This window comes from Rhizobium sp. BK289 (assembly GCF_014193575.1).
Classification (GTDB): domain Bacteria; phylum Pseudomonadota; class Alphaproteobacteria; order Rhizobiales; family Rhizobiaceae; genus Rhizobium; species Rhizobium tropici_C.
Genome location: NZ_JACHZO010000013.1, coordinates 1 through 57,222, shown reverse-complemented (window position 1 = coordinate 57,222; position 57,222 = coordinate 1). Strand labels below are relative to the sequence as shown.

Below are 57,222 nucleotides of genomic sequence, written 5' to 3'. Positions count from 1 at the left end.
CAGCACCTTCAAGCGACGCCGAGATTTTGACGGTCGGCAGATCCATGTCCGGAAAATTCTGGACATGGAGCTTCGAAAAGGCGAGCAAGCCGCAAACCGTCAACAACACGAACAGCAATACGGCGGGCACGGGGTTGCGAATTGACCAGGCGGAAATGTTCATTCTGCCGTCCCTTCGACATTGACGAGCGCACCTTCCGAGAGGAAGGCCCCGCCAGATCGCACAAGCGTCTCATCGCCCGAGAGACCGGCGGTGATCTCGACATGGTTCTCTTCGCGGCGACCGACATCGACGCGGGTCCGGTGTACCCGGTGCGCTTGGTCGACTGTAAAGACATAATTGATACCGTCTCTGAAAACCAAAGTGGCTTCCGGCACGGTCAACGCTCTTTTCATACCGATCTCTATGTTCCCGGAAACATAGAGACCGACGCGGGGCTGAGGCTCTTTCGGCAATTCCACATAGACGATCGAACGCCCTGTATCGCTGCTGACGGTCGGCGCGACAAGTTTGACCATACCCTGAAACGTCTGTCCGTTCGATCCCTTGATTTCCACGCTCTGGCCCTGCTTCACTTGCAGGAGATATTGAGCCGACACTTCAGCCTGCCATTCGATACGTTGCTGACGAATAAGGCGAAAGAGTTCCGTGCCGGTCGAGACGACCGCACCTAGCGAGGCCGATCGCGAGGTGATGATGCCATCGTCGACAGCGAGAATGGAGGTCTGCGCAAGTTTTATTCGCTCGCTCTCGAGCGCAGCCTGTTCGGATTCGAGATCCGCCTTGGCTGTCTGCTCCGTAGTCAGGTATTCGACTTTCTTTTGGTCGGACAATGCACCCGAGCCTCCGATTTGTCGTGCGCGATCCGCGTCGACTTTCGCCTTTGCCAGATCCGCCTCCTTTGTCGCAACGGCTGCCTCCTCCTTGCGCAGATCGGCCAGCACGGTGTCCTGGTTCAGCCGGACGAGAAGGTCGCCCTTTTTGACGACGGACCCGACATCGACAAGGACTTCTGTGATCCGCAAACCACTCGTTTCGGATTCAATTACGGCTTCGTGCCAAGGCTTCAACCATCCGCTCGCTGGGACAGTCTCAGGCCAATCCCGGGTCGAAGGCTTGACGGCGGCGACGGTCAGTGCCGCGGCTCCTTGGCTCTGCCCCTGTTCTTCCGCGGCGACATGAGGTGCTCCAGCCATGCATGTCGATATGATTGCAAATGAAGCTCCGCACGCGAGACGCTTTAGGCGGTCGCGGAGATGTGCATGTCTCTGATAGGTCTTAAAAAAAATAGTCATGGGGTGGATTGCTTTACCTGAAAGTGCGGAGCTTCGTGCAAATCGCTGACGGCCGGACGGGAGATATCGATCGGACCAGTCCACCCGCCTCCGAGCGCTTTGTTGAGCGAGACATAATAGGTAGCGATATCGGCCTTGGCCTCGATGAGATTTGTTTGGGCGGAATACAAGGACCGGTCGGCATCCAACACGTCGAACAAATCACCTTCGCCGGCGATTTGCAGCTGTTTGGAAAGCTTGGCGGCCGCGCGATAGCCCTCGACGGACTTTGCCAAATCCGCCGAACGCGCCCTTGATCGATTAAAGGAAACGATGGCGTTCTGAACATCTTCCATGGCGGAAAGTACGGCGGACTGATAGGAGAAGAGATATTGATCCCGCTGCGCCTTGGCGACGTCAACAGCCGCCTTCAACTGGCCGCCTTGAAAGATTGGGATCGTAAGTGAAGGTCCGAACGACCATCCGATGGTGGATTTCTTACCGAAATCGGAGATGCTCGCGGCGGAAGAATCGATGGAGCCGGTAAGCTTCACCGACGGATAACGATTGGCTTCCGCCTCGCCGATCTTTGCCGTAGCCTGCGCCAATTCGCGTTCTGCCTTGCGCACGTCGGGGCGGATATTCAAAATGTCGGCGGGTATTCCCACGGATATTTTCGCCGGCGGAAGTGGGAGCCTTTGCCTTTTGCCAAGGGCGGTCTCAAGCAGCAATGGCGACTTGCCAAGCAAGACTCCCAGCCGATTGACTGACTTGGCATAGGAAATTTCGTAGGAGGGAATATCGGCGCGGGTGGAAGCCGCTTGCGCTTCGGCCTTGGTCACATCGACCAAGGAGGTACTCCCGGCCCCATATTGCGTACGCGTCAGCGCAGCCGTTTGGCTCTGCGATTTTGCCGAATCTTTAGCGAGTTCCCCTAGCTGCTGATATTCGCGCGCCTGAACGTAGTAGGTAGCGACATCCCCAATCAGGGTGACCAGTGTATCGCGCAGGTCCTCTTCCGCAGCATCGACGCCGTATTTTGCAGCCTCCGCCGTACGCTTGTTGCCGCCAAACAGGTCAAGCTCCCAGCTGGCATCGAAACCTGGTTCATAGTCGTTGTAGATGGTGGCGGGCGTGCTACCGGATGCGGCCGTGCGGTTGCGTGTCGCGGAAGCCGTGCCTTCGATCGTCGGAAGCAGTGCGCCAATCTGTTCGCGATAGGTCGCACGAGCCTCCCGTATCTTCGCCTTTGCCGTGGCGACGTCGAGATTGGCGGCGACGGCTTGAGCTATGAAATCATCCAGGATGGGATCTTTCATTTGCTTCCACCATTCCGCAAGCGCCGGCGGCTTGTCGGAATTGTCTCGCGCCTTAGCGTGCCAGCTCGCTGGCATGGAGAGGCTTGGCTTCTGGTAGTCCGGGCCGACGACACAACTGCTGAGCGCGCCAGCCAAAAGAAGTGGAGCGCTAAACTGGTGCATCTTCCTTCTTATGGTTGAGCTTCGGCACCTGTCGCATGTTGTAGCCGCAAGCGTGCTTCTGCGAGACTCGCCGTCGCGATCTGATGCCGCTTCCCATATAGGCATGGTATAAGGAGACCGCGAATGGGATTCAGTTGTTTCAGTCAAGACGAGGCTCCAGGGCAAATTGCCGACGGACCTCTGATAGCGGCTGTGATGTTAAGAGACGTTAAGGAAGTGTAAAGTTGTGTAAAACTTCTTCCGATCGACGTTGTTGGGTGTATTCGTGCCAACACAGTGCACACGGAACCCGAGATGGCGAAAGTACTTTTGATCGATGACGACACCGAGCTAACGACCCTTCTCAGCGAATATCTTGTGGAGGAGGGTTTTCAGGTTGAGACGTCGGAAGATGCCCGTGTTGGCATAGCTGGTGCCGCCGACCAATCGGTGGATATCATTGTTCTCGACGTGATGATGCCGCGAATGAACGGTATAGACGCTCTGCAACGCATCCGTCGGCTAGGCAACGTGCCCGTTTTGATGTTGACAGCAAAGGGAGACGACATCGACCGGATTTCTGGGCTCAACCTTGGCGCGGATGACTATGTGGCAAAGCCATGTTCTCCCGGTGAATTGGTTGCTCGCATTCGCGCCATTCTCAGGCGAGCAGGAAGCAGGCTCGGTGACGAGAATATTCTTCAGGTCGGCGACCTAGCCTTATATCCGACTAGTCGAACCGCCCAATGGCAAGGCAAGCCGCTGGAACTAACGGGTGCCGAGTTCAATATACTCGAAGTATTGGCACGCAACGCCGGGCAGTTGGTACCAAAACAAGAAATCTCTCGGCGCGCATTCGGCCGCCCCCTCACACCATTTGATCGTCGCATCGACGTTCACATCAGCAGCGTCCGCCAAAAGCTCGGCAGCCGAGATGACGGCACGTCGTGGATTCACTCCATACGTGGCCAGGGATATCAGCTAGTGCAGGGGCTCTGATGCGAAAGTTGTTTTGGAGAATTTTCGCGATCGTATGGTTCACGACGGCAATATCGATCGTGGTGCTGTTTGCGATCAGCTATGTCTTCAGATTGTTGCCGCCCACCGAGGAACTGCGCGAAGAACGGACATCATTCGCGCTCGATACGGGGGCAAGGCTGCTGGCGACGGGCGGGATTGATGTGGCAGAACAATTCCTGTCCGTTGTTGCACAGACATCCCCACCTGTTCACCTGAAACTGAAGGCCATCGGCGCGCCCGTGGAATGCGCCATCAAGGCAACGGACAGATTTGAAAGACGGGTGGTCAATGCAGACCATTGCTATCAAATGAACGCTGAGGTACCGGAAATCGGCTTTCTGTCACGCAATTTGCCGAAGCTCATTCCCTGGACTTCGGCGATGTTTGCTGCCGCATTCGCAGCCTATTGGCTGGCCCAATATCTAACACGGCCGGTGGAGCAGTTGAGGAGCGGATTGCGTGCGCTGGCGCAGGGCCAGTTCGACAAAAGGATCGGCAACAAAATCGATCGAAAGAGGGACGAGATTGCGGCGCTTGCTCATGATTTTGATATCACCGCCGCGCGACTGCAAGAGTTTCAGGATGTCCAGCAGCGCCTCTTTCACGACGTCTCACATGAACTCCGCTCCCCTCTTTCTCGACTGCAGGCCGCAATCGGCCTTCTAAGCAAAAATCCCAATCGGCTGCATGCGATGACCGAACGTCTCGAACGGGAAATCGCAAGAATGGATGATCTCGTTGGCGAGATCCTGACCCTCGCCAGGCTGACAGCAACGGAGAGCCAGCCACTTGAGCGGCAGATCCTGGATGTGGTCGACCTCATTCGCGAGATCGCCGATGATTGCGCGTTTGAAAGCGCTCCGCGCAACATATCCCTATTCTATGAGGGAGCCGAGTCCTGCGTGACATCCGTCAATGGCGAGCTCATCTATAGAGCGATAGAAAACGTCGTGCGAAACGCCGTCAAATATTCTCCATCAGATACCCAGGTGCTCATCCGCACCAAGAGAGAAGACCAAGTCTTCATAATCACCGTAAGCGATCAAGGCCCTGGTATCCCCCAGGAGATTCTCGACGCAGTCTTTCAGCCATTCCGACGCGGAAACGATCTGTTGGCGGGTGCCGGCGGTTTTGGTTTAGGATTGGCTATAACAAAACATGCCTTTGCACGCCATGGGGGCCAGGTGCGTGCCGAACTTCCTGCGGAGGGAGGGCTGCTTATACGAATGATCCTACCTGTTTGAGCCACCCATTGGAGCGTGCACTACACTACCGTCTATCTCTTTGCTCTTGATGGGCGCAAACCTCTGACCCCGTCATTCTTCCGCAGTAGCTGAAGAGATCATAACAAATACCGCAATTCGCATTCGCCCAATCGACAACAAGACATGCGGTGGCCATTAAACCGAGCTTACGACGCCATAACGAAATAGACTCTGGGCCGTATCGATGATGGTTTCCTCCTTGGGTCGAGGACGCCATCCCAGCACTCGCATAGCCTTCTCGCTGGTGCTCCGGCGAACGGGCGCGCTTGCTACCTTTTCCATCTCCGGTGTTTGCACTATCGAAGCGAGTTCGCCCAGCTTTTCCTTGATAATCTTCGCGACATCGAACAGCGTGACAACATCGCCGCTTACCCCGATAAAGCGCTGGCCCTTTGCCGCATCAGCCGTCATCGCAAGGATGTGGAGGTCCGCCAGATCACGGACATCTACCATGCCGAAGCTCAAGCCAGGCAGGGGCGGAGCGCCTTCGAGCAGCTGTTTGATGAAGGCGATCGATGCAGAGATATCCGGCCCCAGAACCGGCCCGAAAATGCCCACTGGGTTGACCACCGACATTTCCAGAGAGCTGCCTTCCCTGGCGATGAAGTCCCAGGCGGCCCGCTCGGCAAGGACCTTGGATTTGATATAGGGCTGCACATCTGGTCCGTTCGGGTCCGTCCAATCCTCCTCGTCAAAGATCCTGTCGTAGTTGGTGTGGCCGTAGCCGATGGCTGCAAAGGAAGACGTCAATACGACACGCTTCACGCCTGCGTCTCTGGCGGCGCGCAAAACGCGCAACGTACCGTCACGCGCCGGAACGATCAATTCTTCCTCGTTCTCGGGCGCTTGCTGTGGAAATGGCGAAGCCACGTGGAGCACATAGTCGCAACCAGCAACGGCAGCCGGCCAGCCATGGTCATTGGTCAGATCCGCCAAGCTGAAGGAAAGCTCCTTGCCGACCTGCAGGCCAGCATTGTGCACCATTTCTCGAACTTCGGCTTCACGCCCGGCGCTGCGTATTGTCGTACGAACCTCATGGCCTTCCTTCAGAAGCTTTGCGACGACGTGGCTGCCGACAAAACCCGAACCACCCGTAACCAATATCTTGCTCATAATGTCACTCTGATTGTTTGCTTTACTGCAACATCGAGCTGTTATATGAGATTATCAAGTAGGATGGATTTTCGGACCCAGTATGAAAAATCAGACCATTGAGCCGCGTGTCTACGACGAAGACGAATGCGCGGGATGCACTGGCCCGGAGGCGATCGATATCCTGCGCTTCCAGCGCGCCATTCGTGCGATTACCGGCAAGTGGAAGATCGAAATCGTCTGCATCCTGGTCGAAGGGCCGCTCCGGTTCGGCGAATTGCGCCGACGGCTACCGGGGGTGACTCAGCATATGCTGACCGAGCAGCTGCGCGACCTCGCTAACAACGGCATCGTGATCCGCAATGCCTTCGCGGAGATTCCGCCTCGCGTCGAGTACGAGCTCTCGCAGGCCGGGATCGACCTGATGCCGATGCTTCGCGAGATGCGTGACTGGATGCTCAAATATGAGCATCAATTGACGGCCCCCTGACCGACCCCCCGGCAAAACGCTGGTGGTTGGAGAGTCGCAGCTGACCTTTATTCGTCGAAGGGGGCGTTCAGGACGAGATCCACTACCGAGGGAGCCTTGTAGCCCTGAACGAAACGTTCGCCGAAATCGCGTGCGAAGTTGTCATATGTCGTCTCCGCATTCCGCTCGACGATACAGCAAAAGCACTTCGTCATCTTTGAATTCATTTCGAGCCTGGGGAACTCCGAAACGATCCTGGCCATGTCGGCAGAGGAAAGAGCGCTGTAGCGCCAACCGATGACATCGAGGCCGATCCCCGCAGTGCAGAGCGCAACCTCCGGCTCTTTGTACAGACCGATCGAAGGCGTCGAGTTGAGAGCGACGCTATCCCAGATCAATTGCGCGCGACGACCATCGACACCGCTGTCGCAAATGTTCGCGCAAGATCCGCCCCTTCTACCTCGAAACGGCGGGGTCCGGCGAACCTTTCGTTCAACGTAATGTCGTGCAGCAGTGTCCCGACGGCAACGACTTCTGCATCGTGTTCGATGCTATCGATCTGGCCAAGCCGGACCGCGAATAACCAGGAAAACGGACCACGTGGTTGAGCAGATAGGGCTCGCAGTTTTTACGCGCGTAGTCGATCGCCTTGTTTACGAGCGGTGTGTCGGGAACGGTACCCCGGCAAGCATTCGACTGGCAGATTCGGTCATGATCAACTCCGGTGCTTGCTGAATGGGCCGCCCCTGGGTGACGGGCGGCGGCTGCAGATTACTTCTGATCCGGGATCGTCAGCACCTTCTCGTCAGTATTGACGACGAACACCGCCAGCAGTTTCGACGGCTCCTTGTCACTGGCATTTGCACTGACGCCGTGATGGTCTCCCGGCAATTCCGTGAAGCTTTCGCCAGCCTTGAAGGTCCGAACTGGGCCTCCGTTGATCTGGCTCTTCACGGCACCTTCCAGGACCGTCGCATAGATGATCGCCGACTTCGCATGCGTGTGTGCCGGAGAGTAGCCGCCGGGACCATATTCAACCAGGACGCCCCGAATGCTCTTACCGGGAACATCTGGAAGCGCATGCTCATAGACGAGCGTGACCTTCGCGTTCTCGGCCCCCGGCACGTTGTCGGCAAATGCCGGGGCGGCGTGAGCGGAAGCCAGGAGCAACGGGAGAAGATAGTATTTCATGGGATATCCTTGAAGATTGGAAACATCAGGTGGATCGGTGGCCGCGCAGCCAGCCGTCGAGTGAGATGCGACCGATTCTCGCTTCGCCAAGCGGCACCAATGATGTCTGCACGACCGTGCCGCCGAAATATCGCGCTTGCGGGTCGCTCACAACGCGCCGGCCGTCGCCGATCGCCTCGAGATAGCGCGCGACGATCCGGTCGAAGGGCGCACGGTCAGGACCTGCGATGTCGAAATACTCGCCGCGCGGCGTCCCGATAGCGGTTTCTGCTACGATAGCTGCCACATCGTCCGCGGCAATCGGCTGGAACAGACCCTCGGGTAGACGGACGGTTCCATCGACGACGCTGGTATCGGCGATGGCGCCGAGGAATTCCATGAACTGGGTGGCGCGCACGATGCTGAAGGGGACGCCCGAGCTTTCGACAAGCTTCTCCTGCGCCACCTTGGCCTGGAAATAAGCGTTGTCAGGCATGCGGTCCGTGCCGACGATCGACAGAGCCACATGATGGCGCACACCGGCCGCACGTTCGGCGGCGAGCAGATTCCGGCCTGAGGTCTCGAAGAAGGCGAGCACCGCTTTCGGTTCGAACGAGGGCGAGTTGGCAACATCGACTACCACTTCGGCGCCGGCAAGGGCTTCCGAAAGCCCTTCGCCAGTAAGCGTGTTGACGCCGGTGCTGGGCGAGGCGGCGAGCACTTCGTGACCTGCATCTCGCAGCAGGGTGACGGTGCGCGACCCGATTAGTCCGCTGCCGCCGATAACGACGATTTTCATGAACATGTCTCCATTGGAATGCGGGCGGAGAGCCGGCGTCCGGGACGCCGGCCTCCACTGACTCAGCCCTTCACGAAGGTCAGGAGATCGGGATTCACCACATCGGCATGGGTCGTGCACATGCCGTGGGGGAACTTCTCGTAGACCTTCAGCGTGCTGTTCTTCAGCAGCTTTGCCGATAGAAGCGCGGAGTCCGCGATCGGCACGATCTGATCGTCGTCACCGTGCATAACCAGCGTCGGTACGGTGATGATCTTCAGGTCTTCCGTGAAATCGGTCTCGGAGAAGGCTTTGATCCCGTCATAATGCGCCTTGGCGCCGCCCATCATGCCCTGTCGCCACCAATTGTTGATGACGGCCTGGATCGGCTGCGCGCCGGGCCGGTTATAGCTGTAGAAAGGACCCGACGGCAGATCTATATAGAATTTGGAACGGTTATCGGCCAGCGCCCTGCGCAGTCCGTCGAACACCTCGATCGGCAAGCCACTGGGATTGGTTGCCGTTTTCACCATGATTGGGGGAACCGCACCGATAATAATCAGCTTGGCAACTCTGCCTTGCGGCTGCCCGTGCTTGGCCACGTAATGCGTCGCTTCACCGCCACCGGTGGAATGGCCTATATGCACGACATTTTTAAGATCAAGATGCTCGACAACCGCTGCTGCGTCGGCGGCATAACGATCCATATCATGACCTTCGCTCGCCTGTGCCGAGCGCCCATGCCCTCGCCGATCATGAGCAACGACGCGATAGCCGTGTTGCAGGAAGAACAGCATCTGCGTGTCCCAGTCGTCAGATGACAACGGCCAGCCATGGTGGAACATGATGGGCTGGGCGGTCTTCGGACCCCAGTCCTTGTAGAAGATCTCAACGCCATCGCGTGTGGTGACGGTGGCCATGCTTTGGTCCCTTTCGAAGGTTGGCCCTTGGGCTGTGTTTGACTGCGCTACGACCGGCCAGCTTGGAAGCAACGCGAGCGCCGCCGCACCAAGCCCCAGGCCAAGCATCTCGCGACGGCCGCGGTCGGCCGGTTGATATAAGTTTGTGTCTGTCATCAATCGTCCCCCGGTCTTCGTTTGTGACTGAATGACTGTTGTCCATTCGGCTCGCTTCGAGGGTGGGACGATCTGTTGCCTCAAACGAGTGCGTACCCAGGATCCGGCAGTCACCAACGGCCGTTTTCTGATATGCCTACAAATCCTACCAGCAAAATTGGAAGTTTTATCGAATATGATTTGATCAGGTTGCGCCAGTTCTAGGACAAAGTGCCACTCTATAAATCGATCTATTGTTGAACATGCCCGCCCCCGATGCGTTGATCTGCATCTTTAGGTATTTGCCGCAAAGCAGCAAGTAGGATGAATTTCATGACCTAGTCTGAAGAACCAGACCATCGGCAACGCATGCCCGTGGTCTCACCGGTGACATCTCCAAACCAAGCCCTCCGCTGATCGACGGCTCGGTGCTTGTCTTAATCGGCGATACCCAATTGACTTCGTGGCATCGAGGATATGGCGGCGATGCGCGTTGCAATAATCCTTCGCTCGAGTAATTTGATCTGCATGACGAGACCTCGCTTTACGGACGCGTTAAGCCGCATAAAGCTTCTGGAGATTTTGGCTCCATTCGATCCCCACGTCGCGGGTACGCCGCCTCTGGGCATTGATCTGCCCACCAGCGATATAGACGTCCTCTGCTACGCTCCAGATCCACATGTATTCACCCGAGCCGTTTGGGATGCATATTCCACATGCGATGAATTTTCCGTCCGACAGTGGACCGGTCGAGAAAACCCGATCATCGCCTCGTTTGCCGCCGCTGATTGGACGTTCGAACTATTTGGTCAAGCTCTCCCGGTGCCTGAGCAGCACGGCTGGAAGCATTTTCAGGTGGAGCACAGGCTGCTGAGGATCGGCGGAAGCCGCTTCCGCGCGGCCGTGATGCAGCTTCGAGCCGACGGCATGAAAACCGAGCCCGCATTTGCGGCTTCACTCGGCATCGAGGCGAGCAATCCATATGAAACGCTGTTCGACATGGCAGGTTGGTCTGACGAGGCCTTGGCTGCTTTGCTAAGGGAACATGGATTCTAGACCCTCAGGACGGTTAATCGGACTACCTCCAGCAATGTGGAGGCAGACAGACAATCAGCCCGCCTCGAAGTTGTCACCTCAAACGTGTCTCCGCGGATGTGCAGATTGCCATCCACCGCACTGAAAACCCCGCGCGTGATAGGCGCCCTGCTCGCGGAGGCGTTTGTCCAAACTTCTGTACCGGCCAGAATGTGTTAAGATCCCACCGTAAGCGCAGCAGATGACGAATGAGATTTTAGAAGCCTTTTGTGGCCATGCTAGCCTCCCAGACTTAAGTGAGACCACTGCTTGAAAGGAATCGAAACCCTAAGAGCCGACAGATCTGATCTGCGCTAGGTCATCGATTAGATATCACAATGGCTCTTGCCTGATATCGATTTATCGAGATCGAATAGGCAGGCAAGAAAATACTCCCACACCTGCTATCTCGTCTGACGTTGCCCCGTTGAAATAATCTATTTTGAAGTAAGCTCTGGCGCATTGAGAGGACCAGAGAATGAAACCTACGCCAATACAGGGCAATACGTAGAAAAGCACCATCGCCTCGATCTCGGTTCGGAGGCTTCTTCACAGTGTTCGATTGCTGCCCGGAACTTTTGATCTTCTACAAAGTTGGGAACGCTGACTTTGGCCGCGACGGGGAGAGGGACATGCGGAGATCTCGTTATTTAAGTCTGGCTTTTGGCGCCTCCTTTTCTGGAGTTGCGGTCCTTGCCGTCGGCGCCATTTCCGACCCGTTGCCGCCTGATGCGACCTATAGGCCGCTGCCGACCATGCCGCTTTCGCAAGCCCGGGCGATCGACGAGGCTCAAAAGCCCGCGGTCATGGAACGGCAGCGCATGTTGCTCGAGCGGCGCTATGATCTTGCCGACAAGCCCATGCCTGACGTCAAGATGTCCGGCGGCATGAAGCCGGTGCAGGACGGCGTTCGCATCAAGCTCCCGGCAAATGTCAGCTGGGATCAGCTCGCCGCCATGAAGCCATCGGACATCCGAGAGCGGAACCTTCTACCGGAAGGATTTTTGCCCTTTCCTCATGTCAAACAGGCGGCAGGCGGCCAGGTCTTTCCAAATCGCGAAATCGATGAAATCCACGCTCAAGAGATGCGCGATCTGCGTCGTTTCGACGTCGATTTCGATCTTCCGGACAATTTCACGCCCGAGTTTCCGCCGCCGATCTTCCTGACCACACATCCGGAACTCGGAGACGTCTCGCGAGGTCAGCTGCTGACGATCAAAAACTTCTACGAAATCATGAACGGCGTCATCACGCCAGTCCAGATGGAAGGGCTTCGGCTGCTTCTGACCCCGTTTCCGCAGGAAGAATTCAACCAGACCGAAGACCGCAAGGTTGCGGATCAGAGCACCGGCGTCGCCTGTCTCGACTGCCATTCCAATTTTCACACCAATGCCGCCTTTCATCTGACGCCGGACGTTCGTCCTCAGGCCGACCGGTTTCGACTTGACACCACCAGCTTGCGCGGCCTCTTCAACCAGCAGATCCACGGGTCGAAGCGATCGCTCCGCTCGGTCGAAGACTTCAGCGAATTCGAGCAGCGAACAGCCTATTTCAACGGCGATCACGTGAGCGCGACACGCAAAGGGGTCAATCTTCCCGACCGACCTAACCAGGTCGCAATGATGGCGCAGATGCAGAACATCATCGATTTTCCGCCGGCACCCAAACTCGATCCGTTCGGGCGGCTGGATCCAGCACTTGCCACGCCTCAGGAACTGTCCGGCGAACAGATATTCATGGGCAAGGGAAGATGCGCCGAGTGTCATGTGCCGCAGACAGCGTTCATGGACAACAACATGCACGACCTGAAGCTTGAACGCTTCTACAAGATCGGCCAGGTCTTCAACGATTTCGTCACGCTGCCCGATGGGCCGATCAAGACCTTTACCTTACGCGGCATCAAGGATTCTCCACCCTACCTTCATGATGGCCGCTTGCTGACCCTTGCCGATACCGTCGAGTTCTTCAATCTCGTTCTGGGAGTGAAGCTGACGGAGCAGGAAAAGAAGGATCTCGTCGCCTACATGCTGACGCTGTGAGGACAAAGGAGAAGCGTATGGGCCGCCATATTATCGTTGCTCTCAGCACATTGGTGCTGCTTGCAGGCACAGCCACTGCCCAGATCGGCAATCCAGCCGGAATGGGCGTCGACACGAGAATGGCAAAGCCAGGCGTTCCTGCTCCCAATCAGACCAACAACCAAGACCGGCTGTTCGCCCAGCTTGCAGCCGCAGGTGGGTTGGCCGAAGTGGAGTTAGGCCGCATGGCGGGCCAGAAGGCTGGCGCCGAGGCCGCAAAGCAGTTCGCCGACAGGATGGTTCAGGACCATAGCGATGCCAATGGAAAGCTTAAAAATCTCGCCGATGCCGCGAAGATCCCACTGCCGACAGAGCTTGATGCCGATCACCAGCTGATCCGTGACCGCCTTGATAAGCTGAACGGCGAGACTTTCGACAGGGCCTATATTGCGGCCCAGATTGTCGATCATCAGAAGACGGCGCAACTGCTGGCATGGGAAATCTCCTTCGGCGAGGACGCAGAGATGCAACGTCTGGCCGGATCGCTGCTGCCGATCGTGCTCGATCATCTCCGTCAAGCACAAGAGATCAACGCCGTCCTCACCGGGGCCGGCGTCCGGTTTCTGCCGAACGCTGTCGCAGCGAGCGAGCACAGGCCTTAGAAAGGCATCGTCTCGGGCGCTGCGGCGAATTGGAAAGGATGAGGTGGCGGCTTTCCTGCTGACCTTGCTCGAGCCAGCGGAAACTGCTTCACCCGATCACGGGGAAGTCTTCCGCGGTTCAGAACTTATAAGGTGATGCCGCTGAATGGCACACACATTGCGCCCCCCTGCAGCCCAATTTGGACAAGTCTGATGGAGCGTGTGCGGATGCTGGAAAACTGCTACTCTCCCTGAATGCGCGCCAGTGAGATCGAACTTCAGATGGTCATGCGACACGTTCGAGATGGAGCCGCCATCCTCGCTCGCCAAACCGCGTTGATCACGAGGTTGGCCGCTCTCCGGCTGCCGACAAAGGACGCCGAGGATCTGCTCGTCCTGCTGGAGCGCGCGCAAGCCGAGCATGTATCACACCTGCAGCGACTCGTTGCTCGGTGATAGGACCACATTCGAAGGAAAAGCAATGTGCAATGATTACCGGCTAATGGTGGATCCTGCCTTGATTACGAAGGACTTCGCGGATCTGAAGATCAAGATCCACTTTGGTGAAGGCATACCGAACCTCGAACCGCGTGAAGACATCAAGATCACCGACATGGGTACCTTTAAAGGTCACGACCCACAGCCAACAAAACCGGTCCGTCGATGTGAAGGGACACGAACGTGTGACCAGTTATTTACGTGGTCAGCGAAATCGATTTGTCATTGCTCCATGACCGGGCGATTGTGAGCAAAATGCTCATTTGCGCAGCCTCACAGCGGCAATGACGTGTGGCGTCAGGAACGCGGCAATCTCTATGACATCCTTCAGATCGCCGGGTTCATGTGCAACGCCTTCAAGGAAAGCGTGCCATTGCCGCTGCTTTTGCTCGTCCTTGGCAAAGACGTCCGTCAGGGCGTCCGGTAGCTCGGTCGGGATCGGAGTTTCGCGCCGCTCGAACGTCGCTGCGATTGCGCGCGCCAATCGGTCATCGGTGAAATCGAATGACCTGCTGAGAATCCAGATATCGTAGAAGTCCTTCATGCGGCTGTTTGCACGCCCCAGCATGACCATCGCCTGGAACTTTTCGGCAATGACCGTCTCCCGCGCATAGGCTCTGAGCCGGGCCGTCGGAAAAACGAGCATAGAAGGATAATCTAGCATCTCCACCCCAGGCTCGAGCGCATCGCCAAATCCGATGTCGATCGTCAGGGTAATCCGGGCGCCGCTGATAGAAGCGACCACCCGTAATCTGAGCCCACCATATTCCAGTCCCTCGCGAATGCGATCCACGCGGAGGGTTTCGGCGTCGAACGTGACGCCATCGTCAGCCTCTTGCGCTAAAATCTCTCGAAAGGTCTCAAGCATCGGTTCTGGTTCAGGATTGCCAAAGCCCAAAAGGTCAAGGTCGCGCGTGCCGCAGTGCGGATCGTCAAACCAACTCATCATCAGCATCGCGCCCTTCAGCACGAAACGGCCCGCATGGGGTGACTGGCTGAGCCGGAACAGCAACCGTTCAAGAGCGAAGCGCGTCAGGATCAGATCAAAACTTTGCCCGTTTGCCTTGGCGAGTTGCAACAGGCGAGCGCGCACCGAGGCTCCGAGATTTCTGATTCCTTAGCCATTGGCGGTCAGTGCCTCGAGATACGGACGGATTACGGTGCCAACACCACCGCGCTCGGCTTGGTCAGTGATTTCGCCGGGAGTAGCCCTTCGTTGCCGCAGCGTCTCCTGCAGCCCCTCTATCGCTACGGACAGGCCAATCTTGTTGCGATAGCGAAAGCAATCGGCAATCGTCTTGGCGATTCCAAAAACCTTCACCGGAACGCCTTCTACAACATGGGTCTCGACGCTTTCGTTAAGAAGGCTGTCTGTGAAACGCACGATGCGCATAGCAGGGCCTTCCGGTTGCGGAGCCCAGTCTTTGCGGCCTATGGCAAGCCAGCTTTGTCTCGGAAGTTGATCCGTCAAGCCGTGGAAAGCGAGGGCCGAAACAAGGCAGATAACGGCCTTCGGGGCGCGTTTGGCAATCTCCGCCAGGCTATGATTGGCATCGAGCTCTGCATCGGGAAGTTGATAAAGACCGCGGGCAAGCCGCACGACCTCACCATTCCGTTCCATTCGGCTCACGGTCGCCGCCGTCACGCCTGCATTCCGCAGTTCCGCGAGACGTGCTATCCCGCGTTCAGCGAGCACGGTTCGGGCGATTTGGCGTTGCGTGACGGAAGCCGGCATTGATACGAGAACTCGGAGCATAGAATCTATTATCCGAGGATTTGTATCACAATCCTTAAACCCAAGAAAGCCGCCAATTGGCGAAGTCGCCAGCCGATAACAAACACTTGCTTTTGAATGGAGTCGAACCAACGAACCGAAGCCCTCAAACTGCTCACTCCTTGTCTCCACCGCTGCGAAAGGCTATATAAAGCAATGTATTCATTGCGGTAAAAATCGATGACGTTTGTCACTATGACAGTATTAGCCACGGTAAACGCCCCTTACGGGACGAGCCTTTCGGCTGAACAGTTGGCGTCGAAGATTGTCGACCCGGCAAGCGCCGACCATTACGACGCATCTGCGTTTGCGTTCTTTTCTGAAGTTAGCGAAAGCCTTCAGCATTCGTTTCTGGATGAAATGCACGTCAATCTTACTGATGCCTCCGTCGTTGCACAGCGGTTTTCCGACATGGCCGGATACGAATTGCCGCTTGCCCGGGCCGCCTAGTGACACAATCGCAAAATAATCATTGGGCAGAGCTCTTTGACCAGGCCCTTGAAAATAATCAGCCAAGTTAATTCGAAGTTCCCCGTTCTCGACAGCTGGAGTTTCGGCGGCGGCACTGCGCTGATGCTCCAAATCGGCCACCGGGAAAGTTTCGATGTTGATATCTTCATCGACGATTCTCAGGTGCTACCTTATCTCAATCCACAAACGCAGGGCTTCGCTCTCGATCTGTATCCTGACGCTTACACTTTCGACGGCACGCACGCTCTCAAAATCGTGTTCAAGGATATCGGAGAGGTCGACTTTATCGTCGCAACACACCTTACGTTTGGGCCCACGACAGAAAGAGAAATACGTGGGCAGAGGGTTTACCTCGAAACGCCAGCCGAGATCGTTGCGAAAAAGATTTTCTATCGCGGGGGCTCAATGCAGCCACGCGACATGTTCGATATCGCATGCGTCCGCGAGAGCGAAGGCCATGATTATCTCGTAACGGCGCTCATTCCATTCAAGGACTCATGCAGACGCGCGCTGAAAACGGCGCGCGTGATGGACGCCCGGCTCGCCGAGGCTGTTATGTCTAAACTTCTATACCAATCAAAATACTCAGGGATTCCATCGCAAGCACAGCAGATGACAATTGAGATTTTAGAGGCCGTTTGTGCCTATGGGCCAACAACCGAGGTTTAAGCGGGCTCTTGAAAAGGATCGAACCAGAGACCCCTTGTGAAATTTATCTAATCCGAGTCATGCGCCTCTCGTGGGATAAGGTTCTGTCATGAAACCGAGTGGTTTGGCGCGCGTGACCGCCCTTGGCAGCATCCAGTATCTGAAACAGCAGCCGGGCCGGCGGACAGGGCCGCGGACGTGCCGTTGTCGGACAAATCCTCACGGCCAACCACAGGGATCTCCTGCGGGCGGCGACAAAAATGCGCCCAGATCGCTGTCGGCGCCGCTCCTACTGATAAACTGCCCCCGGCCTAGAGGTTGTATGGACGAACCGTGTCTATACGTATATACAATGATTGTCATACAACAAGGACGTCAAATGCTCAGCATAAGAGATGAGGAAGTTCGCACCTTGGCGGAAACCGTTATGCGCAAACGTGGTGCATCCAACTTGACCGCGGCAATCAAGCTTGCGCTGCAGCATGAGATTGAGCGTGCAGACGAAGCCATACCCTTGAAACGACTCGTCGCAGAGATCCGTGCGCGAGCACTTGACAAGGCAAAATTTCCGCCTGCTCCACCCTTAACGAAAGACGAACGCGACGCACTCTGGGGCCAATAATGTTCATTGAAACCTCAGCATTCGTTGCCATCCTTGCCGACGAACCGGAAGGCGATAGCTACTTGGGCGCAGTCGATGGCGCGGCAACGCGGCAAACAAGCGCGCATGTCCGGCTTGAGGCGACCATCAACTTGGCGCGTATTCTTGGGCTGGAGGTCCCTGATGCCCAGGAGATGTTCGACGCTTTTCTTCAAGCGGCGAAAATCACTGTAGTTCCGATCACCGATGCGATCGCGCGTCGCGCGGTGGAAGCCTTTGCCGTTTACGGCAAGGGAAGAGGCCATCCCGCCCAACTCAACTTCGCCGACTGCCTGTCCTATGCCTGCGCGGACACTCTCAAGATGCCGATCCTGTTCAAAGGGCGCGATTTTGAAGAAACGGATCTTAAGAGCGCTCTATCCAGAGAGTGATGAGCCGCGTCAATCTATCAATAGGTGGGCCAAGGCCTGGGCGGAAGATGTCAAGGCACCATGGAGCTGCGAATTTACATCGCGACACTCTCAGCTAAGGGTAGAAATCTGTCATACCGAGCTGTCCCTTATGGAGAGGATGCAATCGGTTTTACGACGCGGTAGATACATATTAAGCTCCTGAAGGGATGCGAACCAGCGACCTCGTGGAATTGCTGGTTATTGCCCTCAGCGCTTCGGCGATATTGGCAGCAACCTTGATCGACGATGCATCCTTGCACTGATGCTGGAAGACAAACCGCTTAAATCTTCGCAAAATATTTAAGTGTTCAGCGTATTGCGCTCCTAACGAACGACCATTGCCGTGGGGCTTGATGATTAACGAACTGGATATGCCGACGGTTCTCTTCCTCCAGAAGACATCCTATATCGCCGGTGCTTTGACCTTGGGGTATCTGCGCCTGACATCGGAAGAAAGCCGTGGAGTTGGACTTCTAGCAGCAAGCTTTATTGTCCTCGCCGGAGGTTCGACCCTTGCGGGCCATGCAGAAATTCATCCGGCACTTTACGGCCCTCTCAGCCTTATCAATATTGTTCTCGCCGTACTTGGATATTGCCTATTGGGCTTCGCGTTTATTGTCATCAGCAACCCTGATCGAAAAATCAATACGTGGCTGGTTCTCATACCAGCAGCGGCAACGCTGGCAATCGGGCTGATCACGGCCTTCCACCTGAACAACACATATCGGGCGACGACTTTCACTTTTCTCGGTTGCCTGACGATGGCGGGCACGGCAGCTGTCGTGTTCCTGGACAGCTATATCGAGCCTCTTCCAATTCGGAAGCTGGTCGCGGCGATACTAGCGTCCGCCAGCCTACTCGCGTTGATCATGGGTCTGGAATTTGCATTCAATACCTTTCCCTTGCTCGACGTAGCGAGCGGCTTCTTCCTGATGATAATTTCCAAATTCGTGCTAGCGATTGCCATCGTGATTTTCATCAGCGAGCGCCAACATATCAAGATCAAACGTCTGGCCGACCGCGACGCTCTTACGGGTCTGTATAACCGCCGCTTTTTTAATACGAACGTGCCCAAACAAGCCCAAGAAGGCGACGCCGTTCTCTATCTGGATATCGATCACTTCAAGCAGTTGAACGATCGCTGGGGGCACGCTGCAGGCGACGAGGTTCTGGCAACGATGGCGCAGGCAGTGCAATCGATCCTGCCCTCCTCGGCGCTGTTCGCACGACAGGGAGGCGAGGAATTTATCGTTTTTCTCCCAACAAATGCGGGAAACGCCCTGCTCCATGCCGAGCGGATTCGCAAAACCGTCGCTGAGCTTCGCTACCCTACCATTGCCTCCGAAATCGCCGTAACGACAAGCATCGGTATCGCAAAAGCTACCCACGAGGGATCGGAACTGTCGCATCTTTGCCGAGAAGCCGATCGAGCGCTGTATTTGGCGAAAGCCGCAGGGCGAAACCGTGTTTGCGATGCTACGCAAGACGTGTTTCCTGCCAAGAACCAGAACCTGGCGCGCTCCTCGTAAGTCCGCATTGCGAATGCGCCAGCCGAGCGCTCCCCGAGTGGGGCGGCAACACAGACGGGCGGAATCGAGAAGATCCCATGACGCGGCGAGGCCGCGCGAAGTGCCAAGAAGACGGCAAATGATCAAGACGGACGGCGAAGTTCCTGAGTAAAGCTTCGTCAGGCCGGAAAGGATCATCCGACATGGGAACATAACAGTCTCATGCCGACAGGATTTGCGAAGAAGAACCTTCGCTACAAATCCTGCTGTTGCGGTGCCCTCCCGCTGATGCATCAGGATGATATCGAGAACGACCTGTCGCTCCATATTCGTAAGCAACTGCTTACTCTAGGTCCGAACGAAGACTCTGGAACAAACCGTCTCCATCGCCGTTGGGATAGGCATCAATTCACACCCATTGGAGGATGGTAAAATGGGTCGAGGTATTTTGCTCTGGCTTCTCGGTATTCCCTTGCCGATCGTCATTCTTCTCGTTCTCTTCACGCGATAGGAGGCGTCAATGTCGGTCATTGAAGACGTCCCCAGAGGTACGGTTCCTGTCGAATCTTCCAAGCCCGCTATCGTCTGGGGCCCCATCATCGGAGGCGCCTTTGCCGCAACCGGAATTACCCTCATTCTTCTATTGCTTGGATCAGGTGTTGGGCTCACGATGGTTTCTCCCTGGTCTGACCAGAGCAATTCGGCGACAGCCGTCGGCATCACTGCGGCGATCTGGCTGGTGGTCGTTCAATGGCTGTCATCAGCGATCGGTGGCTATCTTACGGGCCGTCTCCGTACGAAATGGGTTGAAGTCCACTCCGACGAGGTCTTTTTTCGCGACACGGCACACGGGTTTCTGAGCTGGGCGCTGGCAACGGTGTTCGTAGCAGGGTTTCTCGCCTCTTCATTGACTTCGCTGGCGAGCGCGTCGGCCAATGCCGCCGGTCAAGTCGCGCAAAACGCGGTTAGCGCCGGCGCCGCTGCATCAACACGTGGTGCGGACGCAACCGCCTATTTTACAGACGCGCTCCTCCGGCCCGCAAAGGCCGCAGACCGCGCTCAATCCGACGATGGCGCAGCCGCGGCCGAGATCTCGCGGATCCTCGTACAGGGTGCGGCCAGCGGACAGCTTCCGGATGGAGACAAATCCTATATCGCAACGATCATTTCCGCGCGCACGGGCCTTTCCGAAACGGATGCCCGCAACCGGGTCGATGCGGTGCTCAAGCAAATCGATGACGCCAAGTCGGCAGCAAAAGACGCGGCTGACAAAGCCAGGAAAGCGGGCGCGACGAGCGCGCTGGTCGGGTCCCTATCGCTGCTGGTCGGCGCCTTCATAGCATCGGCGGCCGCGGCACTTGGCGGTCGTCAGCGTGATGAAGAAGAGGACTTGCTCGTGGATTCACGCAGCCGACGTCCTTGAGCCGCAACGGCAAGCGTTTCGCTCTGCGTCATCGCGGTGGCGCAGAACGTCAGGCAACAAATGGAGACACCAACAGCCTCTATGTGGAGGCGTGCCTTGAGCCGGTTTGATAGTGGATCGGCGCGATCAAAGATTTATCCTTTCTCGAAAAAACGCCGGAGTGAATTCGCGAGATCGACGGGATTTTCTTCAGCGACGTGGTGGCCGCTTTCGATACCGTGACCCGTGACATCCGTCGCCCACGACCGCCAGATTTCCCTCGGGTCGCCGAAGAAATGCTTGAGATCGTCTTTGGTCGACCAAAGGCAAAGCAATGGGCATGTGATCCGCCTTCCGGCAACCCGGTCCTGCAGTTCATCTTCCCGATCGACGCTCAAGCCTGCCCTGTAATCCTCGATCATTCCGTGGACAACGGCTGGATTTTGGATCGCCGTCAGCAGGTCATCGTAGGCCTCTTTGCCCATGATATCCGGACGGATGGCATGGTACCAAGCCCGAGGATCGGCATTGATCGCTTGCTCGGGCTTTTCAGGCTGCGCGAAGAAGAACCAGTGATACCAGTCACGCGCGAAATGCCAATCCATCCGTTCGAGATGCTCCACGATCGGAATGCTGTCGATCACGGCCACCCTGGTGACGATCTCGGGATGATCGAGCGCAAGACGGAATGCCACATAGCTGCCTCGGTCATGCCCCGCCACGGCAAATTTCCGATGTCCCAAAGCTTGCATCAGTGCCACACAATCAAGTGCCTTCGCCCGTTTCGAAGAATGCCGGCTGTTCTCGCTATCCACGGGTTGGAAAGACTTTCCAAATCCCCTGAGGTCGGGGCAAACAATCGTGAAGTGCGCAGACAAGAGGTCCGCGACTTGACCCCACGTCATATGCGTTCGCGGATGGCCGTGGAGCAACAACAGGGGCGGGCCATTGCCGCCGTGGCGAACGCGTAAAAGGCCGGGGCCAACGTCGATGTAATCCAGTGCCATTCCGCTGAACATATCCGGTCTCCTCGAATATTAGGTCGGCTGTTCTTACGCCCACCGCCTCGGTCATGATTTCCTCCTCTTCTTCTTAGCGCTCTCGTCGCTGAGTTCGATCCATACGGGAGCATGGTCGCTGGCGTGCTCCCAGCCGCGGACGTGCTTGTCGACCTCGGCCTTCGACAGACGGGCTGCCACCTCCGAGTTGAGCAGGAAGTGGTCGATCCGCAGTCCGGCGTCGCGAGCATACGCGTTTCGGAAATAGTCCCAGAACGTGTAGATGCGCTCGTCCGGATGCAGATGGCGGAGAGCATCGGTCCAGCCTTGATCGACGAGTTTCCTGTAGGCCTCGCGGACTTCGACGCGGAACAATGCGTCGTTCGTCCAGCGTTCCGGCTTGTAGACGTCCATCTCGGTGGGCATCACGTTGAAATCGCCGGCGAGAACGACCGGCACCTCAAGCTCCAGCAGCTCAGCGGCGTAGGCTTGAAGCCGCTTGAACCAGCGGAGCTTGTAATCGAACTTGGGTCCCGGATAAGGATTGCCGTTCGGGAGGTATAGGCCGCCGATTACGATCCCGTCGACGATGGCTTCGATGTAACGACTGTGCTCGTCTTCCGGTTCGCCCGGAAGCCCTCGCCTCGTAAGATGGGGTTCCTGCCCCTCTGCAAGGATCGCAACGCCGTTCCAGGATTTCTGGCCCTGCCACACTGCGCCATAGCCGGCGGCCTCGATCGCCTTGATCGGAAACTTCTCTTGCGGGGCCTTTAGTTCCTGCAGGCATACGACATCCGGCGCGGCCTCTTCCAGCCATCGGAGGAGGATTTCAAGCCTGCCGTTTATGCCATTGACGTTGTAGGTCGCCAGCTTCACGGCTTAGTGCCGGCCGATTTCCGCTTCGACCTTCTTGCGCGAGCTTCCGGCGCTCTTCACGGCCTTCTTGACCCTGTCCTTCGAGACGCCTTCCTTCTTCGCCTCGTAACGGACCTCGTGATCCTGGCCGCCTGCGACCTTCGCACGATCCTGGGCGCGACCTCTCGATGTGGTTGCCATGACAATGCCTCCTGACGAGTTTCGACCCACGAAAAACGGGCCTCGAATCAAGAAGTTCCATGGGCCAACCTCTTCGGGTTGAGAATGCTGGTTTGCAAACATGGTTCGGGATTTGCAGGCGATCGTTATCCGATCGTCTAGTCATACTGTTCACCATGACCGATCTGCGCACGACCAAGGTCGCTCACCGCCGGATCTTCGGCAGGATCAGGATCGGCAGCGTTTGCTTTCTCGAGAAGCCTTCCAGCCTCGAGGATCGCGAGCACAATTTCATGCGTGCCCCAGCCAGCCGCGTTAGCCGATGCGACGAGACTGTCCAAAGCATCGCGCGCGACGGCCTGTGCTTCCTTGGCGCGGTCAGCCTCTGTGTTGCTGGCCGGCGAAGGAAACACATGATTTGCCGGCTCATGACCGGCCAAGGGTTTCGATTCTTCGCGGTCGGTGGTACCTGCCTCGCCGTCCTGGTGCGAGATCACGACATCAAGATCGTCCGAAAGTTTGGTCGCCTGGCTGGCGTTCATGATACCGATCGGCACGTCTTCTCCATTATCAGTCGTCACCTTCACCTCTACGATCTTCTTTTTCTCGGTCATGGCAGCCTCCTTCAAGGGGAAACTTCCCGGGCCCTCGTCGGTTCCACCGGCCGCGACCCCGATCGGGCGCGCAGAGCGGTGATTGTCAATCTCTCGGCACAGCTTCAAAGCGATCGAACGACCTCCACAAGACGTTTCATGTCGGTGGGCTTCCCGAGATTGGGCACGTTAGCCAAAACATCATGCCTGGCGAGTCCCGCCGGATCGCTCGCACTGGCGAGGACGAACGGAACACCCCACGTCTTGAGAAGGACGGCGACAGGCGTAATGTTCTCGCCATTGAGAGTGACATCCAGAACAGCAGCATCCGGACGTTGGCTCCTCAGCAGCTCGAATGCTTGCCCGACCGAACTTGCCGGGCCTAGGACCTCAAATCCCCCTCTGGTCAACACGCTTTCCAGCTCCATCGCGATAAAGAACTCGTCTTCAACCACAAGAACGATCCTGCGCACGACGACCTCGCCTTTTTCAGGTTCGCTCATAAGCGTTTCCAAGGGAGTTTGATAATGGCTGTCAAACCTTTTGGATCGAAGTTAAGTTCCACAGTTCCGCCAAGATGTCGGCACGTGCCTTCGATCAACTCGGTGCCGTATCCTCTTCGCTTCGGCGGCTCCACCGCCGGGCCGCCCAATTCGCGCCAGTGGCAAACAAAGTACGACCGGCTCTCCGGTCCATCCTCCAATGACCATTCGACATGCAAGGCGCCGTTTGGAACGGAGAGGGCGCCGTACTTCAACGCATTTGTCGCCAGCTCATGGAACATCATGCTGACGGGCACGATCTCCGAACTCGGGATCTGCATTGTGGGTCCTTCGCAATGGACCCGATCCGTTCCAGGCTCGCTGACCGACTGCCTCAACAGGGTTTCAAAATCGGTTGCTTCATTGATAGCGGCGATCTCCTGGGCATGAAGCGTGACCTCGAGGCGTCCCAGGAAGCGATCACGGTAGTCCGTGCCTGTGAGATCTTCGGCATCCATCTGCATCGCAAGCGATCGCACCACTGCGAAGAGATTTTTCATCCGGTGGCGTGTTTCCGAAATGATGAAATCCTTCTCCGCGTCCTGACGCTGCCTTTCCGTCACATCGTCGAAGAGAACGAGGATATTGGTGCTGTTATCATCCGGATGGACAAGACGCCGTGCATCGACGAGGAAAGTGCGGCGGCCGATGGTTGGGAAGTCGTGCGCCACTTCGTATCCGATGACAGCGGCGGCTTTTGGGATAATCGCGGCGATCAGCTGCCGGAGTTCGGTAACATCCCACTGACCGTTGCCGAGATCAAAGAAACTCTCTCCCAGAATATCGTCGCGCTCGACCTTGAAGGTTTTCAAGAATGCATTGTTTGCGGTTGCGACGCACAGGTTCTGATCAAGGACGACAATCGGCTGCGTCATGGTATCGACCACGCCCTGCGCTTGGACATGTCCGCTTCGCAACAAGCGATATAGATCTTCCAGCATCATCCCCAAGCCCTCCCAGCAGCACCCGACATGTTTCGTAGCTTTCTATTAAAAGTAATGGAGCACCGAGAACTGGCAAGACGGTGGATTAAGGAATGTTGCTTGACCAATCCAGCTGGCGCACAAGCCTTGTCTTTGCAATGGCGGTAATGGATGGTAAAGCGACAACGCTTTACGATGAACAATACTTCGTCGACACATTGCGACTAATACCAGCCAACTAGAAAAAGCACACCTATCTGGCCCGGACTGGCAGGGGGCTACAGTCACGGCACCCGACCGACGATTTGCCGCCAGACGCCCTGCGGCTCGACAAACCTCGCCGTCCATAGGACCTTCACTCCGCCGCCGCAGTTCAACTCCTTCGGTCATGATTGCGGTTGGTGTGCCGAAACAGCTCCAGCTTTTCTGCGAGTTCGATCTCTGAGACGGGTTTCCCAATAGTTGCAAGCACCACTTGGGAATACTCCGCCGCGATCGCCTCCTGACCTGTGACGAAGATGCTCGCAATCCCCTGCCGGGAAAGCCAGATCGCCGCATCAGGGCCGGTGCGTCCATCAGCAAGATCGATATCGACAAGCACTCCGTCGATACCGCCGAGATCCTGTCTTTTAACAAGGTCGGTGAAGCTTATGGCAGATCCTGCGAAGATATGCCCCAAATCTTCGATCATGGCCTCAATTTGAAAGATGATCAGTGGATTGTCTTCAAGACAGAATATGCGAAGCGGAGACGCCGAAGATGACATGGCTAAAAAGCCTCCTAGAGGTCAAGGTCCTTCGGTGACACGCGCGCGAGGGGACCGATCTGAGTACAGCTTAGCCCCTGTGGATGGAACAGGATGGTGGGCGGCGTGCCAAAGAGGTTGTACAACGCCGAACGGATATACCGTGTTCCATATCCGCTTCTTTTAGGTTCCGAGACTGGCGGACCTCCTCTCTCAAGCCATTCAAGATCCAGGTTCCCATCTTGTGAGACGGACCATTTCAGACTTATCCGGCCCTCTGGCTTTAAAAGGGCACCATATTTAAGCGCATTCGTCGCAAGCTCATGGAAGCACAAGGCAAGCGTCGTCGCGGCTTCGGCACTCAGCAAAATCTCCGGCCCTGTGAAACTAATGCGATCCGCGCCCTTTGCCCGATATGGGCTGAAGGTCAATTCGGCAATATGGGAGAACTCGGCTGCATCGCCGTTCGCTTGGAATACTGCGGAATGCACATTGGCAAGAGCTGCAAGCCGACCGGCGAAATCATCGGCAAATTCATCCAGCGAGACGGCACGCCGACGGGTCATCTGGAAGATGGAGGAGATGCTGGAAAGAATGTTCTTCACCCGATGATTAAGCTCGCGCCGAAGTTCGCGCTCGCGCTCAATGTGATCGCGAACGTCTCGCTGGCGCAGACGCGCCAAGAGGCTCGATTGAACGCCACTCAGCAATTCGAGCGCTGTTACGGGGCGTTGGTAATAGATCTGCCGCGAGCGAGGCCAAGCGGCCGACAGCTCAGCCTGAACGCGGGTCGGAGGAACCATCCGATCCAACAGGACGAGGACAGGCATCTCGGACCATTCTGGCTGCTCGACAAGGTGGCGACCGATCGTCTTCTGCACCTCCGGATCAAGTGCCTCCTGGGTCGCAACCAGCACGCCGGGCGTTTGCGCCAACAGCGCCGTCAATTGTTCCGAGCCTTCCGCCCGCCGCGCAGCTACGCCATTCTGAGCTAGGAGCGTCTCCAAATGTTCGGCATCGCGCCGATAGGGCGCGATTACCAAAACCCAGTCGAGATGGCTGTCATTCGCGACCACGAGCGATTAGGCCTCCGGAATCGGGTTATACGGGATCACCGTGACGCCGGAACTTTGAATGAACAATTCCCGTACGTCGAGATCGTGCGGTCCGTGCCGCTTCTTCACGACCGTTATGCTGCGCCGCAGCCTGCCCTCGTGCTCGGTAATTCGCAGCAGCAGCACCGTGTCGCCCAGAAAACTTACATCGACATCAATGCCGATCCCTTGGCCGAGCAGACCGTGTTGCGCGACGATAAGGATGGTAAGCACACCCGCTCGCGCGAGAAATTTCAGGAGCGATTGGATGTCGCGGACCGCCTTCTCACGATGCGGCAGTGAATTCAGATATCCGGTGAAACTATCGATGACGACGACCTTCACCCTTTCGCTGCTCACCGCTTGCTGGGCAATCTGACCGAACTCACCTGGCGAGATCTCATTGGGGTTGAAATCCCGGATGATCAGCTGACCATCCTTATGGAATTGGCGCAAATCCATGCCCAACCCCTCCGAACGCCGGAAGAAAGTCTCTATTCGTTCCTCAAACAGGAAGAGGCCTACGCTCTCGCCCCGCTTGAGAGCCGCAGTCGCATAGAGCGAGGCCATAGTCGATTTGCCAGTACCCGCCTGACCTATGACGAGGGTGGTGGTTCCTGCTTCCTGCCCACCGCCGAACATGTCATCGAGGGTATCCACGCCGGATTTGATCAACTGAGGCTCGACGGCTCTCGCCACGGCGCCTGGTATAATCCGTGGGAATACGACCACGCCCTCGCCTTCGCGGATCGCCATGTCGTGATAGCCGTCAGCGACAGGCACACCGCGCATCTTACTGACCTCGATGCGGCGGCGAACCGCGCCATATTCCTCAAGCGATTTGTCGAGACGAATGACGCCGTGAGCAATGCCATCAACCTCTTCGCCTGTTCGATCGGTCTCTGGTGTTTGGGTGTCAAGCAGCAGAGCCACGATGTCGCGTTTGGCAAGAAACGCCTTGAAGGCGATCAGCTCGCGACGGAAGCGGGGTGAATCGCCTGTGATCAACCGTATTTCCAACAGCGAGTCATAGACCAATCGGCTGGGTCTATGCTCCTCGATTGCACTTTCGATCATCTTCCGCGTCTCGTCCAGACGCAGTTCAGCCGTCTGAAAAATCGACTGGTCGGTCGCTCCCTTGATCGAATCGGAAGCCGCGAGCTCTTCCACCCGGATGCCCTCGAGCGTCCAGCCGTGGGACAGGGCGATCGCCTCCAGCTCCGCCCTGGTCTGTGACAGGCTGACATAAATGCAGCGCTCCCCGTTCGCCGCACCGGCACGGAGGAATTGTAAGGCTGCGGTCGTCTTGCCCGACCCAGGCGCACCTTGAACGATATAGAGATTTGATGCGGGCAAACCGCCGCGAAGAATTTCGTCCAGTCCGGGAATACCGGAACTGACCATTGTCAACTTCTTGCTCTCAACCACGTTCACCTCTCGCTTACGCCTAAATTGACGACGTACAACGCCCGATCACGATATCGAGTTCCTGGACTGCGAAATAACTATGCGGGCAAACCGCCTGCGTTCCGAACGCGGTCTCGGCCTGAGCTTCTTCGTACGGCCTTCGAGCTCGCACCTTGTTGCAGAAAGGCGCCCGCTGCCGCGGACGCCATCGTGTCTTCGAATTGCTGTGCTTTTCAAAGCCGGTTCATGCGATATCGCTGGCGCTCGGCTTCGATTTGCTCAGGCGTATAGGGTTCGGATGCCTCGTCGAAGCGGGTCCATCCCTCTTCCGCATAGAGTGCCCGCCGGGATGCAATGTCGACGGGCCGCGACCGGTCGAGGATTGCCTGGGCCTCCGGCAGCTTTGCCTCCTCAACCCTTGCGGTCACAACCGAACCTCCACGACGGATGCCTTCGGCATAGACATGCGCCTCGTCTTCCGGGACACCTTCGCGGATCATCGCTCCGACGATACCTCCAACGGCACCGCCAGCGACAGCTCCGGCTACCGCTCCCGCGGCGGTGGCCGCCAGCCAGCCCGCCGCGACAACGGGGCCGACGCCGGGGATGGCCATGATACCAAGGCCGGCCAAAAGACCGCCGGCGCCGCCTGCGACAGCTCCGACGCCAGCACCTGTTCCTGCCCCCTCGGCTGCGTAGGTGCCCTGCCCTTCGACGTCGACGCCATTGGCCTTGTTTGTAACGATGCTAATGTCGTCAGATGGGATGCCTGCATCCTCGAGAGATTTCACCGCAGCTTTGGCGTCGTCATAACTGTCATAGAGTCCGGTAATGGTGCGCATATCGCGTCTCCTTGTTCTCAATTCGTTACTTGGCCATCGTGACGTTGCCCTGGAAGTCCAGAGACACGCCTGTGTCCTTGCCGTCCTTTTTGGCAGTCGCTCGCCAAACGCCCTGATCATCCAGTTTAAGCCCCGTGACGTCGGTGTAGCCTGCGGCTTCGATGCGGGATTTGGCCTGGTCTTCTGTGAAGCTGTTCTTGCCAGCAATCGGCGCTGCCGGATTCTGACCGGTGTTGACGGCCGGAGTTGTCTGAGAGGTCGACGGCGTCTGGCTCTGGGCCAAGGCTGCCGTCGCCGATAGAAGAAGTGCGGCGGCGAAGATGGATCTCTTCATGGAAGTTTCCTCCTGTTACGCTAATCGAACAAGAGAAAGCTCAATTTGTTCCGCACGTTATGGCGACTGGCTGCGCTCGGGACGAAAGGCGCGACGAGTTCCAGCATGGCCGGGTCGGTCCTACGACGCGCGCAAAAGATTAAGCAGCGCGGCTATGGAACAAGCAGACCAACAGAGCCGCTGGCAAATTGTCTCCACAGCCAAAGAGGCCGGGCTAACGTACCTCCATAAACGTAGCCCGAAAGCCGCATTTGATCATTGCACGAGCTCAATATTTCACCCTCGACGGAACTTTCAGCTCGCCGATCGAGTTGCTTGGAGCGGAATAAGGAGGATCATCAGATATGGAAATGCAACGGCCTTTCGAACGGCGCCGGACGATAAGAGGTGCCGCCTATTCTCTGGCGGATTTCCAGAAGAAATACGGGCTCGATGACGCGACGGCCGAAGATCTGTTCGTTCGGTTCGGCCCTTCTTCGATCGAGCTTGATTTGCTCATGGCAGCGAAGTGGAAAATATTCTCCTTCGACGACCTCACGAAGGAAATGCTCTTACGATCGGCTTGTCCGAAGGAAAACAATCCATCTTTGGCTAAAGGAAGAAACTTTACTGGCCGTCAACGAAGAACAAGATGACGAAAAATGCCGTGAGCGTGCCTACAGGATTTGAGAGGAAGAAGGGACGCCCGAAGGGTGCCATCTCGGCGATTGGCAGCGAGCGGAGGATCAGCGCGAGAAGACGGAGCAAGAGGCCGAAAGGCCACTCGCTCCGACGTGATATTCATGGACGGAATTAGTCCATTCATCAGACATCTCGAATGGCAAGGCAATGGCGTGTGCTTTTTCGGTGACCTGGCACTTCTACAGGTGCCAGCAAGCCGTAAAACCTTATAGGATTTTGGTCAAAACCTCGAAATTATCCGCTCTACGTCTGCAAATTCCCCAGCGCCGCGTTTCGTGGATTATATCCGTAGCCTCCATCTGAGACGATCGCGTCATCGAGGAAATGAGGGCTGCAGCTTCCTTCTCGTCGAAAATTCCCGATTGAAGCTCAATTGTTCCACCTGTTCGCACCGCAATGCTAACGCTCAGCATCTACGCCCATCCAATTGTCGATCACGGCGTCATAAACTCCCGGACAAGCGAGACGTTCCAAGGCTTTTCGAAATATCTGATGCATATTGCGGAACTGCTTAATCAAATGCCCTGTGAAAAGGCGCCGGTCCCCAACATGCAATCCAATCACTTTCACCAAAATGGTGCCAACTCAGCTAAATTAAGTCTCGAGTTGGCAACCGTCCGCAAGGGCGCAACGCAACTTGAGACGACCTGACAAGTTGGCTTAAAAGAACATGGTCTTGCGTCCTTCCCACGCGAGACCGGTCATAAGGACCTGTTGGCCACAGCCCGAGAACAAAGCTTTCACATGGCCGTTCGACCTCATGTTGATCGATGAGAAGAATGTCACGACCGTCGCCAGCCCTCGTGAAGGAACCGCTGCGCTCAGGTATTCAACCCGCCGTCAACGTTGAGGGTCACGCCGGTGACCTGCCTTGCCGCAGGACTCGCCAAAAATGTCACGGCGGTAGCGATGTCCGAAGGTGCCCCATATCGACCCAACGGGATGAGGTTCCGCTGGAATTCGGAATATTCCCCGTCCGCCGGGTTCATCTCCGTATCCGTCGAGCCCGGTTGGATGAGATTGGCCGTGATATCGCGCGGTCCCAGTTCCTGTGCTAAGCCCCGGGTGAAAGACTGGAGTGCCGATTTCGTCATGAAGTAGACTGTGCCCGTCGCGCCGACGATGCGGTCGGCACCGGCAGAGCCGATCGTGATCACTCGCCCGCCGGCGCCGAGATACGGAAGGGCGGCCTGCGTCGAAAGAATGGTGCCGCGGACATTTACTGCAAGGAGCGCATCGATGTCCTCGACCTTGATGTCGGCAATCGCTCCGTAGAGTGCGATCGCGGCGTTGTTCACCAGAATGTCGAGGCCGCCAAGCTCCTTTGCCGCTTCATCGACCGCTCCCCGGATCGCGGTCGGATCCGCGCTGTCGGCCTGGATCGCTATGCCGCGCCGACCGTGGGCCTCAATCGAGGCGACGACCGCCCTCGCGCGATCCGTCGAATTCTGAAACGTCAATGCAACATCGGCGCCATGCTCGGCAAGCGCAAGAGCGATTGCTGCCCCTATACCGCGAGAGCCACCGGTCACAAGCGCTCTCTTTCCCTTCAGATCAATCATCTCGACTCCATTTATGTAGTGATCGATACATAATGCATATGGACGTTGAAAATGGGAGTCAACGGGTTTATGTAGCGATCGATGCAAAAAGATCGAAACGGCACATCATCGAAAGTCTCAACGACAGGTTCCGCGCGTGGCCGGCCCCGCGCGTTCGACCGTGACGCAGCCCTGACCTGCGCCATGCGGATGTTTTGGATCAAAGGTTACGAAGCGACGTCGATCTCTGATCTGACGGAAGCCATGAGCATCGCGACGACAAGCCTCTATGCGGCGTTCGGCTCGAAGGACGAGCTCTATGCGGAAGCACTGAGGTACTACGCTTCTTACTACGAACATCTGGTCTGGGGACGTTTCCGTGATGCGACCACGGCACGCGAGGCGGTGAAAGCGTACCTTCATGACTCGGCCGCCGCCATGACCGGTTCAGACTGCGACCTGCCTCACGGTTGTCTGGCGACCCTCGGTACGGTCGGCAGCGATGGACACGAGGAACTTGCCGAGCTGATGCGCTCGACACGGGGGCTGGCCTTCGATGTGCTCGCGTCGCGTCTGAAAAAGGCGGTCGACGAAGGAGAGCTTCCACCGGCCCTCGATATCGCCATGGTCTGCAGGTTTCTCCAGACCGTTCAGAGCGGGATGGCAATCCGTGCCCGTGACGGAGCGGAAAGAGCCGAGCTCCAAAGCGTGGCGGAGATCGCCATGGCCGGCTGGGACGGTTTTGTCTCAAAAGCTGCGGATTGACCCGTTTTTGACGTCAACCCCTGGAATTGGCTACGGGGCTCAGAAATACCGTTTCCGGAACATTCCACCTGACGGGACGTTGAGCGCGACAAGGAGAAAGCTCATGGCTCAATGGTGGAGTAAGCCCGTCATAGTCGAAACTCGGAAGACGGGAGACCGTTTGACAATCTCCAGCGCGGAGCGCGCGGCGGAATTCATGCTCAACGAGTGGCCGACGCTCGAAGATGGTCAAGCCTATCACGCTGCGATGAAAGCACTTATGGCGGTTCAGCAGGGAAAAATTGAAGAAAACGAAGCCAGAGAGGCATTTCTTGCAGCGCTGAAGGAAGGCGACATATATATTTTCGAGGAGTGAGGTCATACCATCCTCATAGTTTGTCGATACTCTGCATCCGGATACTCATCAACGGATATGCTGGGCCACGGGAATTCCGGTCGTTCCGATTGTGGAACGCGGATATCCGCCGGTGAAACCGGCCATCTCGCAGTGCGTTCAGACTTCGGCACCTTGAAGCTCAAATAACCTGGAAAACCTGGCGACTATAATCCGAAGGGAATGTGATGACGTCGCAATAGAGGTTACCTCGGTGAAAGTTGCCGATAGTCGCTGCCTTTGCATGGCTGCTAAGGGCCTCCGAGTGTCCCGTTGTTGGATGGATCGCCCCTAACGCATGAACAAGCCACCGCTGCAGACAACTGTCTCGCCGGTGACAAATTGCGCACCTCGGCCCTCAACGAGCCAAAAGATAAGATCGGCGATCTCGGACGGAGACGCGACCCGTCCAAGCGGAACCTGCCCGGCGGCTTCCTCCAAACGGCCACCAAGTGCTCTTACCCCCTCAGTGTCAACCGGACCGGGCGCAACCGCGTTCACGCGAATCCGCCTGGGTGCCAGATCAGCCGCCATGCTCCGCGTTAGGCTGACGATCGCTGCCTTGGTTGCGGCGTAAAGCAGCTGATCAGGGCGCGGGACAAAGGCGTTGATGGATGAAAGATTAACAATAAGACCGCCATCGGTCATACTGCGGCTCACCAATTGGCTTAAGAGCAGCGTCCCTAGGACGTTCACGTCGAATACCTGCCGGTACTGCTCAATTTGAAAGTCACTTAAAGATGTAGGGGGAAAGACCCCTGCCGCGTTGATCACCGCTGCGGCGGGGGATGGGAGGCGATCCAACTCCGCTTGAAGCGCGATTGGGTCTGTGACGTCCGCAACAAGCGGTATCGCTCTTTCGTTCTGCGCGAACACGGTCCGAACTGTTTCGTCTTGATCAAGCGCTCCGACCTGCCAACCTTGTGCAACGAAGATTTCGACGCACGCACGGCCTATTCCTCTTGCTGCGCCCGAAACGATTGCGAGAGGTCTTTCGTCGTTCATTTTGTCCTTCCGAATCAACCGCACCGGCGCTCGTTGAGCGACGCACTTCGAGGCCCCATTCCTTCATTCATGAACCGATGTCTGTGAAACAAATCGTGCGGCAATGTGTTCCGGTGGTATGCGAATTTTTGGAAACCTGGAGACTTCGGGATTGCGTGATGTCGGACAAAAATTTCCACATGCGCTGGGATTCCGCCGCACTAGCCTCATTGCGGGCACGCATTCAAAGCTTCGAATGGCCGCGCGAGATTGCCGATAGCGGCTGGCGCTATGGCTTATAATATCTACGCATCGTAGGTGTCGCGTGATCTCTCCGTGGCAAGCTTACGCACTGGCACGAAGTTCCGCTGGAAAACTGCAGGGTAGGCTAAGGGACGCCAGAATTCCCGCCTAGAGGGCGGCTCTCAGTCTGACGCGCTCCTCAGCTGACAGGCGACTTGCCACAGCAATCAAGAGATTAGCCAAAACATGATCGTCTGCCGATCGATTGTTTTGGCTTTGGTAGAAATCGCTGGTTACGCTGATCCGACAAGCTGTACTCGGCGATTTGCCGTAGCCGGCAAGAAATGTAGTGAGCGCTTCCGTTAACTCTTGATTAAGATGATCGGCATGGGGCACGGAGGTGAACCAGGATTGTAGCTGCTTCTCCGCTCGACGCCCATCGCGTCTATCGTCGTATTTCTTCGCGGTCATATCCTTATAGGCACAGAACTTCATCGGCGCGAAGAGCCACTTGCCATCTTCGGTTTGGAGAGCATACCAAGCGCGAGCATATGCCAGGCGACGCCGGAGGTCAGCGCTGCTGTCTAGCTCTGCCTTGAACCGCTCAATATTTTGAAGCACATGAGAAAGTGTCGGTGCGATCACGGACATTTAAGCTCCCCTTCTGGTAGTTCATTCCTGTGTGAATTTGTTGGATCAAATACGCCGTTAGATCGTGTGTCAATATTTCAGGAATTAGATGATTTTGTTTTGCCTCTAAGGAGCTTTGCAGGAAAGCTCGGCCACGACGGCCGATTGCTTCAAGACGGCAACTCCGACTGCCGCCAAGTTTGCCAGCCCAGACAATTAATCCTGCGTTCAGGGTGGTGCGGCTAGTTAAGCGGCAATCATTGCCCCAGTTGCCGTCAACGGGGTGTTGCAACGAAGATCTCAGGCTCCGGGTTCTCGTTTCTGGAACTCTGCGTTCGAGAAACGACGAGACAAAAGCGAAAGACACATGTCATCTAAAGATACTGTCAACGATTCTGCTCCAACTCCTCAGATGGCTCATTCGGATCGCGAATTCGGAATTCGCGCCGCTCTTTTGTCCAACGATCAGCTGAGAGCGATGGCAGCAAAGTTTGCAGAAACTCGCACGCTTGATCTCCTTAAATTCAATGGCTTCGATTTCTATCTCCGGCATAAGGAGAACGAAAACGAAATCCTGCGGGTCTATCGCGCTGCAGCTGCGGATGTCGATGCTGGCGAAAGCATCACGCCGGCTGCCGAATGGCTACTCGACAACCACTACATCGTCGAAGAGGCAATCCAGGAAGTTCGCCGCGATTTTCCGAAGAAGTTCTATCGCGAACTGCGCAAGATCAATCTCGACGGCACGGAGGTGCCGCGCACCCTCGCGCTCGCCTGGCTCTACATGGCGCATGCGCACAGCAATATCAGCAATGCCGGCATGACCGCGGTGACCGAAGGGTTCCAGGACCGCGAAACCTTGCGGATCGGCGAACTCTGGGCGCTTCCTTCGCTGGTGCGCTACGTGTTGATCGACAATCTTCGCCGGGTGGCATCGCAGATCGATAAGAGCCGCGAAATGCGCGCGGCTGCCAACACGGCGGCCACCGAGGTAATTTCGCTCGGTGACGCCGGCGCAGCGCAACATCTGGAAACGCTGGCCGCCAATCTCGACGACACGACCTTCGTCACGCAGCTGCATTATCGTCTTCGCAATGCGCTGGAACCAACCGAAGCTGCGCTGAACTGGCTGGAGGCAAAGCTTTCCGCCAAGGGAACGGATGCAGAAGCCGTCATGTCGGCCGAGCAGATCCGTCTCGGCGCGGCCAATGCGCTGATGGGCAGCATTATCAAGAGCCTGCGCGAGATCAACGACACCGACTGGTCGGAGTGGGTCGAAGAGGTCAGCACCATCGACAAGCTCCTCTGGCAGCAGACGGATTATGCAGAGCTCGATGCCGGATCTCGCAACAGCTACCGCCGCCAGATCGAAAAGCTTGCAAAGCGCTCCGACAAGACAGAAATGGATATCGCCGAGGCCGCCGTGCGGCTGACCGACCGTGCAAAAAATGAAAGCAGGGACGGATCTGCGAGCAATATCGGCTACTATTTCGTCGGCAACGGGCGCCCGGCACTCGAGGCGGAGATCGGCTTCCGGCCGACGCTCAGCCTGCGGTTCATGCGGATGGTCCGCAAGCTGAACTGGCTCTCGATCGCCATCCCGGTGCTCCTGTTGACATTGCTGGCGCTCGTCTTGGTCGAATGGGCATTCGTCGACGCGGGAATGCCGCTGTTTGCGACGATCGTTCTGCTGCTGATGTTCGCGCTCCCGGCATCCGAGGGCGCGACCGGCCTCTTCAATTTCTTTGCCACATTCTTCATCACGCCGGATCGTCTCGTCGGCTATGAATTCAAGAAGGGCTTGCCGGCCGACGCCCGCACCCTCGTCACCATTCCTTCCCTGATCGGCAGGCGCGAGCACGTGGATGAGCTCGTCCGCAATCTTGAGGTACATTACCTTGCCAATGCCCGCGGTGAGATCTACTACGCACTCCTGACCGACTGGCCGGATGCTGAGGAAGAAGAGACCACCCGCGATCTCGACGTTCTCGATTATGCACGCAGCAAGATCGCCGAATTGGAATCACGTTATTCGGAAGAGGGCAAGCAGCGCTTCTATCTCCTGCATCGCCGCCGACAGTATAACGCGGCCGAAGGCGTCTGGATGGGTTGGGAGCGCAAGCGCGGCAAGCTGCACGAGCTCAATATGCTGTTGCGCGGCAGCCAAGACACGAGTTTTATTGCGGGCTTCGATCTCGTGCCGGCCGACGTCAAATACGTCATGACGCTGGACAGCGATACGCGCGTTGTTCGCGATACCGTCGTCAAACTCGTCGGCAAGATGCATCATCCGATCAACCGCCCGGTTTTCGACCACAAGAAGCAGCGCGTCGTCGATGGCTATGGCGTGCTGCAGCCGCGCGTGACGCCGTCGCTGACGACGGGCAAGGACGCATCGACCTTCCAGCGCGTCTTCTCGGTCAATCGCGGTCTCGACCCTTACGTCTTTGCGGTTTCCGACGTCTATCAGGACATCACCGGCGAGGGTACCTTTACCGGCAAGGGCCTTTATCATGTCGACGCCTTCGAGGCCTCGCTGAAGGGGCGGATCAGCGAGAACTCGATATTGAGCCACGACCTGCTCGAAGGCTCGATGGCGCGATGCGGTCTGGTGACGGACTGCGAACTGGTTGAGGATTTCCCCATCCGCTACGAAGTGGAGGTCTCGCGTCAGCATCGCTGGGCACGCGGCGACTGGCAGCTTATTCCGTACATTTTCGACGAGCGCCGTGGCATTACCGCGCTCGGCTGCTGGAAGATGCTCGACAATTTGCGTCGCTCGCTGACGCCGATCGCCTGGTTCTTCGCTTCCGTGCTCGGTTGGTACTGGATGGATCCTTTCGGCGCGCTTATCTGGCAGATCCTGCTGATCTTCAGCCTGTTCGTTGCCCCGACATTGTCGCTGATCAATGGCATCATCCCGCGAACCAGCGACATCATCCTGCGGGCGCATCTCCATACCGTCTGGAAAGATATTGAGAATGCCAATGCCCAGGTGGCGCTGCGCATCATCTTCATCGCCGACATCGCCTGCGTCATGGCTGATGCGATCGGCCGCTCGCTCTACCGCATGTTCGTCAGCCGCAGGCTGATGTTGCAATGGCGCACCGCCGCAAGTGCGCAGGCCATGGCTCAGAAGACGATCCTCGGCCATTACAAGGTCATGTGGCGTGCCCCCCTCCTGGCCATTCTGGCACTGGTCTTCGCCGCCTCTTCCGGCGACATCGCGTGGCTGGTCGGGCTTCCTTTCGTGTTTCTCTGGGTGCTGTCGCCAGCCATCGCCTGGCTGGTCAGCCAGACGGCGGAAACCGAGGATCGGCTTGTTGTGCCCGACCACGTCCGCAACGAATTGCGCAAGATCGCGAGACGTACCTGGCGCTATTTCGACCACTTCGTCGTTCCCGATCAGCACTTCCTGCCGCCCGACAACGTTCAGCAGACGCCGCATGCCGTCGTCGCCATGCGTACGTCGCCGACCAATATCGGAGTCTATCTGCTGTCGGTCATCTCGGCGCGTCGTTTCGGCTGGATTTCGTTCGAGGACGCAGTCAAGCGCATTGAGCAGACGATCGAGACAGTCGAAAAGCTGGAAAAATATAAAGGTCACCTCTTCAACTGGTATCATACCGACACGTTGAAGCCGCTGGGCCGCAAATATGTATCCTCGGTCGATAGCGGAAATTTTGCCGGCCATCTGATTGCCGTTTCATCCGCATGCCGCATCTGGGCTCAGTCTCCCCTTGCCCATATCCACACCGATCTCGATGGCATCGGCGATGTCGCGGCAATTCTGCGCGAGGTGCTTTCGGAGCTTGATGACGATACGCGGTCGAACCGATCCCTCCATGACCGGCTCGACGGCCGTATCGCCGAGCTCGAAGCGGCGGTCGCGACCGGTAAACGCGAGAAGGAATTCTCCTCAGGCCTTATCGAACGATTTGCCGGGCAGGCTCGGGAAATCCGCGAACTTGCCGGAAGCCTTGACAGGGAAGTCAAGACCACGCGGAGCGAGGAAGTCGTCCATTGGGCGGAGAAGCTGGTCGAAACCTGCGAACTTCATCAGGTCGACAAGGCTTTCGATCCCACACAGGCACCTGATATCAGCGAAAGGCTGATCCGGATCGGCAATCGCGCCCGTGAAATCGCCTTCGATATGGATTTCAGCTTCCTCTATCGACCGGAACGCCGGCTGCTGTCGATCGGCTTCCGTGTCGAGACGGAAGAAGTAGATGCCGCCTGCTACGATCTGCTCGCTTCGGAAGCGCGTCTGACGAGCCTCTTCTCGGTCGCCAAGGGTGATCTGCCGACCGAGCACTGGTACAAGCTCGGCCGCCATGTCGTGCCTGTCGGCACGCGCGGTGCGCTGGTCTCCTGGTCCGGCTCGATGTTCGAATATCTGATGCCGCCTCTCGTCATGCAGGAGCGTAGCGGCGGGATTCTCAACCAGACCAACAATCTGATCGTTCTCGAGCAGATGAACTATGCTCGCAAGCTTGGCACGCCATGGGGTATCTCGGAAGCGGCCTTCAACGCCCGCGATCATCAGATGAACTATCAGTACAGCAACTTCGGGGTGCCGACGCTCGGTCTGAAACGCGGTCTCGGACAGAACGCCGTCATCGCACCTTACGCCTCGTTGCTGGCCAGCCAGTACAATCCGGTCGCAGCCCTCGAAAACCTCGAGCGGTTGCGGGCCGTCGGTGCACTCGGCATGTATGGTTTCCATGACGCCGTCGATTTTACGGCAAGCCGCGTGCCCGAAGGGAAGCAATGCGCGGTGGTCTATAATTACTATGCGCACCACCACGGCATGTCGATTGCCGCGGTTGCCAACGTGGCTTTCGACGGCCTGCTGCGCGAGCTGTTCCATGCGGATCCGATAATCGAGGCAGCCGAATTGCTGCTGCAGGAAAAGGCGCCGCGTGACATCCCCGTCATGGCCTCGAAGCACGAAACCGATGCGCCCGCGACCATCCAGGGCGACCTGATGCGTCCGGAAGTGCGGCGCCTGGAAGATCCGGCGTCACGGGAGCGCGAGTTGCTGCTGTTGTCGAACGGCCGTTACTCGACCATGCTGACGGCGACCGGCTCCGGCTACAGCCGCTGGAAAAATCTCTCCGTCAACCGCTGGCGTGCCGATCCGACCGAGGATCGATGGGGCTCGTTCATCTTCATGCGCGATACGGCATCGAACGAGTGGTGGTCTGCAACGGCGGAGCCGCGCTCGATAGCCAACGAGCATGTTCGGGTGAGCTTCAGCGACGACAAGGCGGAGTTCATCAAAACTGTCGGTGAGCTGACAAGTGGAATGGAAGTCTTCGTCGCAAGCAATTACGATGCGGAAGGCCGCCGCCTGACGATCAGCAATACTGGCACGGAAGATCGGGTCATCGAAGTGACCTCGTACATGGAGCCTGTCGCCACTCTCGATGCCGTCGATACGGGTCACCCCGTCTTTGCCCGCATGTTCCTGAAAACCGAGGTTGCCGCGAAAGGTGATGCGATCTTCGTCGAGCGCCAAAAGCGCGGCGTGACGGATCCCGAAGTCGCCATCGCCCATCTGATCATCGATACGTCCGGCGAAGATTTGCCGACTTACCATGAGACGGACCGCATGCGCTTTCTTGGACGGGGTCGCACGCTGACGGAGGCTGCGGCCTTCGACGCCGGCGCGGAGCTCTCGAATACCAGCGGATTCACGATGGATACCTGCCTGTCGCTGCGCCGGACGCTTCACGTGCCGGCCGGGGAAAAGGTCAGCGTAACCTTCTGGACCATTGCCGCGGCCGAACGCGCCGAACTCGAAGCAGCCGTCGAGCACTATCGCCGGCCGGAAAGCTTTGCCCAGGGTCTCGTTCAGGCCTGGACGAGAACGCAGAGCCAGTTGCGCCAGATCGGCGTCAATTCGAAGGAGGCTGCCGCCTATCAGCGCTTTGCCCGCTACATCATCTATCCCGACATGGCACTGCGCGCCGACAATAAGACAGTTCGCGAAGGCCTGAAATCGCAGTCCGTCCTCTGGGGCGCGACGTTGTCCGGCGATGCACCATTGATGACCTTGCGCATTACCGACGAGCTCGGCACGGATCTCGTCAAGGAATTGCTGCGTGCGCAGGGCCTCTTGCAATCGCGCGGGGTCGAGGTCGATCTCGTCATCTTCAACGAACGCTCCGGTGAGGCAGCCGCCGAAATGCAGCGCACCATCGACCAGCTCTGCGATGCGGCGCGTCACGCCAGCGAGGTCGCCGGCATCCAGCGCAATATCTACGTCCTGCGCAAGGATCTGACGTCTTCTGAAGCCTATGATGCCATCATAGCCGCCTCGCGCGTCGTGTTGCGTGGTCGCGATGGCAGTCTCGTCGATCAGTTGCAGAAAGCCCGTTCCGTTTCCGGTTCGCCCGCGCTGCTTGGTCAGTGGGGCGACTCCACCCTGGTGCCGCGTATGGTTCGCAGCACAGCCGGGGGCGTGCCGGTCGATGGCAGCGATCTTGCCTTCTGGAACGGTTATGGCGGCTTTGCGGCCGATGGCAGCGAATATGTCGTGCGCCTGTCCGGCGGCGAACAGACGCCGCATCCATGGGTCAACATCATAGCCAACGAGAGCTTCGGCTTCCATGTCTCGGCGGAAGGCGCCGCCTTCACCTGGAGCCAGAATTCCCGCGATCATCAGCTGACGCCCTGGACCAACGACATGGTCACGAACCGCCCGGGTGAGGCCTTCTATTTGAAGGATCTCGATCGCGGCTCCGTCATCGTACCCTACGCGTCGCTCGCGCAGCGCGCCGATACGCGCTTCGAAGCCAGGCATGGCCTTGGCTACTCGATCTTCTCGACGATTCAGGACGAGATTTCCCTGGAGGTCACCCAGACCCTCGACATGGAAAAGCCCGTTAAGCTGACGCAACTGCGTATCCGCAATGATGCGGGTGAAGCACGCAAGCTGCGTCTTTACGGCTATGCTGAATGGATTCTCGGCAACAACCCGACGAAGAGCAAGCCCTTCGTCATATCGAGCTTCGACAGCGTGAGCGGAGCGGTCTTTGCGAAAAATCCGTTTAGTGTCAGTTTCGGGACGCGTGTTGCGGCATTTGCAGCAAGCGAAGCACCATCGAGCGTTTCCACCAGCCGCCGCGAATTCATCGGCCGGCACGGAACGATCCAGCAGCCGCGCACGGTTTCGGCCGGGTCGCGGCTCTCCAACGCCGTCGATCTCGATGGTGATCCGGCAGCTGCCATGGCATTCGATCTGACGATCGAGCCGGGCGAAGTGCGCGACATCTGCTTCTATATGGGTGACGCCCCCTCGCAGAAAGAAGCGGCGGCTCTCATCGCCGACATCCGCTCCATCGGTTTTGCAGAGGTTCTCGAGAAGACGCGTGAGTTCTGGAAGAGCTTCACCGGCAAGGCGCATGTCTCGACACCGGACCAGCGGCTTGACTTCATGGTCAACAATTGGCTGCCCTATCAGACTTATAGCTGCCGCATCATGGCCCGCACCGCCTTCTATCAGTCGAGCGGTGCGTGGAACCTGCGCGACCAGTTGCAGGATTCGCTGGCCTTCCTGCTGCATTCGCCTGAGATCGCCCGCAAGCAAATCCTCAATACCGGCCGCCGTCAGTTCCCGGAAGGCGATTTCCAGCATTGGTGGCTGGAAGATAGCGGTGCCGGCGTTCGCACGAACATCTCCGACGATCCGGTCTGGCTCGCCTATGCCCTCGACCAATATTGCACCGTGACCGGCGACGCCTCGATCATGGACGAGATGCTGCCCTTCGTCGAAGGCGCGCAACTCAGCCCTGGCCAGTACGACGCCTTCCTGCAGCCGCGTGTTTCCGACGGGACCGCACCGCTCTACGAACATGCCGCTCTCGGCCTCGATCTTACGATCAAGCGCACGGGCGTGAACGGTCTGCCGTTGATGATGAGTGGTGACTGGTGCGACAAGATGGATCGCGTCGGCATCGCCGGCCGTGGCGAGAGCGTGTGGCTGGCATGGTTCCTCGCCGGCGCCTTGCGCCGCTTCATCGCCTATGCCGAAACGCGCGGCGATACGCAACGCGTCAGCCGTTGGTCGGATCATCTTGAAAAGCTCAAAGCCGCGATCGAAACGGCCGGCTGGGATGGCGAATATTATCGCCGTGGCTATTACGACAACGGCGCGCCTCTCGGCTCCAGCCAATCGGCGGAAGACAAGATCGACTCGATTGCCCAATCCTGGAGCGTGCTGTCGGGTGAAGGGAATCCGGACCGCAGCAACATGGCCATGAATGCAGTCCTCGATAAACTGGTTGATGAGGAGGGTAAGCTCATCCGCCTGCTGACGCCGCCCTTTATCAAGCCGATCAATGATCCCGGTGTGATCAAGGCCTACCCGCCAGGCGTCCGTGAAAACGGCGGCCAATACACCCATGCAGCCACCTGGACGGCTCTTGCCCTAGCCCGGATGGGCCGCGGCGAAGATGCCTGGCGCGCGGTCGAAATGCTCAATCCGATCAACCACGCACTCGACAAATCCTCTGCGGAGACCTATCGCGTCGAGCCCTATGTAATCGCCGGCGACGTTTATGGAGAAGGTGACCTCAGGGGTCGCGGCGGCTGGAGCTGGTATACCGGTTCGGCCGGGTGGTTCTATCGCGTCGCAATCGAAGGCATCCTCGGTATTCGCACCGAAAGCAGGCGGTTGCACGTCAAGCCTGTGCTGCCGGCCGGATGGAATGGCTACTCGGCTACGCTGGAACTGCCGAGCGGCAAATACGAAATTTCGGTTTCGAGAGTTGACGCGACAGGAGGATATTCGGTCACGATCAACGGGACCACAATGGATGATCTGCGGGAGGGATATTTGCTCGCGGCATCGTAATCGGTCACGATCAGCCCGGCGGCCGCGCGCTGTGCGAAATACTCTCCCATCAGCGGCGTCGGCGCGTTGTCGAGCGTGGCGCGGGTGCGCGTCATCGCCGACATCCAGATACGATTGGGCACAAGAAGGCAGCTCCCCCAGGTCAGCAAATGCGCCGTTCTCCCGCTCGCTCGTAACGTCGCCGGCTTTGACGATGAGGCGATCGCTTGCGATTACGTCCGCCAGTTTACCTAGCGCCTCCTCGTCGGTGTCGGTGGCGAGCACATTTTCGCCACTCGCGATAAACCGTTCGAGTAGGCGCCTGTGCCGTCAGCTACCCTTGTCACGACGAACGTTCGTCTGGCTCTTATCGCTTCGTCTCGGTGGCCGCGAGTTCATTGAAGTACTCGGCGAGCTGGCGCGGTTCGTGGCCGAGGATCGCTCGCAGCGTCAGAGCGTTGGCGCGCAAGCCGGTGCGGTCGTAATGCGCGAACATCGGCCTCAAGGGTGCAATGTCGTCGCCAAGCGAGTTCGGATCGATCCGCTCTGCCCGAACCGATCGGCCAAGCGCTTCGCCCATGAGGCGGGCAACATCGTGGCGGTTAAGCCAGCCGTCGGACGCGAGCTCATACGTGCCGTAGAGCAGGCGGTCTTCAGTGAGGGCGATGGCCGCGACTTCGGCGACGTCACGGTAATCGACTCTGCTGAAGCGTGTGTCACAGGACCAGGGCTCAGCCAGTACGTCGGTCACAGCCACCTTCTTCCACATCGCCTCGAAGTTCTGAAAGTAAAGCGCGGGGTGCAGGAAACTGTATTCGATCCCGTATTCGAGGATCATGTCTTCGACTGAAGCCTTGGCGGAATGGTTTGAAAGGCCGGCGATCACAGGATGGAAGACCGAGGAAAATACGATCCGCCGGACACCCGCGCGGACCGCCGCCGTCACGAAATTTCGGCCAATATCGGCCTCGCGGGGGATGAAAGCCGGTGCGATGTAGAAGACCCGCTCTATGCCTTCGAGCGCGCTCGCGACACTCTTCGGATCGGTCAAGTCCGCGACAACCGTTTCTGCTGCTCCATGTTCACGGACCGAACTCTCTCGGCTGTGGTCCCGGACGAGACCACGGATGTGCGCCCCGCGGACGGCTAGAGCGGGCACGACATGACCGGCGAATTTGCCGGACGCGCCGACAACAAGTGTCGTTATGTTCGTCATGGTTGTTTTCCTGTTTCGCTTTGGCAGGGAACGATGCGAATCGACAAAAGGATCGATCCGTTCCGTGGACTTATCGTCTACGGAATGGAACAATGGATCCCGATGATTGACCTCAATGACTTGCGCGTCTTCAACAAGGTGGCCGGTCTGCGCAGTTTCTCTGATGCAGGGAGCGCCCTCGGTATGCCCAAGTCGAGCGTCAGCCGGGCGATCAGCCGGCTCGAACGTGATTTGGCAATCCGATTGTTCCAGCGGACGACACGCGATGTGGCGCTGACGCAGGCGGGGCAAGCGCTGTACGAGCGCGCTCGGGATCTGCTCGCCGGACTTGAAGACGTTGCGGTCTTCACAACCAGTTTGGCGGACACGCCGCGTGGCAGGCTCACGATCAGCGCCGGAATCGGGTTCGGCATAAATGTTCTCGGCCGACAGTTGCCTGGCTTTCTTGATCGTTATCCGGAGATCAGCGTTTCGATCGACCTCACCAGCCGCAATGCTGAACTGGTTTCCGAACAGGTGGACGTGGCGATCCGCATGGGACCGCTTGCCGATTCAGCACTGGTCGCCACCCGCCTCGGGACACTGACGCAATATATCTGTGCGGCAAAATCCTACCTGGATCGATGCGATCACCCGAACGAACCGCAAGACTTGCTTTCCCATCAGATCATCGACTTGCCGACGGCGAGCAGTAAGCCGCGACCGTGGCGTCTGGTTAGGGGAGATGAGAGCCGGAATATCTCACCGACGGCCAGAGTTGAGGTCAACGATATGTTGACAATCTGCGCACTGGTGAGGGGTGGCGCCGGGATCGCCGCTGTGACCGCCTATTTGTGTGGTAACGACATTCTCGAGGGAACACTCGAACGAGTGTTGCCAGAGTGGTCGCTCCCGCCGCTGCCGGTCAGTTTGGTGTTTCCCAGCAAGCGGGAGGTTTCGCCCGCCGTACGCGTCTTCGTTGACTACCTGCGCGAGACGAACGTTGCCGGGAATGACTGGCTGGCAGATCCGTTGCTGGCGAACGGCAGGTAGTTTGCACTTGGCAACAGCAAATCCGCTCGCGTCCATCTGTCAATATGCATTCGACGCTCCGGCTTATTGGGTCGAGGCTTCCGGGCACCAGACAGATCCGCGGCATGAGTTTCAATCGGCGCCCAACGATTTTCACTTTGGAGCAGGAAGATATCGTGCCCGATCTCGTCACCATTGCCAAAGGTCTGGGAGGCGGTTTCCAACCGACCGGCGCAGTGATGCTGTCACGCAGGATCTATCAGGCATTCGGGCGTTTAGCACATTCTCTAGAAAAAGGAGCCGGACATTTCGGGTGCGCCTTCAAGCGCATGGGCCATGAATTCCACGGCGGCCTTCAGCTTGTCCCGTTGGATCGGTCCTCCGAGGCAGACGCGAACCGCTTCCTGCGCAGGTCCATCGACCGTGAAGGCATCGCTCGCGACGACACCTAGGCCGGAGGAACGCATGTGGCTTCCGAATGTCGAACGCGTCCAGCCATGAACGAGCGGCAGCCAGATATTGAAGCTTATCGCGTCGCCGCGATAGCTGCCAGCGGGCAGCACGTCCGCGATAAGCGCCTGCCGTGCCGCGGCTTCGGCTCTGATGAAGCGCAGGATGCTGTCGGCCGTTCCGTCCTCTATCCAGCGCGTGGCAAGCGCGGTGGCAAGCGGCGAGGCCATAACGTTATTGGCGCGCATCGCTGCGACGAACGGCCAGCCTGCCTTCGAGTCTGGCGCGACCACGTAAGCGAGCCTGAGACCTGCACCGATACATTTGGCGAGCCCGCCGATATGCCAGGTCAAATCCGGCGCCATGGCGGCGAGCGGCGGCGGGCTATGCTGCGGGATGAAGCCATAGGCATCGTCCTCGACGATCGGCACGTGATACTTGCGGGCAACGGCGCAGATCTCGGTGCGGCGTCCTTCCGGGATGGTTAGCGTCAGCGGGTTCTGCAGCGTCGGATTGAGATAGAGAGCCTTGGGCTTTCGCGTCTCGCAGGCCTCGGCAAATGCGGCGGCAATAATGCCGTCCTCATCCATCGGCAGGCCGACGAGGTTGAGGCGCAGCTGCGCGGCGATCGACCGCATGCCGGGATAGGTGATGTTTTCCGAAAGCACCGTTTCGCCCGGCTTTGCCAGCATGCCGAAGATCGCCAGCAGCGCCGGATGCGCTCCGGGGGTGACGAATATCCGCTCCTGCGACGGCACCAGCCCGCGCCGGCTAAGCCAGGCAGCCGCCGCCTCCTTGTCCATGCCAGCACCACCAAAGCCTTGGTAACGAAGCAGAGAGACGAGATTTGTCGCGACTGACGACAGCCCTTCCCGCATGCGGGCCAGCAGATCCGGGTCGTCCGGCTCCGGCGGCATGTTCATGGAGAAATCGACCGCCGACGTTCGTCGGATATCAGGAACGGCATCGGAGGAGAAACCGAGCCGCTCCTTTTCCAGGCCACCGGTCACGAACGTACCGCGGCCAACATGAGTCTTCACCAGCCCGCGCTTTTGCGCTTCTACATAACCGCGTGCGACCGTCGTGAAGTCGATGTTGAGCTGCTTGGCGAGTTCCCGCTGCGGTGGCAGTCGATCCCCAACGACAAGGTTACCGCTGCGCAGGTCGAGTTCGATGACATCGGCGATCGCCATGTAGCGCGGGCCGCTGCTGCGGCTGAGGTCGGGAACCCATCGTTTCATGTGTCCGCAATCCGGTTAAACTGTTTTTATTGACCGTATATTGTTGCATCGGCCTCTTGTCACCTAAAATAATATACCGGCCGCGTTTTCTTGTGGCTCGAGGCGCTAGCAGCCGCTCGCAAACACTCACTCGCAAAATTGAATGCATATTGGAGGTATTCATTATGTGCATTGTCGCTTCCATTTTCGGCAGCCTTTTGGCGCAGCTTTCGGCAACGAGAAGTGCAGAGCAAGTAAATGACGGGAGAATTGAATGCTTTCTTCGACAATTTGAACGCATTTTAGGCAAACTTCATATTGGCATGGCCTTTGCAATTGAATGGCGTACCCCGCGACGGGGCCTGACATCAACATAGGAGCCATTCATGCCCGCAGTTACCGCACCCGCCCATGCCGACGGCGATTTCCTTGTCGATTACGAAGAAAAGGTCTTCGAGGATGTCCAGGCCAAGGAGGGTGAGAAAGCCCTCATCACCTTCCATACCGTCGCCTTCGAGGGATCGATCGGTCTCGTCAACCTTCTCCAGGCCAAGCGCCTCAAGCGCAAAGGCTTTGAGACGTCCGTGCTGCTTTACGGTCCCGGCGTAACGCTTGGCGTGCAGCGTGGCTTCCCCAAACTCGGAGCGGAAGCTTTTCCGGGCCATCTCAACTTCAACAACCAGATCAAGGGCTTCATGGAAGAAGGTGGCAAGGTCTATGCCTGCCGTTTCGCGCTGCAGGCGCTTTACGGCCATGGCGAAGGCTCGCTGATCCCCGGCATCACCCCGATCAGCCCGCTCGATGTCCTCGACCTCATCCTGATCCACCGCCGCGACGGCGCCTTCATCCTCGACACCTGGACGCTCTGACCGACCGGAGGCGGGGCGGGGCCCCGCTTTCATCCGCCCAAAAGGAGTTCGCCATGGAAAAGAAATCAATTGTGCGGGCCGCCGCAGTGCAGATCGCACCTGATCTCACCTCACGGGAAAAGACGCTGGCCCGGGTTCTGGAAGCAATCCATGAGGCCGCGGGCAAGGGTGCCGAACTGGTGGTCTTCCCGGAAACCTTCGTGCCTTGGTATCCCTATTTCTCCTTTGTCCTGCCGCCGGTGCTTTCCGGCAAGGAACATGTCCGGCTCTACGACGAGGCCGTCACCGTGCCGAGCGCCGCGACGGAATCCATCGCCGCAGCAGCTCGCAATCACGGCATCGTCGTCGTGCTTGGCGTCAACGAGCGCGACCATGGCTCTCTTTACAATACCCAGCTCGTTTTCGACGCCGACGGGGCGCTGATCCTCAAGCGCCGCAAGATCACCCCGACCTTCCATGAGCGGATGATCTGGGGTCAGGGCGATGCTTCGGGCCTCACGGTGGTCCAAAGCCATGTCGGCCGGATCGGCGCGCTTGCCTGCTGGGAGCACTATAATCCGCTCGCCCGCTACGCGCTGATGGCCCAGCACGAGGAGATCCACGTCGCCCAGTTCCCGGGCTCGATGGTCGGGCCGATCTTCGCCGAGCAGATAGAAGTGACGATCCGCCATCATGCCCTGGAAAGCGGCTGTTTCGTCGTCAATGCGACGGGCTGGCTGACCGATGAGCAGATCACCTCGATCACGCCGGACCAGGGGCTGCAAAAGGCCCTGCGCGGCGGCTGCATGACGGCGATCGTCTCTCCGGAAGGCAAGCACCTCGCCCCACCCCTCGCCGAGGGTGAAGGCATGGTGATCGCCGACCTCGATATGAGCCTGATCGTCAAGCGCAAGCGGATGATGGATTCCGTCGGTCACTACGCCCGACCCGAACTCTTGCATCTCGTCATCGACGGACGTGCGACCGCACCAATGGTCGCCTCCCGGACATCTTTCGAAACCGCCCCCGCTTCCACCGAAAGGAGCAATTCCGATGGACACTTCGACAACACGTCTTCCGACCGAGATTCTGATCAACGAGTTGCAGTCCTTCGGAGCCAGGCTGGTTGATCCGAAGGCGGGTCATGAAAGCCGCCGTGGCGGCGCCGGCCCTTCTGACCACAAGCCGATGACCATTGACGGCATGACCGTCATGGTTCCGGTCCACACCGCACCCGCCTTCGAAAGCCCCTATCTGGTCGAAAAGCCGGATGAGGAGGGCAAGAGCCGCATCAGCCGCGATGGCCGCGTGCTTGGCGAAGTCTCCTTCCCGCTGCGGCCCCGCTTCTACGAGCGCAGCACGGCGGATGGCGTTCCCTATTCGCAGATCGCCGTCCTGCACGGCCGCGATGTGCTGGCAACCACGGTGCTGCAGACCTGCATCCGCTATCAAAGCCGCACCAAGACCTGTCAGTTCTGCGCCATCGGCCAGTCGCTCGCCGCCGGCCGCACCATCGCCCACAAGACGCCGGAGCAGCTTGCCGAAGTGGCGAAGGCGGCGGTCGAACTCGATGGCGTCAAGCATATGGTGATGACGACGGGAACGCCGAAGGGTTCGGATCGCGGCGCGTCCATCCTCGCCGACAGCGCCCGCGCCATCAAGGCAGCCGTCGACATCCCGATCCAGGCACAATGCGAGCCGCCGGAAGACGATGTCTGGTTCCAGATCATGAAAGATGCCGGCGTCGACGCGCTCGGCATGCATCTCGAAGTCGTCACACCGGAAATCCGGGCGCGCATCATGCCGGGTAAGGCACAGGTCTCGATGGAAAATTACATGAAGAGCTTCAAGGCTGCCGTGAAGGTGTTCGGCCGCGGCCAGGTCTCGACCTATATTCTCGCCGGTCTCGGCGATACTCGCGAAGCGATCCTCGACATCTGCGAGAAGCTCGTTGCCATCGGTGTTTACCCCTTCGTCGTGCCCTTCGTGCCGATCTCCGGCACGCCGCTCGAAAGCCATCCGGCGCCGAAGCCGGACTTCATGCATTCGATCCTGTCCCCGCTCTCGAAAATGCTCGTCGACAGCGGCCTGAAGGCCGCCGACATCAAGGCCGGCTGCGGCAAATGCGGCGCCTGTTCAGCCCTTTCGACCTACGAAAGGATGCTGACCAAATGATGCTCGAACCCTTCGCCCCCTATCGCGCCGCCGAGTTCCAGGTGAAGTTCGCCACCTCGTCATGGGAGCGGCAGCAGGCATACGCGCTTCGTCGTTCCGTCTTTTGCGACGAGCAGAAGATTTTCGACACTGACGACCGCGACGCGATCGACGACCACGCCATCCCGATCGTTGCACTGTCGATGATGGGCGTCGCCTCCGACCGGTTGGTCGGCACGGTGCGCATCCACGAGGAAGAACCGGGGCTGTGGTGGGGTTCGCGCCTCGCCGTCCACGAGGATTTCCGCAAGATTGGCGCGCTCGGCGCGACCCTCATCAAGCTCGCGGTCTCCTCGGCCAATGCGATGGGCTGCCACACGTTCCTCGCCAATGTGCAGGCGCAGAACGGCCTGCTCTTCCGCCGGCTTCATTGGGACGTGATCGAGGAATTCGAAATTTACGGCAAACCGCATCTCCGGATGAAGGCCGACCTCGCCTGGTATCCGCCCTGCCCCACCCCGGAAGCCGGTTTCATCGCGCTTCCGAGAAAGGCAGCGTGACCCATGGTGATCGATGTCACGGCACTCGCCGCCAAACTAATCGCCTCATCCGGCGTTGCCGCAAAAGCCGATATCGGCAGGATCGCCGCCGGGCTGGGGTTGGCTGGCCAATCCATCGCCGTCGGAGACGACTGTGCCGCCCTGCCCGATGGCGACGGCTACCTGCTCTTCGCCATCGAAGGCTTCATCAACGAATTCGTTGCGGCCGATCCGTGGTTTGCCGGCTGGTGCGGGGTGATGGTCAATATTTCCGATGTCGTCGCCATGGGCGGCCGGCCGGTTGCCGTGGTCGATGCGGTCTGGGCGAATGGCGAGGAGAACGCCTCTCCGGTGCTGGAAGGGATGCGCGCTGCGGCCGCCACCTATGGCGTGCCGATCGTCGGCGGCCATACGAATATCCGCACCGACCGCCACCAGTTTTCTGTGGCGATCCTCGGCCGAGCGAAAAAGTTGCTGACGAGTTTCGATGCCAAGCCCGGCGACACCCTGATCGCCGCCGTCGATCATCGCGGCCGTTATCGCGAGCCGTTCAACAACTGGGAGGCAGCAACCGACGCGCCGCCTGGGCGGCTGCGTGGCGACCTCGAAATCATGGCCGGGATTGCTGAAGCCGAACTGGCTTTCGCTGCGAAGGATATCAGCCAGGGCGGCATACCCGGCACGGCGATCATGCTGGCGGAGTGCTCCGGCGTCGGCATCGATATCGATCTGACGGCCATCCCCCTGCCCGAAGGCGTCGCTCTGGAGCGCTGGCTGTCGACATTTCCGAGTTACGGCTACCTCCTGTCGGTCGCGCCCGCGAATCTGGAAGCCGTCCTCAAAATCTTCACCGCACGCGGCATCGCCGCGGCCGCTATCGGCACGGTCAATGCCGGCAGCGAGGTCGCCATCAGCGCCGATGGCAACCGCGCGGTCATCCGCGACCATGCCAGGGTGCCGCTCCTGGGCCTTGGACGCACCGGCGAAAAACACGAGCGGGAGGATGCCGCATGAACCGTCCTCTGCGCATCGCCATGCTGGCCCATTCGACCAATCCGCGCGGCGGCGTTGTCCACGCCATGCAGCTTTCCGAGGCACTGACGGCGCTCGGCCATGACGTCGTCCTGCACGCTCCCGATTCCAAAGGAAACGGTTTTTTCCGCAAGGCGGAATGCGGCGCGATGCCGTTTCCCGTCGGCCCCGCCGTCTCCGACATGACCGCCATGGTAGAACAGCGGATCGCAGACTATGTGCAGCATTTCGAAAAGCCGGCAGCGCGGGCATTCGACGTCTTCCACGCCCATGACGGCATTTCCGGCAATGCGATGGCGGTGCTGAAGCAACGTGGCTTCATCCGACGATATGCGCGAACCGTCCACCATGTCGATCAGTTCGCCAATCCGCGGCTGATGGAACTGCAGCACCGCTCCATCGATGAGGCCGCCCTCTTCTTCACCGTCAGCGCCACGTGGCAGCACTATCTGGAGGGACAGGGAAAATCGGCATCCGTCGTCGGCAACGGCGTCGATACCACACGTTATTCGCCGAGCTGGAGCGGTGAGCAGACGGCGTTGAGGGATCGTCTCAAACTTCCCACAGGTCCCTTATTCCTCAGTATCGGCGGGGTGGAAGCCCGCAAGAACACGATCGGAATCCTCGATGCCTTCCGGCAATTGCGCGCCGTACAACCGGAGGCCCAACTGGTGATCGCCGGCGGTGCATCACTGCTGGACCACAGCGGTTACCAGGACGAATTCCACTCTGAACTGGCTCTGCTGCGCGAACACGCCTCGGCCGTCCACCTCATTGGCCCGGTCGCCGACGAGGACATGCCGAACCTTTACCGTCTCGCGGATGCGCTGGTCTTTCCCTCGCTGAAGGAGGGTTTCGGGCTTGTGGTTCTGGAGGCGATGGCGAGCGGCGTGCCAGTCATTGTCTCGTCGATCGCGCCGTTCACCGAATATCTCGCCGGCGACGATGTCATCTGGTGCGACCCGCGTCATTCGGCCTCCATCGCCGAAGCCATGGCACTGGCGCTCGTCCCGCAAATCCGCAACCGCATCATCCCGAGAGGTCTCGATGTCGCCAGCCGCTTTTCCTGGCGGCGCGTCGCAGAGGCCCATCTCTCCGCCTATGCGACATTGAAGGAGAAAGCCCATGCCTGAAATGCGCTTCGTCATTGCCTGGCCCGATGGCCGGGAGGAGAGCTTTTACTCGCCCTCGCTGGTGATCCGCGATTTCTTCGAGGAGGGCCAGACCTATCCGATCCGCGACTTCCTCGACCGCAGCCGCAAGGCGCTGACCATCGCCAGCGACCGGGTCGAGGCAAAGTTCGGTTACCCCTGTTCGCTTGCCCGTGGCCAGCTTGCCCGTATCGAGGCGGCCGGCGCGCTCTTTCTTGACGACGCCGATGCGCGCGTCCGCTGCCAGCAATTCATTCTTTGACCGCCGAAAGGAACCGTCATGACTTTGCCCCTCAAGCCGCATTACAGCGCCGTTGTCGTCGGCGGAGGCCAGGCGGGCCTGTCCGCTAGCCACTATCTGAAGAAACACGGCATCGATCACGTCGTCTTCGAGAGGAAAACCGTCACGCACAAGTGGAAGGACGAGCGCTGGGATGCGTTCTGCCTGGTGACGCCGAACTGGCAATGCCAGCTTCCCGACCACCCGTATGACGGCGACGATCCACATGGCTTCATGGTCAAGGACCAGATTATCGCCTATGTCGACCGTTTCATCAAAAAGGTCGATGCACCGGTTTTCGAACATACCGCGGTCAGTTCGGTGGAGCGGATGTCGGACGGTTCGTTCAGGGTCGAAACATCGGCAGGCACCGTCACCACGGACAGTGTCGTGCTGGCGACCAGCCTTTATGCCCGCGCGGCAATTCCGCGCGCTGCCGAGCGGCTACCGGACGAGATCCTGCAGCTTCACACTGTCGATTATCGCAATCCGCAGCAACTACCGGAAGGCGCGGTGATCGTCGTCGGTTCCGGCCAGTCCGGCTGCCAGATCGCCGAGGACCTGCATCTCGCCGGCCGCAAGGTGCATATGGTCACCGGTAACGCGCCGCGGTGCGCGCGCTTCTACCGCGGCCGGGATGTCGTCGACTGGCTCTCCGATGTCGGGCAATACGAGATCACCGTCGAGCATGACGGAATGACGAAGAAGAAGCACGACACCAACCACTACCTGACCGGCCGCGACGGCGGTCGGGATCTCGACCTCAGGAAATTCGCGCTCGAAGGCATGAAGCTCTATGGCCGCATGGAAGGCGTTTCAGGTGGCAGGATGCTGTTTGCGCCCAACCTCAAGGCCAATCTCGACAATGCCGACCGGGTCTATAATGGCATCAACGCCCTGATCGACAAGCATATCGCCGCCCATAACATCGATGCGCCACCGGCCAGCGTCTATTCCCCCCTCTGGGAACCGGCGTCGGAACCGGCGGAACTCGACCTTGCCGCCGAGGGCATCTCATCCGTCATCTGGGCTACAGGTTTCACACCGGACTGGTCCTATGTCGGACTGCCGATCTTCGATGGCACCGGCTATCCAGTCCAGCGACGCGGTGTCACGGGTATAGACGGTGTCTATGTGCTCGGCCTGCCATGGCTCTGGACCTGGGGCTCGGGCCGCTTTCTGGCCGTCGGCAAGGATGCGGAACACGTGGTCGGCCACCTGACGGGCTACCTTGAGAGCGCCGGCGAAAAGCCCTTCAGACAAGCTGCGACGGGTCGATGATCAGATGAGTGTCGCGTTTCTCAATACCTCCACGAAAACATCCGCCAAGCGCGCGCTGATGGAGCGCGCGCTTGATCCCCATATCCTCCTCGGCATGCCGCATCTCAATCCTTTTGGCTTGTCCGAGACATGGCTGATGAAAGAGCTCGGCCACCGCCACTGGCTGATGCTGGCGCAGCAAATGGACATGGAAGACGCCGACTTCCGCACATCCGATGGACGCGAGGCATATGCCGCGATCTGTGCGACATCGCTTATGCAGGCGCGCCTTGAATTGGCCAGAGCCAACGATGTGCTGGTCGTTCGTTCCTCGATGTCGCAGGTGTCTCGCACACAGCACACTAGCATCCACCATGTGTCTATTGGTGTAGACATAATTGCTGTTGTCGAAATCCTGTCTGCCTTCGTTGCGAGAGAAAAAGGCGGCGACAACCGATCACTGACCAAGATGGGAGTAACCACAGGCCTAGCCCAGCCTCGCCTCTCCAATTCCCTTGCTGCAGCGGCAGCAGCGTTCCGGCGCGGTCAATCAGATGTTGTCTCCGATATCTCCTTGGCGGAGCTTAGGCTTGCCAGAACAATGATCATCCGCCCAAGTCTTCAGGAGGAATTCAACGGCGCTGGACTGCTTTATTTTGCGAATTTTCAGGCACTTGCCACGAGAACGATCGAGGATACTCTCCCGCCATCCAAACTGATGCGGCGCGACGTGTTTTTTCACGGCAATATCAATCCCGGAGAGGCAATCGAACTCAAAGTTCGAAGTTCGGATGATAATGTCAGATGGGTTGTCGAGTTTTATCGAGCGGACGGGTCAAGACTGGGCTTAGTCACAACGTGGTTTGCCTAGGTTTATTTACTAGGGTCGGGACCCATTGAAATCACCAGTGCCCGACAATCGGCATCTGGCGTTTCTCAGTCTCGTCGATCTGCTGGACGAACTACATCGGGAAGCCTCCGCTTCGTGCCGATTTCCCACGGGCGCTTGCCAAATGATGAGCTTTCGCTCCTCTTGCGGAACACCCATCATAGATCTCCCGGTATTAGTGCGCTTCAAACGCTTCTTGAGACAATGCTTCGCTCGCTATCGCGGTCTTTTTCTTCTTCTGTACAGGCAGCCTCAAGACAGGAAAGCATTTAGAACGTGACTTGCCAGCTCTTGAGGGGATGCGAACCGTCGGCCGCGCCTTATTTTCTCTAACATATTGAAATATCAACACATTATAAATGTCGCGATGGCCTGTGTGGTAAGATGGCTTATGGACCACAGGTCAAATTTCGTTCTCGAAGTTGGTGTAGAAACGGAGCAAAGACCGGATTAATAGGGAAAACGCAGCGATGGGAACAGTGCCCGAAGCCAAAATATAGGACTTCCGAATGTCGGATGAAGGGGAAACCCTCAGCGTATCGCACGTCATGTCCAGGGACAGTGTTCGTCGTCATAGCCATCCCCTCTTATTTTTTATGGGAAATGTTTAGCGAGAGCGCTGCGTTGAGCCGATTGTCGGCCACGGCCGCGATTTTTCACTATACGGTGCGATGTGATGCAGACGGCAATCCTGTTGCCACGGGACAACCCAACTGCGTTGATCTTAATCGCTATGTGTTCGTCCATGGACCCATCGACCGCGCCTTTCGCAGGGCATGCTCAGGAAAGAAGGCAGGGATCCTGTCTTTCGAAGAGGGCAAGGTACCGAGATCGGAAATTAACTCCGTCCAAAAGGAATTACAGTTCAGAGCGCGAAATGGTTCAAGCTCTCCATGTTAGTCCGACCTCCACCAGCGCGGAGCAGCCGATCGGCGTTTTTGAAGGCACTGCCGGTTGTAACGTGAACCAGTATTTGGCGCGAGCCGCGCACCTTTGACCAGACGGCGATGCCACGCAGCAGCTTTGTGAAAACCTTGGCGGATCGGAAAGGCCCGCGAAATCAGTGTCAACCGCGATCGGATGGGTGGTGGTGAGAGCGAATCCTTCATCCAATAGATATTCAACCGCAGAAAACCGGGCTAGGCCAACAATCTTGCCTTCCTGAAACTCCCGCGAAAGAAGCGCATGTTCGTCATCAGGGAACTTCTTAATCGAAACGACTTAATTGAATGGGCGATCACCGAAGGCTTCCAGGAGATCGTGCCTGCGACCGCGTTACATGTCACGATCGGCAAATTCCACGACCCGAACGTCGGGCGGCAGTTGGTTCCCGCCGCGCACGATTTGACAATCCGCGCGAGCCAACGAAGAGCTGTCCTGAACTTTGGAGGCATCCTCGTACTGGCCTTTGGTTCCGCTAAGCTTGCACGCCGTCATGCTGAGTTTCGCCGGGCGGGGATGACGTGGTTTTATCGAGACTACACACCCCACGTTTCGTTTGCGCTCGACGGTATGGATCTACGGGACATCCGGCCTTTTGACGGCCGCCTCTGTTTTGGACCAGAGATTTTTAAACCTGATCCGATCCTGGATTCATTGCCAACCGGTTGAAATGTTGTTTCTGGGCCACGCCCGGCGTCGTTTCGGGTTGCGCGTTCGACAGGGAGCTTTTGCCCTCTCAGAGTAAGAGGACTGATTTCGCGCCGGCCAAGGAGGAGATCGACGTGTTCACCGACCCGCGATCAACCACGCGATGTCCGAAACGCGATCACCTCCATACCGATCGCGCTTAGAGGATGGTTCTGAGCCTCATTGCGGCAGACGGTAGACGTCGGCGTTGTCCTGCCGTTCTCTGAGTCCCTTATAGGAAGCATGGCGCAGTTTGCCGTCATCCGTCCAGGCACGATATTCGATTTCGGCGATGAGCGTTGG

General features: G+C 58.1%; 54 protein-coding genes and 2 pseudogenes (1 of these 56 only partly in view). 29 read left to right on the top strand and 27 right to left on the bottom strand.

The annotated features are described in order from the left end of the window. The 3 genes from FHT84_RS22935 to FHT84_RS22925 form a co-directional block, all read right to left on the bottom strand. Window positions 1-163: the 5' end (the start) of an efflux RND transporter permease subunit gene (locus tag FHT84_RS22935; RefSeq protein WP_183764324.1), read on the bottom strand. The gene continues 2,927 nt to the left of window position 1, outside the view; 163 of the gene's 3,090 nt are visible here — the first part of the coding sequence; its start codon is at window positions 161-163; its stop codon lies beyond the left edge, outside the window. Beyond that, window positions 160-1,197, bottom strand: a complete 1,038-nt coding sequence (locus FHT84_RS22930; protein ID WP_183764327.1) for an efflux RND transporter periplasmic adaptor subunit — start codon at window positions 1,195-1,197, stop codon at window positions 160-162. The genes FHT84_RS22935 and FHT84_RS22930 overlap by 4 nt, the downstream gene beginning before the upstream one ends. A gap of 95 nt (window positions 1,198-1,292) precedes the next feature. Next, window positions 1,293-2,921, bottom strand: a complete 1,629-nt coding sequence (locus FHT84_RS22925) for an efflux transporter outer membrane subunit (protein WP_348647373.1) — start codon at window positions 2,919-2,921, stop codon at window positions 1,293-1,295. Between the two features lie 129 nt (window positions 2,922-3,050). Between FHT84_RS22925 and FHT84_RS22920 the strand changes: the two genes are divergently transcribed. Continuing rightward, window positions 3,051-3,734 (top strand): response regulator transcription factor, encoded by a 684-nt coding sequence (locus tag FHT84_RS22920; RefSeq protein ID WP_183764330.1) that lies wholly within the window; start codon window positions 3,051-3,053, stop codon window positions 3,732-3,734. Further along, a complete protein-coding gene (locus tag FHT84_RS22915) occupies window positions 3,734-4,999 on the top strand; it encodes a HAMP domain-containing sensor histidine kinase (protein ID WP_183764333.1) in 1,266 nt (421 codons plus the stop codon). The genes FHT84_RS22920 and FHT84_RS22915 overlap by 1 nt, the downstream gene beginning before the upstream one ends. Before the next feature lie 156 nt (window positions 5,000-5,155). Here the strand turns inward: FHT84_RS22915 and FHT84_RS22910 are convergent, their stop codons facing one another. Beyond that, window positions 5,156-6,133 (bottom strand): aldehyde reductase, encoded by a 978-nt coding sequence (locus tag FHT84_RS22910; protein ID WP_183764336.1) that lies wholly within the window; start codon window positions 6,131-6,133, stop codon window positions 5,156-5,158. Between the two features lie 82 nt (window positions 6,134-6,215). On the opposite strand from FHT84_RS22910, the gene FHT84_RS22905 reads away from it, so the two are divergent. Further along, window positions 6,216-6,602, top strand: a complete 387-nt coding sequence (locus FHT84_RS22905) for a helix-turn-helix domain-containing protein (protein WP_112345395.1) — start codon at window positions 6,216-6,218, stop codon at window positions 6,600-6,602. 47 nt (window positions 6,603-6,649) lie between these two features. Here the strand turns inward: FHT84_RS22905 and FHT84_RS31520 are convergent, their stop codons facing one another. From FHT84_RS31520 to FHT84_RS22885, 4 genes are all read right to left on the bottom strand, one after another. Further along, on the bottom strand, window positions 6,650-6,979 hold the full coding sequence (locus FHT84_RS31520) for a hypothetical protein (RefSeq protein ID WP_246698604.1): 330 nt from the start codon (window positions 6,977-6,979) through the stop codon (window positions 6,650-6,652). Between the two features lie 373 nt (window positions 6,980-7,352). Then, a complete protein-coding gene (locus FHT84_RS22895; RefSeq protein WP_183764339.1) occupies window positions 7,353-7,772 on the bottom strand; it encodes a cupin domain-containing protein in 420 nt (139 codons plus the stop codon). A gap of 25 nt (window positions 7,773-7,797) precedes the next feature. Next, on the bottom strand, window positions 7,798-8,550 hold the full coding sequence (locus FHT84_RS22890) for an SDR family oxidoreductase (protein WP_183764342.1): 753 nt from the start codon (window positions 8,548-8,550) through the stop codon (window positions 7,798-7,800). A 62-nt stretch (window positions 8,551-8,612) separates the two neighbouring features. Continuing rightward, window positions 8,613-9,449: an alpha/beta hydrolase gene (locus FHT84_RS22885; protein WP_112345393.1), complete on the bottom strand. Its 837-nt coding sequence runs from the start codon at window positions 9,447-9,449 to the stop codon at window positions 8,613-8,615. A gap of 621 nt (window positions 9,450-10,070) precedes the next feature. On the opposite strand from FHT84_RS22885, the gene FHT84_RS22880 reads away from it, so the two are divergent. The 4 genes and pseudogenes from FHT84_RS22880 to FHT84_RS31515 all read left to right on the top strand — a co-directional run. Continuing rightward, window positions 10,071-10,640 (top strand): DUF4269 domain-containing protein, encoded by a 570-nt coding sequence (locus tag FHT84_RS22880; protein WP_210209444.1) that lies wholly within the window; start codon window positions 10,071-10,073, stop codon window positions 10,638-10,640. A gap of 650 nt (window positions 10,641-11,290) precedes the next feature. Beyond that, window positions 11,291-12,697 carry a cytochrome B6 gene (locus tag FHT84_RS22875; RefSeq protein ID WP_112345392.1) on the top strand — a complete coding sequence of 469 codons (1,407 nt, stop codon included), beginning with the start codon at window positions 11,291-11,293 and terminating at the stop codon, window positions 12,695-12,697. A 17-nt stretch (window positions 12,698-12,714) separates the two neighbouring features. Then, entirely contained in the window at window positions 12,715-13,338 is a 624-nt protein-coding gene (locus tag FHT84_RS22870) for a DUF4142 domain-containing protein (protein ID WP_183764345.1), read from the top strand. 460 nt (window positions 13,339-13,798) lie between these two features. Beyond that, window positions 13,799-13,936: pseudogene (locus FHT84_RS31515) on the top strand (SOS response-associated peptidase); the annotation flags it as partial. A gap of 138 nt (window positions 13,937-14,074) precedes the next feature. On the opposite strand, the gene FHT84_RS22865 reads toward FHT84_RS31515, so the two are convergent. Both FHT84_RS22865 and FHT84_RS22860 read right to left on the bottom strand, forming a co-directional pair. Beyond that, complete coding sequence (locus tag FHT84_RS22865) at window positions 14,075-14,908, bottom strand: nucleotidyl transferase AbiEii/AbiGii toxin family protein (protein WP_348647372.1); 834 nt, start codon at window positions 14,906-14,908, stop codon at window positions 14,075-14,077. A gap of 24 nt (window positions 14,909-14,932) precedes the next feature. Then, window positions 14,933-15,550: an AbiEi antitoxin N-terminal domain-containing protein gene (locus tag FHT84_RS22860; protein WP_183764348.1), complete on the bottom strand. Its 618-nt coding sequence runs from the start codon at window positions 15,548-15,550 to the stop codon at window positions 14,933-14,935. 219 nt (window positions 15,551-15,769) lie between these two features. Between FHT84_RS22860 and FHT84_RS22855 the strand changes: the two genes are divergently transcribed. The 6 genes from FHT84_RS22855 to FHT84_RS22830 all read left to right on the top strand — a co-directional run bounded on the left by FHT84_RS22855 (window position 15,770) and on the right by FHT84_RS22830 (window position 20,692). After that, window positions 15,770-16,039, top strand: coding sequence for a hypothetical protein (locus FHT84_RS22855; RefSeq protein WP_112345412.1), 270 nt, complete (start codon window positions 15,770-15,772; stop codon window positions 16,037-16,039). 48 nt (window positions 16,040-16,087) lie between these two features. Further along, window positions 16,088-16,729 carry a nucleotidyl transferase AbiEii/AbiGii toxin family protein gene (locus FHT84_RS22850; protein ID WP_246698603.1) on the top strand — a complete coding sequence of 214 codons (642 nt, stop codon included), beginning with the start codon at window positions 16,088-16,090 and terminating at the stop codon, window positions 16,727-16,729. An 88-nt stretch (window positions 16,730-16,817) separates the two neighbouring features. Then, on the top strand, window positions 16,818-17,330 hold the full coding sequence (locus FHT84_RS31780) for a type II toxin-antitoxin system VapB family antitoxin (RefSeq protein WP_348647371.1): 513 nt from the start codon (window positions 16,818-16,820) through the stop codon (window positions 17,328-17,330). Beyond that, on the top strand, window positions 17,330-17,740 hold the full coding sequence (locus tag FHT84_RS22840; protein ID WP_210260850.1) for a type II toxin-antitoxin system VapC family toxin: 411 nt from the start codon (window positions 17,330-17,332) through the stop codon (window positions 17,738-17,740). Before FHT84_RS31780 ends, FHT84_RS22840 begins: the two co-directional genes overlap by 1 nt. 374 nt (window positions 17,741-18,114) lie before the next feature. Further along, on the top strand, window positions 18,115-19,290 hold the full coding sequence (locus FHT84_RS22835) for a GGDEF domain-containing protein (RefSeq protein WP_145646836.1): 1,176 nt from the start codon (window positions 18,115-18,117) through the stop codon (window positions 19,288-19,290). Between the two features lie 499 nt (window positions 19,291-19,789). Further along, on the top strand, window positions 19,790-20,692 hold the full coding sequence (locus FHT84_RS22830) for a hypothetical protein (protein ID WP_145646838.1): 903 nt from the start codon (window positions 19,790-19,792) through the stop codon (window positions 20,690-20,692). A 134-nt stretch (window positions 20,693-20,826) separates the two neighbouring features. Here the strand turns inward: FHT84_RS22830 and FHT84_RS22825 are convergent, their stop codons facing one another. The 11 genes from FHT84_RS22825 to FHT84_RS22775 form a co-directional block, all read right to left on the bottom strand. After that, window positions 20,827-21,690, bottom strand: a complete 864-nt coding sequence (locus FHT84_RS22825; protein ID WP_183764354.1) for an alpha/beta hydrolase — start codon at window positions 21,688-21,690, stop codon at window positions 20,827-20,829. 51 nt (window positions 21,691-21,741) lie between these two features. Continuing rightward, window positions 21,742-22,545, bottom strand: a complete 804-nt coding sequence (xth, locus tag FHT84_RS22820; protein ID WP_145646842.1) for an exodeoxyribonuclease III — start codon at window positions 22,543-22,545, stop codon at window positions 21,742-21,744. Window positions 22,546-22,548: 3 nt separating this feature from the next. Then, window positions 22,549-22,725: a DUF3606 domain-containing protein gene (locus FHT84_RS22815; RefSeq protein WP_113250131.1), complete on the bottom strand. Its 177-nt coding sequence runs from the start codon at window positions 22,723-22,725 to the stop codon at window positions 22,549-22,551. A 137-nt stretch (window positions 22,726-22,862) separates the two neighbouring features. Further along, the gene (locus FHT84_RS22810; protein WP_183764396.1) at window positions 22,863-23,117 is read right to left on the bottom strand and encodes a hypothetical protein; all 255 of its coding nucleotides are present in this window, start codon (window positions 23,115-23,117) and stop codon (window positions 22,863-22,865) included. A gap of 305 nt (window positions 23,118-23,422) precedes the next feature. Then, on the bottom strand, window positions 23,423-23,800 hold the full coding sequence (locus FHT84_RS22805; RefSeq protein WP_183764357.1) for a response regulator: 378 nt from the start codon (window positions 23,798-23,800) through the stop codon (window positions 23,423-23,425). Beyond that, entirely contained in the window at window positions 23,797-24,783 is a 987-nt protein-coding gene (locus tag FHT84_RS22800) for a PAS domain-containing protein (protein WP_145646844.1), read from the bottom strand. Before FHT84_RS22800 ends, FHT84_RS22805 begins: the two co-directional genes overlap by 4 nt. A gap of 352 nt (window positions 24,784-25,135) precedes the next feature. Continuing rightward, entirely contained in the window at window positions 25,136-25,528 is a 393-nt protein-coding gene (locus FHT84_RS22795; protein WP_145646846.1) for a response regulator, read from the bottom strand. Between the two features lie 14 nt (window positions 25,529-25,542). After that, a complete protein-coding gene (locus FHT84_RS22790; protein WP_183764359.1) occupies window positions 25,543-26,583 on the bottom strand; it encodes a sensor histidine kinase in 1,041 nt (346 codons plus the stop codon). Window positions 26,584-26,589: 6 nt separating this feature from the next. Beyond that, complete coding sequence (locus FHT84_RS22785) at window positions 26,590-28,029, bottom strand: ATPase domain-containing protein (protein ID WP_183764362.1); 1,440 nt, start codon at window positions 28,027-28,029, stop codon at window positions 26,590-26,592. A gap of 212 nt (window positions 28,030-28,241) precedes the next feature. Then, the gene (locus FHT84_RS22780; protein ID WP_145646886.1) at window positions 28,242-28,850 is read right to left on the bottom strand and encodes a general stress protein; all 609 of its coding nucleotides are present in this window, start codon (window positions 28,848-28,850) and stop codon (window positions 28,242-28,244) included. Between the two features lie 25 nt (window positions 28,851-28,875). Continuing rightward, window positions 28,876-29,184 (bottom strand): PepSY domain-containing protein, encoded by a 309-nt coding sequence (locus tag FHT84_RS22775; protein ID WP_112345428.1) that lies wholly within the window; start codon window positions 29,182-29,184, stop codon window positions 28,876-28,878. 344 nt (window positions 29,185-29,528) lie between these two features. Here FHT84_RS22775 and FHT84_RS22770 point away from each other — a divergent pair, with 344 nt between their 5' ends. Then, window positions 29,529-29,819: a hypothetical protein gene (locus tag FHT84_RS22770; protein ID WP_145646888.1), complete on the top strand. Its 291-nt coding sequence runs from the start codon at window positions 29,529-29,531 to the stop codon at window positions 29,817-29,819. Between the two features lie 867 nt (window positions 29,820-30,686). Here FHT84_RS22770 and FHT84_RS22765 read toward each other — a convergent pair. After that, window positions 30,687-31,427, bottom strand: a complete 741-nt coding sequence (locus tag FHT84_RS22765; protein WP_113250138.1) for an SDR family oxidoreductase — start codon at window positions 31,425-31,427, stop codon at window positions 30,687-30,689. Window positions 31,428-31,508: 81 nt separating this feature from the next. Here FHT84_RS22765 and FHT84_RS22760 point away from each other — a divergent pair, with 81 nt between their 5' ends. Beyond that, window positions 31,509-32,171, top strand: a complete 663-nt coding sequence (locus FHT84_RS22760; RefSeq protein WP_210249898.1) for a TetR/AcrR family transcriptional regulator — start codon at window positions 31,509-31,511, stop codon at window positions 32,169-32,171. A gap of 103 nt (window positions 32,172-32,274) precedes the next feature. Beyond that, a complete protein-coding gene (locus tag FHT84_RS22755) occupies window positions 32,275-32,526 on the top strand; it encodes a DUF982 domain-containing protein (RefSeq protein WP_112345432.1) in 252 nt (83 codons plus the stop codon). Between the two features lie 309 nt (window positions 32,527-32,835). On the opposite strand, the gene FHT84_RS22750 is transcribed toward FHT84_RS22755, so the two are convergent. After that, a complete protein-coding gene (locus tag FHT84_RS22750) occupies window positions 32,836-33,549 on the bottom strand; it encodes an SDR family oxidoreductase (protein ID WP_113250140.1) in 714 nt (237 codons plus the stop codon). A gap of 158 nt (window positions 33,550-33,707) precedes the next feature. Here FHT84_RS22750 and FHT84_RS31700 point away from each other — a divergent pair, with 158 nt between their 5' ends. Continuing rightward, window positions 33,708-33,830, top strand: a complete 123-nt coding sequence (locus tag FHT84_RS31700; protein WP_281411494.1) for a hypothetical protein — start codon at window positions 33,708-33,710, stop codon at window positions 33,828-33,830. A gap of 109 nt (window positions 33,831-33,939) precedes the next feature. On the opposite strand, the gene FHT84_RS22745 is transcribed toward FHT84_RS31700, so the two are convergent. Continuing rightward, a complete protein-coding gene (locus tag FHT84_RS22745; RefSeq protein WP_112345434.1) occupies window positions 33,940-34,422 on the bottom strand; it encodes a hypothetical protein in 483 nt (160 codons plus the stop codon). A 391-nt stretch (window positions 34,423-34,813) separates the two neighbouring features. Between FHT84_RS22745 and FHT84_RS22740 the strand changes: the two genes are divergently transcribed. After that, window positions 34,814-43,261: a glucoamylase family protein gene (locus FHT84_RS22740; RefSeq protein WP_246698602.1), complete on the top strand. Its 8,448-nt coding sequence runs from the start codon at window positions 34,814-34,816 to the stop codon at window positions 43,259-43,261. A gap of 346 nt (window positions 43,262-43,607) precedes the next feature. Here the strand turns inward: FHT84_RS22740 and FHT84_RS22735 are convergent, their stop codons facing one another. Continuing rightward, window positions 43,608-44,456, bottom strand: a complete 849-nt coding sequence (locus FHT84_RS22735; RefSeq protein WP_210260784.1) for an NmrA family NAD(P)-binding protein — start codon at window positions 44,454-44,456, stop codon at window positions 43,608-43,610. Between FHT84_RS22735 and FHT84_RS22730 the strand changes: the two genes are divergently transcribed. Then, on the top strand, window positions 44,403-45,488 hold the full coding sequence (locus FHT84_RS22730; protein WP_113250141.1) for a LysR family transcriptional regulator: 1,086 nt from the start codon (window positions 44,403-44,405) through the stop codon (window positions 45,486-45,488). The genes FHT84_RS22735 and FHT84_RS22730 overlap by 54 nt on opposite strands. Window positions 45,489-45,754: 266 nt before the next feature. Here the strand turns inward: FHT84_RS22730 and FHT84_RS22725 are convergent, their stop codons facing one another. Further along, entirely contained in the window at window positions 45,755-47,158 is a 1,404-nt protein-coding gene (locus FHT84_RS22725; protein WP_145646850.1) for a PLP-dependent aminotransferase family protein, read from the bottom strand. 365 nt (window positions 47,159-47,523) lie between these two features. Here FHT84_RS22725 and FHT84_RS22720 point away from each other — a divergent pair, with 365 nt between their 5' ends. The 10 genes from FHT84_RS22720 to FHT84_RS22675 all read left to right on the top strand — a co-directional run bounded on the left by FHT84_RS22720 (window position 47,524) and on the right by FHT84_RS22675 (window position 56,901). Next, on the top strand, window positions 47,524-48,006 hold the full coding sequence (locus tag FHT84_RS22720) for an MSMEG_0572/Sll0783 family nitrogen starvation response protein (protein WP_069610638.1): 483 nt from the start codon (window positions 47,524-47,526) through the stop codon (window positions 48,004-48,006). Window positions 48,007-48,059: 53 nt separating this feature from the next. Beyond that, on the top strand, window positions 48,060-49,115 hold the full coding sequence (locus FHT84_RS22715) for a Nit6803 family nitrilase (protein WP_113250143.1): 1,056 nt from the start codon (window positions 48,060-48,062) through the stop codon (window positions 49,113-49,115). Beyond that, entirely contained in the window at window positions 49,039-50,160 is a 1,122-nt protein-coding gene (locus FHT84_RS22710) for an MSMEG_0568 family radical SAM protein (protein ID WP_183764369.1), read from the top strand. Before FHT84_RS22715 ends, FHT84_RS22710 begins: the two co-directional genes overlap by 77 nt. Then, window positions 50,157-50,699 (top strand): MSMEG_0567/Sll0786 family nitrogen starvation N-acetyltransferase, encoded by a 543-nt coding sequence (locus FHT84_RS22705; RefSeq protein WP_113250144.1) that lies wholly within the window; start codon window positions 50,157-50,159, stop codon window positions 50,697-50,699. Before FHT84_RS22710 ends, FHT84_RS22705 begins: the two co-directional genes overlap by 4 nt. Before the next feature lie 3 nt (window positions 50,700-50,702). Then, entirely contained in the window at window positions 50,703-51,692 is a 990-nt protein-coding gene (locus tag FHT84_RS22700) for a sll0787 family AIR synthase-like protein (protein WP_113250145.1), read from the top strand. Further along, entirely contained in the window at window positions 51,689-52,843 is a 1,155-nt protein-coding gene (locus tag FHT84_RS22695; protein WP_169646059.1) for an MSMEG_0565 family glycosyltransferase, read from the top strand. Before FHT84_RS22700 ends, FHT84_RS22695 begins: the two co-directional genes overlap by 4 nt. Continuing rightward, entirely contained in the window at window positions 52,836-53,123 is a 288-nt protein-coding gene (locus FHT84_RS22690; RefSeq protein WP_113250147.1) for an MSMEG_0570 family nitrogen starvation response protein, read from the top strand. The genes FHT84_RS22695 and FHT84_RS22690 overlap by 8 nt, the downstream gene beginning before the upstream one ends. 18 nt (window positions 53,124-53,141) lie before the next feature. Beyond that, the gene (locus tag FHT84_RS22685; protein WP_183764372.1) at window positions 53,142-54,422 is read left to right on the top strand and encodes an MSMEG_0569 family flavin-dependent oxidoreductase; all 1,281 of its coding nucleotides are present in this window, start codon (window positions 53,142-53,144) and stop codon (window positions 54,420-54,422) included. Window positions 54,423-54,426: 4 nt separating this feature from the next. Continuing rightward, entirely contained in the window at window positions 54,427-55,272 is an 846-nt protein-coding gene (locus tag FHT84_RS22680) for a Pnap_2097 family protein (protein WP_169646058.1), read from the top strand. A 1,203-nt stretch (window positions 55,273-56,475) separates the two neighbouring features. Beyond that, entirely contained in the window at window positions 56,476-56,901 is a 426-nt protein-coding gene (locus tag FHT84_RS22675) for a phage prohead protein (RefSeq protein WP_183764375.1), read from the top strand. Between the two features lie 198 nt (window positions 56,902-57,099). On the opposite strand, the pseudogene FHT84_RS31510 reads toward FHT84_RS22675, so the two are convergent. Beyond that, window positions 57,100-57,222, bottom strand: a pseudogene (locus FHT84_RS31510) (ATP-dependent DNA ligase); the annotation flags it as partial.

Excerpts from the sequence above, each read along its gene's own strand:
- FHT84_RS22930 (WP_183764327.1), bottom strand. The coding sequence starts at position 1,197 with ATGGCTGGAGCACCTCATGTCGCCGCGGAAGAACAGGGGCAGAGCCAA.
- FHT84_RS22920 (WP_183764330.1), top strand. The coding sequence starts at position 3,051 with ATGGCGAAAGTACTTTTGATCGATGACGACACCGAGCTAACGACCCTT.
- FHT84_RS22915 (WP_183764333.1), top strand. The coding sequence starts at position 3,734 with ATGCGAAAGTTGTTTTGGAGAATTTTCGCGATCGTATGGTTCACGACG.
- FHT84_RS22910 (WP_183764336.1), bottom strand. The coding sequence starts at position 6,133 with ATGAGCAAGATATTGGTTACGGGTGGTTCGGGTTTTGTCGGCAGCCAC.
- FHT84_RS22905 (WP_112345395.1), top strand. The coding sequence starts at position 6,216 with ATGAAAAATCAGACCATTGAGCCGCGTGTCTACGACGAAGACGAATGC.
- FHT84_RS22895 (WP_183764339.1), bottom strand. The coding sequence starts at position 7,772 with ATGAAATACTATCTTCTCCCGTTGCTCCTGGCTTCCGCTCACGCCGCC.
- FHT84_RS22890 (WP_183764342.1), bottom strand. The coding sequence starts at position 8,550 with ATGAAAATCGTCGTTATCGGCGGCAGCGGACTAATCGGGTCGCGCACC.
- FHT84_RS22885 (WP_112345393.1), bottom strand. The coding sequence starts at position 9,449 with ATGGCCACCGTCACCACACGCGATGGCGTTGAGATCTTCTACAAGGAC.
- FHT84_RS22880 (WP_210209444.1), top strand. The coding sequence starts at position 10,071 with ATGCGCGTTGCAATAATCCTTCGCTCGAGTAATTTGATCTGCATGACG.
- FHT84_RS22875 (WP_112345392.1), top strand. The coding sequence starts at position 11,291 with ATGCGGAGATCTCGTTATTTAAGTCTGGCTTTTGGCGCCTCCTTTTCT.
- FHT84_RS22870 (WP_183764345.1), top strand. The coding sequence starts at position 12,715 with ATGGGCCGCCATATTATCGTTGCTCTCAGCACATTGGTGCTGCTTGCA.
- FHT84_RS22860 (WP_183764348.1), bottom strand. The coding sequence starts at position 15,550 with ATGCCGGCTTCCGTCACGCAACGCCAAATCGCCCGAACCGTGCTCGCT.
- FHT84_RS22855 (WP_112345412.1), top strand. The coding sequence starts at position 15,770 with ATGACGTTTGTCACTATGACAGTATTAGCCACGGTAAACGCCCCTTAC.
- FHT84_RS31780 (WP_348647371.1), top strand. The coding sequence starts at position 16,818 with ATGAAACCGAGTGGTTTGGCGCGCGTGACCGCCCTTGGCAGCATCCAG.
- FHT84_RS22840 (WP_210260850.1), top strand. The coding sequence starts at position 17,330 with ATGTTCATTGAAACCTCAGCATTCGTTGCCATCCTTGCCGACGAACCG.
- FHT84_RS22835 (WP_145646836.1), top strand. The coding sequence starts at position 18,115 with ATGATTAACGAACTGGATATGCCGACGGTTCTCTTCCTCCAGAAGACA.
- FHT84_RS22830 (WP_145646838.1), top strand. The coding sequence starts at position 19,790 with ATGTCGGTCATTGAAGACGTCCCCAGAGGTACGGTTCCTGTCGAATCT.
- FHT84_RS22825 (WP_183764354.1), bottom strand. The coding sequence starts at position 21,690 with ATGTTCAGCGGAATGGCACTGGATTACATCGACGTTGGCCCCGGCCTT.
- FHT84_RS22815 (WP_113250131.1), bottom strand. The coding sequence starts at position 22,725 with ATGGCAACCACATCGAGAGGTCGCGCCCAGGATCGTGCGAAGGTCGCA.
- FHT84_RS22805 (WP_183764357.1), bottom strand. The coding sequence starts at position 23,800 with ATGAGCGAACCTGAAAAAGGCGAGGTCGTCGTGCGCAGGATCGTTCTT.
- FHT84_RS22800 (WP_145646844.1), bottom strand. The coding sequence starts at position 24,783 with ATGATGCTGGAAGATCTATATCGCTTGTTGCGAAGCGGACATGTCCAA.
- FHT84_RS22795 (WP_145646846.1), bottom strand. The coding sequence starts at position 25,528 with ATGTCATCTTCGGCGTCTCCGCTTCGCATATTCTGTCTTGAAGACAAT.
- FHT84_RS22780 (WP_145646886.1), bottom strand. The coding sequence starts at position 28,850 with ATGCGCACCATTACCGGACTCTATGACAGTTATGACGACGCCAAAGCT.
- FHT84_RS22775 (WP_112345428.1), bottom strand. The coding sequence starts at position 29,184 with ATGAAGAGATCCATCTTCGCCGCCGCACTTCTTCTATCGGCGACGGCA.
- FHT84_RS22770 (WP_145646888.1), top strand. The coding sequence starts at position 29,529 with ATGGAAATGCAACGGCCTTTCGAACGGCGCCGGACGATAAGAGGTGCC.
- FHT84_RS22765 (WP_113250138.1), bottom strand. The coding sequence starts at position 31,427 with ATGATTGATCTGAAGGGAAAGAGAGCGCTTGTGACCGGTGGCTCTCGC.
- FHT84_RS22760 (WP_210249898.1), top strand. The coding sequence starts at position 31,509 with ATGCAAAAAGATCGAAACGGCACATCATCGAAAGTCTCAACGACAGGT.
- FHT84_RS22755 (WP_112345432.1), top strand. The coding sequence starts at position 32,275 with ATGGCTCAATGGTGGAGTAAGCCCGTCATAGTCGAAACTCGGAAGACG.
- FHT84_RS22750 (WP_113250140.1), bottom strand. The coding sequence starts at position 33,549 with ATGAACGACGAAAGACCTCTCGCAATCGTTTCGGGCGCAGCAAGAGGA.
- FHT84_RS31700 (WP_281411494.1), top strand. The coding sequence starts at position 33,708 with ATGTCGGACAAAAATTTCCACATGCGCTGGGATTCCGCCGCACTAGCC.
- FHT84_RS22745 (WP_112345434.1), bottom strand. The coding sequence starts at position 34,422 with ATGTCCGTGATCGCACCGACACTTTCTCATGTGCTTCAAAATATTGAG.
- FHT84_RS22740 (WP_246698602.1), top strand. The coding sequence starts at position 34,814 with ATGGCTCATTCGGATCGCGAATTCGGAATTCGCGCCGCTCTTTTGTCC.
- FHT84_RS22730 (WP_113250141.1), top strand. The coding sequence starts at position 44,403 with ATGACCGGCGAATTTGCCGGACGCGCCGACAACAAGTGTCGTTATGTT.
- FHT84_RS22735 (WP_210260784.1), bottom strand. The coding sequence starts at position 44,456 with ATGACGAACATAACGACACTTGTTGTCGGCGCGTCCGGCAAATTCGCC.
- FHT84_RS22725 (WP_145646850.1), bottom strand. The coding sequence starts at position 47,158 with ATGAAACGATGGGTTCCCGACCTCAGCCGCAGCAGCGGCCCGCGCTAC.
- FHT84_RS22720 (WP_069610638.1), top strand. The coding sequence starts at position 47,524 with ATGCCCGCAGTTACCGCACCCGCCCATGCCGACGGCGATTTCCTTGTC.
- FHT84_RS22715 (WP_113250143.1), top strand. The coding sequence starts at position 48,060 with ATGGAAAAGAAATCAATTGTGCGGGCCGCCGCAGTGCAGATCGCACCT.
- FHT84_RS22710 (WP_183764369.1), top strand. The coding sequence starts at position 49,039 with ATGGACACTTCGACAACACGTCTTCCGACCGAGATTCTGATCAACGAG.
- FHT84_RS22705 (WP_113250144.1), top strand. The coding sequence starts at position 50,157 with ATGATGCTCGAACCCTTCGCCCCCTATCGCGCCGCCGAGTTCCAGGTG.
- FHT84_RS22700 (WP_113250145.1), top strand. The coding sequence starts at position 50,703 with ATGGTGATCGATGTCACGGCACTCGCCGCCAAACTAATCGCCTCATCC.
- FHT84_RS22695 (WP_169646059.1), top strand. The coding sequence starts at position 51,689 with ATGAACCGTCCTCTGCGCATCGCCATGCTGGCCCATTCGACCAATCCG.
- FHT84_RS22690 (WP_113250147.1), top strand. The coding sequence starts at position 52,836 with ATGCCTGAAATGCGCTTCGTCATTGCCTGGCCCGATGGCCGGGAGGAG.
- FHT84_RS22685 (WP_183764372.1), top strand. The coding sequence starts at position 53,142 with ATGACTTTGCCCCTCAAGCCGCATTACAGCGCCGTTGTCGTCGGCGGA.
- FHT84_RS22680 (WP_169646058.1), top strand. The coding sequence starts at position 54,427 with ATGAGTGTCGCGTTTCTCAATACCTCCACGAAAACATCCGCCAAGCGC.
- FHT84_RS22675 (WP_183764375.1), top strand. The coding sequence starts at position 56,476 with ATGTTCGTCATCAGGGAACTTCTTAATCGAAACGACTTAATTGAATGG.